Source organism: Micromonospora sp. BQ11 (genome assembly GCF_052068135.1).
Taxonomy (GTDB): Bacteria; Actinomycetota; Actinomycetes; order Mycobacteriales; family Micromonosporaceae; genus Micromonospora.
Map to the genome: position 1 here is coordinate 568147 of NZ_JBQHDB010000002.1, position 55540 is coordinate 623686.

Here is a 55540-nt window from a genome sequence, read left to right on the forward strand (position 1 = left end):
CGACCGGAGGGTCACCGTGTCGGAGATGACCTCCGCGATCGAGGTGCGCTCACGGACCAGCGCGATGTCCTCGTCCCGGATCCGCCCCGCCATGGTCGCCACCCCCTCGGCGTACATCCTGCCCTGCCGGACCGACGTTCCGCCGCGGGGGGACGCCGCGTGTGGCGCCCACCGCTGCGCGCGGCGTCGGGGCTGCTCTTGCAGTCGGTCGCTACCCTCGTGCCGCCCGGGTCACGGACGGATAAGGCGACACCGGATGACCGACGAACCGGACGTACCGCTGACCATCGCCCTCGCCGAGTACGAGCACCTCCGCGAGACGAGCCAGGCGGTCCAGGACCCGTGCTGCTGCTCGGCATCGCGGTGTTCGCGCGTCAGGTGGAGCTCAACGACCGGGGCCGCCGGTACGCGGTCGCGGCCACCACCCTGCGCACGTACCTGACCCGGCGGGCGCCGGACCTGGCGCCGTACGTGCTGCTGCCCACGCTCGACGACTCCGGCCCGTTCGCGCCGGAGCCGTTCCGGCGGCACTGGTTCAGCGATCTGGTCGGCCGGGCGGTCGCCGACGTGGACGCCGCCCGGCTCTGACCTCAGGCCGGCAGGGCGGCGGTCTCCTCGGCCTCGACCTGCCGGTTCCAGTCCTGCTTCGTGGCGCGCCAGCCCTCGTCGTCCATGCCCCGCCGCCAGTACCCGGAAATGGAGAGCCGCTCGCGCGGCACGCCCCGCTCCACGCGCAGCAGCCGGCGCAGCTCCTTGACGAAGGTCGCCTCGCCGTGCACGAACGCGTGCACGTCACCGGCGGAGAAGTCCAGCTCGCCGACCGCCTCGACGAGGGCCTCGCCGACCGGGCGGGCGCCGCGGTGCAGCCAGGTCAGCCGTACCGCGCCGGGGCTGGGCAGGGGTTGCTCGTCGGCCGGTCCGTCGACCTCGATCAGCGCCACGGCCGGCGCGCCGGAGGGAAGCCGTTCCAGGGCGGCGGCGATGGCCGGCAGGGCGCTCTCGTCGCCGACCAGCAGGTGCCAGTCGGCGTCCGGGCTCGGGGCGTACGCGCCGCCGGGCCGGGTGAAGTGCACCTCGTCGCCGGGGCGCAGCGCGGCGGCCCAGGGGCCGGCCAGCCCCTCGTCGCCGTGGTGCACCACGTCGACGGTCATCTCGACGGCCAGCGGATCGAAGGCCCGCACGGTGTACGCGCGCAGCCGGGGCCAGTGCGCGGGCGGCAGGTCACGACGGATCGCCGCGAGGTCCATCGGGGCCGGGTAGTCGACCCCCGACACCGGGAAGACGATCTTGATGTAGTGGTCGGTGAACTCGCCGATCGGCAGGCCGACCAGCTCCGCACCACCCAGCACGAGCCGGATCACGTGCGGGGTGGGTCGCTCGGTGCGTACCACCCGGGCGGTCGTGATCTTCTTCGGGCGCTCCGTCATGCCGGTTAGGCTAACCTAACTTGCTGGCAAAGCCCATCGGCGGTCCCCCGCCCCGGGCGCCGCGGCCCCGACCAGGCGGGCGTGCCAGGCCACGGCGGCCGGGTCGGTGAGCGAGGCGACCTGGTCGATCACCACCCGCAGCCGGGCACCGTCGTCGGCCGCCTCCCGCCACAGCGGGGCGAAGACCTCGTCCAGTCCGACCGGCGCCCGGTCCGCCAGCACGCCGACCAGCCCGGCCAGGATCTCCCGCTGCCGCTCGTAGCGTCCACGGGCACCGGGGCGACGCATCACGTACCGCAGGGCGATGCCCTTGAGCAGGGCGCAGCGTGCCCGGATCTCCCGCGGCACCACCAGGTCGGCGGCGTACCGGCGGTGCGGGCCGGGACCGAAGTCCGCCTCGGTGGCGGCCACCACGTCGGTGACGAAGCGGCCGGTGAGCACGCTGGTGGTCGTCTTCAGCGCCGCCTGCGCCCGGTGGCTGCCGTCGTACCCGGCGAGCGGGGCGAGCACCGGGTCGGCGAGCAGGTCGAGCAGCACCGCGCCGAGGTCGGCCGGGGACTCGCCGGAGTAGGTCGCGGCCACGTCGGCGCAGAGGGCGGCCCGCTCGTCCGGGTCGGTGAGCAGCGGACCGAGCGAGACGTACCCGCCGTGGATGCCGTCCTCGACGTCGTGCACCGAGTACGCCACGTCGTCGGCCCAGTCCATCACCTGGGCCTCCAGGCAGCGCCGCCGGCCGGCGGGCGCGCCGGCCCGCAGCCAGGTGAAGACCGGCAGGTCGTCGGCGTACGCCCCGAACTTCCGCTCCCCCGGCCGGCGCGACCAGGGGTACTTGCTGACCGCGTCGAGCGACGCGCGGGTGAGGTTGAGCCCTGCCGAGGCGCCGTCCGGCGCGAGCACCTTGGCCTCCAGACGGGTGAGCACCCGGAGGGTCTGCGCGTTGCCCTCGAAGCCGCCGCAGGAGGCGGCGAGGGTGTCCAGCGCGTCCTCGCCGTTGTGTCCGAACGGTGGGTGGCCCAGGTCGTGGGCGAGCCCGGCGGTGTCCACCAGATCCGGGTCACAGCCCAGCCGGGCACCCATCTCCCGGGCGATCTGCGCGACCTCCAGCGAGTGGGTCAGCCGCGTACGCAGGAAGTCGTCGGTGCCGGCGGTGTGCACCTGGGTCTTGGCGGCGAGCCGCCGGAACGCGGCGGAGTGCAGCACCCGGGCCCGGTCCCGCTCGTACGGCGAGCGGCCGTGGCCGGTGTCCTTCGGCGGCTCGGCGGCCCACCGGTCGACGTCCGGGTCAGCGGGCCGGAGGGTCAATCCCCACGCTGCCGAAGGACGCAGAACTCGTTGCCCTCGGGGTCGGCGAGCACCGTCCATCCCACATCGCCCTGGCCGATGTCGACGTGCCGGGCGCCCATGTCCACCAGCCGCTCGACCTCAGCCTCCTGATTGTCGGGGCGCAGGTCGAGGTGGAGCCGGTTCTTGCCCTGCTTGCCGGCGGCCACCGGCACGAAGACGAGGCCGGGCAGGCGGTCGGCGGCCGGACGGATCTCGACCTCGTCCGGCTTCTCGGAGACCACCTTGTAGCCGAGCGCCTCGGCCCACCAGTGGGCCAGTCGGGCCGGGTCTTGGGCGTCCACCGTCAGGCTCTCCCAGGCGCTGCTCATGCCGTCAGGTTACGCCCGACGGGTGTGACCGGCGCGCCGGCGGCGCGCCGGAAGACGGTGGTCCGGGCAACTGACAACCCTCCGTTCAGTCGGGAGTTGTCGCCCGATCGCCGAGGGTTACGGGCTCGCGGGCCGACATGGGCGCCCGGTAACGTTCCCAGCGCGCATCGTCACCAACCTGGGAAGCCCGACCGGAGAGGGATCGCTCGTGGACGTGGACACCATGGTGGGAACGGAGCTGCGCAGGCTGCGCCGACGCCGCCCGGAGGTTACCGGGAGCGTGCTGGCCGGCACCGACGGCCTGCTCATCTCCAGCGACCTGCCGGCGACCGACGCCACACACCTGGCCGCCCTGGCGGCGGCCAGCTTCGGGCTGGGCCACCGGGTGGCCGACACCGTCCGGCGGGGCGCCTTCCGGGAGTCGGTGGTCCGCACCGACGCCGGGGCCGTGGTGACCTATCCGGCCGGCCGGAACGCCCTGCTGACCCTGGTCGCCACCCCGGAGGCCGACCTCGAGGTGCTGCACGCCGACGCCCGTGCCGTGGCGTCCCGCGCCGGCTCCGCACTCGACCGGAGCACCGCACGGGTCGGGGCGACCCCGGTGCCGCAGGCCCACGCCACCCTGGCGGTCCGCACGCCGATGGCGGGCCTCCCCCGCCGGGCGCCGCACCACACCTGGCGTCGCCCCCCGGTCTGAGCCCGCCACGGCACGACAGCGCCGACGGCACGAGCCGACCGACCGGGCATCGTCCCGGGGCCCCGCGACCGCCGGCACGACCGCGGCGGCGGACCCGCTCCCCCGGGCCCGCCGCCGCCTGTCGTACCCCGCAGTCCTCAGCGGCTGTCGGAGCCGCCCGTCTCCACCACCGCACGACCGGCCTCCAGCCGCGCGACGGGCACCCGGAACGGCGAGCAGGAGACGTAGTCCAGGCCCACCTCGTGGAAGAAGTGCACCGACTCCGGGTCACCGCCGTGCTCGCCGCACACGCCGATCTTCAGCCCCGGCCGGGCCGCCCGGCCCTCCTCGGTGGCGATCCGGACCAGCCGGCCGACGCCCTCGCGGTCGATCGACTCGAACGGTGAGATGCCGAAGATGCCCAGCTCCAGGTAGCGCCAGAAGAACGCACCCTCGACGTCGTCGCGGGAGAAGCCCCAGCCCATCTGGGTGAGGTCGTTGGTGCCGAAGGAGAAGAACTCCGCCGCCTCGGCGATCTGGCCGGCGGTCAGCGCGGCCCGGGGTACCTCGATCATGGTGCCGATCAGCACGTCGACCGGCTGCTCCCGGGTCACCTCGGCGATGATCTTCTCCGCCTCGGCGCGTACCGTCTCCAGCTCCTGCACGGCCCCGACCAGCGGGACCATGATCTCCGGGCAGGACCGTACGCCCTGCTTCGCGCACTCCACCGCGGCCTCGGCGATCGCGCGGACCTGCATGGCGAACAGGCCCGGGATGACCAGCCCGAGACGGACGCCGCGCAGCCCGAGCATGGGGTTCTGCTCGTGCATCCGCCGGACGGCGGAGAGCAGCGCCTCCTCCTTGGCGACGTCCTCGCCGCGCTCCTGGGCGACGGCGACGTTCACCGCCAGTTGCTCCAGCGGCGGCAGGAACTCGTGCAGCGGCGGGTCGATCAGCCGGACGGTGACCGGCAGGCCGTCCATCTCCCGGAAGATCTCGACGAAGTCGGCGCGCTGCAACGGCAGCAGCGCGGCGAGCGCGTCCTCCCGCTCCTTCCCGTCGCGGGCCAGGATCAGCCGCTCCACCAGCTCCTTGCGGTCGCCGAGGAACATGTGCTCGGTGCGGCACAGACCGATGCCCTCGGCGCCGAAGCGCCGGGCCCGGGCCGCGTCCGCGCCGGTGTCGGCGTTGGTCCGTACCCGCAGGCGCCGCTTGCCGTCGGCGTGCGACATGATCCGGTGTACGGCCCGGACCAGCGCGTTGTCCACGTGCGCCGGGTCGAGGCTGCCCTCGAAGTACTGCACCACCTCCGACGGCATGACCGGCACCTCGCCGAGGAACACCTTGCCGGTGGTGCCGTCGATGGAGACGACGTCGCCCTCGGAGACGGTCTGCCCGCCGACGACGAACGTCCGCCCCGGGATGTCGATGTCCAGCTCGTCGGCGCCGGACACGCAGGTCTTGCCCATGCCGCGGGCCACCACGGCGGCGTGGCTGGTCTTGCCGCCGCGCGAGGTGAGGATGCCCTGCGCGGCGATCATGCCGTTCAGGTCGTCGGGGTTCGTCTCCCGGCGGACCAGGATCACCGACTCGCCCTCGGCGGCCAGCTCCACCGCCCGCGCCGAGGTGAAGACCACCTTGCCGACCGCCGCGCCGGGCGAGGCGCCGATGCCCTTGGCGACCGGTTGGAACTCGTGGTCGAGCTTGAACCGGGGGAACATCAGCTGGGCGAGCTGGGCGCCGTTGACCCGGTGCAGCGCCTCGTCCAGGTCGATCAGCCCCTCGTCGACGAGCTGGCCGGCGATGACGAACGCGGCGGCGGCGGTACGCTTCCCGACCCGGGTCTGGAGCATCCACAGCTTGCCGCGCTCGATGGTGAACTCGATGTCGCAGAGGTCCTTGTAGTGCTCCTCCAGCCGGGCCATGATGCCGAGCAGTTCGTCGTAGGACTTCTTGTCCAGCTGCTCCAGCTCCTGCAACGGCACGGTGTTGCGGATGCCGGCGACGACGTCCTCGCCCTGGGCGTTGGCCAGGTAGTCGCCGTAGATGCCCTGGGCGCCGCTGGCGGGGTCCCGGGTGAAGGCCACGCCGGTGCCGGAGTCCGGACCGAGGTTGCCGAAGACCATCGCCACCACGTTGACAGCGGTGCCGAGGTCGGCCGGGATGCGCTCCTGCCGGCGGTAGAGCACGGCGCGGTCGGCGTTCCACGACTCGAAGACGGCCTTGATGGCGAGGTCGAGCTGCTCGCGCGGCTCCTGCGGGAACTCCCGGCCGGTGTGCTTGCTGAAGATCTTCTTGTACGCGTCGACCAGACCCCGCAGGTCGTCCGCGTCGAGATCCAGGTCGTTCGTGACGCCCTTGGCGCGCTTGGCGTCGTCGAGCGCGTGCTCGAACTCCTCGCCGGGGACCTCGCAGACCGTCTTGCCGAACATCTGGATCAGGCGACGGTAGGAGTCCCACGCGAAGCGGTCTGCGCCGCCGGAGGCGGCCGAGTCCGCTCTGCCGCCCGCCTGTCGTGCGAGTCCTTCGACGCTGCGGTCGTTGAGGCCGACGTTGAGGACGGTCTCCATCATGCCGGGCATGGAGAACTTCGCACCGGAGCGGACGGAGACCAGCAGTGGGTCGTCGGGGTCGCCGAGGCGTTTGCCCATCGCGCTCTCCAGGGTGGCGAGCCGGGCGGAGATCTGGTCGCCGAGCCCGGCCGGCTCCTCACCTGTGCTGAGGTACGCCTTGCAGGCCTCGGTGGTGATGGTGAAACCGGGCGGAACCGGCAGGCCGAGATTGGTCATCTCGGCCAGGTTGGCCCCCTTGCCGCCGAGCAGGTCCTTCTGGTCCTTGTTGCCCTCGGAGAAGTCGTAGACGTACTTGTGTTCCACCGCTTGTTGCGCTGCCACCGTCCGCCTCCCACGCGCGCCGGAAATTGACACTTAACGAAGGTTCAGTTCGCACATACCCCGGGACCAACCTCCGGTAATCCCGGGTGGTCGGCGTTCGGTGGGCGAAGGTTAAGCGAACATCGCGCAGCTTGGAATGCTCGGTGACAATCGGCACAACCGTCACCACTGTCCGCGTCCGTACCGGTTTTTGGGAACGCTTCCACGCGCACGATCACGCAATCCGGTTTCCCCTCGTACTCTTGACGGCACTGGTTTCGACGAACCTGACTTTTGCCATATCCCGCGCGAATACACCCCCGGAGTCGTCGCCGTGCCCACCACCCCCGCCGCCCGCCCGACCGGCCCCGACCCGCTCGGCCCCGCACCTCTCTCCGCCACCGGAGCGACCGCGGCCGACCTGGCGCGGACCGCGCTCCAGCAAGCGGGCGAGCTGCTCGCCCCGCCCGCGCCGGTCCGGCTGGGTGACGTGGTGCCCGCCCCGGAACACGTCGCCCCGGACGCGACGGCCGACTTCGTCCTGTCCGAGGACGCGGCGGTACGGGTCGGCCCCGACCCGGGTGCCCGAGCGGTCGCCGCCCAGCTCGCCGCCCTGCTGCGTCCCGCGACCGGCTACCCGCTGCCGGTCGCCGAGACCGCCGAGACCGCGTCGGACGGCCCGCTGGTGCTCACCCTCTCCGGCGCACCCGCCGTCGACTCCCCGTCGCCGGCCCCCGAGCCGACCGGCTCCCTCGGCGACGAGGGCTACCGGCTCGACGTCACCCGCACCGCCGTACGCCTCACCGCCGTCACCCCGGCCGGACTGCTGCACGGCGTGCAGACCCTCCGCCAACTGTTTCCGGCGGCCGTCGAGAGCCCGACCCCGGTCGCCGAGCGGTGGGTCGTCCCCGGCGGCACGATCGTCGACCGGCCCCGGTACGCGTACCGGGGCGCGATGCTCGACGTCGCCCGGCACTTCTTCGGCGTCCCCGACGTCCTGCGGGTGATCGACCACCTGGCCCGGTACAAGGTCAACCACCTGCACCTGCACCTCACCGACGACCAGGGTTGGCGGATCGCCGTCGACTCCTGGCCCCGGCTGGCAACCGTCGGCGGTGCGACCGGGGTGGGTGGCGGACCGGGCGGGCACTACAGCCGGGACGACTACCGCCGGATCGTCGCGTACGCCGCCGCCCGGCACGTCACGGTGGTGCCGGAGATCGACCTGCCCGGGCACACCAACGCGGCGCTGACCGCGTACGGGGAACTGGCGCCGGACGGGATCACGCCTGCGCCGTACACCGGCACCGAGGTCGGCTTCAGCTACGTCGACCCGGCGAGCGAGCGGACGTACGACTTCGTCGCGGACGTGCTCGGCGAGATCGCCGCGCTGACCCCCGGCCCGTTCCTGCACATCGGCGGGGACGAGGCGTTCAAGGTGCCCGCCGCCGCGTACGCCGGTTTCGTCGAGCGGGTCCAGCGGATCGTGTCCGGCCTGGGGAAGACCCTGGTCGGCTGGCACCAGATCGCCCCGGCGGCCCACGCGCCGGGACGGGTCCTCCAGTGGTGGGGCACGACGGGCGACGACCCGGTGACCGCCGACGCGGTACGCCGGGGCGCGCGGCTCGTCCTCTCCCCCGGCAACCATGCCTACCTCGACATGAAGTACGCCCCGGACACCCCGATCGGACACGACTGGGCGGGTCTGGTCGACGTGCACCGGGCGTACGACTGGGACCCGGGCACGCACCTGGCCGACGTGCCGGCGGAAGCCGTCCTCGGCGTGGAGGCACCGCTCTGGACCGAGTCGGTGACCTCCCGCGCCGAGATCGAGTTCATGCTGTTCCCCCGCCTGCCGGCCATCGCCGAGCTGGGCTGGTCACCCCACGCCACGCACGACTGGGCCGATTTCCGGGAGCGGCTGGCCGGGCACGGCACCCGGTGGGACACGGCGGGCATCGTCTTCCACCGCTCCCCCGAGATCCCCTGGCCGACCGCCTCCACCGCGCCGACCGGCATACCCACGCCACGCCTCACCGCCGAGGGCAGAAAGGAAGGGCCCCCTGTTAACGCCTGAGGTTGTAGAAGGGCCCCTTCCTAACATCTGGTCGGGTCAGCCGCCGGAGTCGTCCAGCTCGGCACCCTCGGGAACCGTGTCGTCGTCGCGGCTGGCCAGCCAGCCCTCCGGCAGGAACACCTTGCCGGGCGAGTTGGTCCGGCCGCGCGGCTGACCCAGCGTCTCCACCGGGAACGGAACCGCCGGGTCGAGCTTGCCGAGCAGGTCGTCGAGCTGGGCGAGACTCTCGATCATGGCGAGCGACCGGCGCAGCTCGCTGCCGACCGGAAAGCCCTTGAGGTACCAGGCGACGTGCTTGCGGAAGTCGGTGCAGCCGTCCCGCTCACCCCGGGCCGGGTTCCGGGCGCCCGCGGTGAACTGGTCGACGAGCAGCTCGGCGTGCCGGCGCATGGTCGCCGCGACCTCGCCGAGGTCGGGCAGCCGCCGCTCGGGGCGCCCGTCGAACGCGGCCTCCAGGTCCGCGAACAGCCACGGGCGGCCCAGGCAGCCCCGGCCGATCACCACCCCGTCCACGCCGGTGTGCGCCACCATCCGCAGGGCGTCGTCGGCCTCCCAGATGTCGCCGTTGCCGAGCACCGGCACGTCCAGCGCCTGCTTCAGGGTGGCGATCGCGTCCCAGTCGGCGGTGCCCGAGTAGCGCTGGGCGGCCGTACGCCCGTGCAGGGCCACCGCCGCGACGCCGGCGTCCTGGGCGGCGAGGCCCGCCTCGACGTACGTCAGATGGTCGTCGTCGATGCCCTTGCGCATCTTGACGGTGATCGGCACCTCGGCCGGTGACGCGGCGTCCACCGCGGCCTTCACCAGCCGGGCGAAGAGCCGCCGCCGCCACGGGAGCGCCGAGCCGCCACCCCTGCGGGTGACCTTCGGCACCGGGCAGCCGAAGTTGAGGTCGATGTGGTCGGCGAGGTCCTTCTCGACCACGATCCGCACGGCGGCGGCGGTGACCTCCGGGTCGGTGCCGTAGAGCTGGAGGCTGCGCGGCTGCTCGTCGTCACCGAAGGCGATCATGCGCAGCGTCTTCGGGTTCCGCTCGACCAGCGCCACCGTGGTGATCATCTCGCACACGTAGATGCCGCCGCCCTGTTCACGGCAGAGCTGGCGGAACCCGACATTGGTGATCCCGGCCATCGGCGCCAGCACGACCGGCGGCGACACCACATGCCGCCCGAGGGTCAACGGGCGCAGCACGGGAGCAGTCGTCGCAGTCACCGCCCAAGTGTAAGGAAGGGCCCCCGCTTAACGCCTCGTGCAGAGGAAGGGCCCCCTGTTAACACGGCGCATATCACATCCGACGTGCCCGGCGGGGGTTCTCCACAGCGGCGGTGGCCGTCCACAGGCCGGGCGGGCAGGGGGGACACGACACCGGTCGAGGACCGATGCTGCGGCGCATGCGTGAACGACCGCCCGAGTTCGCCGACACGGCGGAACGGCAGCAGCAGATCATGACCCGCGCCCAGCTCCTGGCCGCCGGCCTCGACGACATGTACCTGTACCGGCAGACCCGGCGGGGCCTCTGGCAGCGGGTGCTGCCGGCGACGTACGCGCTGGTGACCGGCACCCTCACCGACGAGCAGCGGCGGATCTCCGCCGCGCTCTACACCGGGCCGGACGCGCAGGTCACCGGTCTGGCCGCGTTGACCTGGTACGGCTTCCGGCAGAGCCCGCGCACCGAGGACGTACACCTGATCGTGCCGCACCACGCGCGGCGCGCGTCCGCCGGTCATGCGATGGTCGCGCGGGCCCTGGCCCTTGATCCCCGGGCCCGGCGGACGTCGCTGTACGCGGTGTGCTCGCCCGCGCGGGCCGTCGTGGACGCGGCCCGCGGTCTGCGCCAGCTTCGTCCGGTACGGGCGATGGTCGGGGAGGCCGTGCAGCGCGGCTTCACCGACCTGGCCACCCTCGACGAGGAGATCCGGCGGGCCCGGCGGAGCCGGACGGCGTTGATCCGGAAGGCGTTCGCGGAGGTGGCCGCCGGCACGCGGTCGGCGCCCGAGGCGGAGCTGCGGGAGTGCCTCGGTGACAGCGGCGTGCTGCCGGAGATCCTGTGGAACCCTCGCCTGCGGACCGGCGAGGGCGGGGTCCTCCCGACGCCGGACGGTTACCTGGCCGACGCGGCGGTGGCGCTCGAGGTCGACTCGCAGGAGTACCACTTCAGCCCCGCCGACTGGGCCCGGACGCTGGACCGGCACAACGAGCTGAGTCGGCACGGCATCCTGGTCCTGCACTTCACGCCGGCCCAGCTGCGACGCGATCCGGTACGGATCCGCCGGATGGTCGAGGACGCGTACGCGTCCCGGCCGGGTGCCGGCGCCACCACCGGGGTACGGGTCGAGTCGGTAGCGGCACCGTCGTAGTCGGCGCCCGGCCGGGTCGGCGTCGGCGCAGCCGGTGCCGGCGTTAAGAAGGGGCCCCTCCTCTACCTGAGGCGTTAAGAAGGGGCCCTTCCTTACACCTCAGCAGCCGGGGAGGCGCTCGATGAGGTAGCGCTCCACCTGGTCCAGGGAGACGCGCTCCTGGCCCATCGTGTCCCGGTTCCGGACGGTCACGGCGTTGTCGTCCAGCGTGTCGAAGTCGACCGTGACGCAGAACGGGGTGCCGATCTCGTCCTGCCGGCGGTAGCGACGGCCGATGGCCTGCGAGTCGTCGAACTCCACCACCCAGCGCTTGCGCAGCTGCGCCGCGAGGTCCTTCGCCTTCGGCGACAGCGCCTCGTTGCGGGACAGCGGCAGCACCGCCACCTTGACCGGGGCGAGCCGCGGGTCGAAGCGCATGACGGTGCGCTCCTCCATCTTGCCCTTGGTGGTCGGCGCCTCGTCCACGTCGTACGCCTCGAGCAGGAAGGCCAGCACCGCGCGGGTGAGACCGGCGGCCGGCTCGATCACGTACGGCGTCCAGCGCTCGTTCTTGGTCTGGTCGAAGTACGACAGGTCCACACCGGAGTGCTTGCTGTGCGTGGACAGGTCGAAGTCGGTGCGGTTGGCGATGCCCTCCAGTTCCGCGAACTCGGAGCCGCCGAACTGGAAGCGGTACTCGATGTCGACGGTGCGCTTCGAGTAGTGGGAGAGCTTCTCCTTGGGGTGCTCGTAGAAGCGCATGTTCTCCTCGGAGAGCCCGAGGTCGAGGTACCAGTTCCAGCGCTCCTGGAGCCAGTACTCGTGCCACTGCTCGTCCGTGCCCGGCTCGACGAAGAACTCCATCTCCATCTGCTCGAACTCGCGGGTGCGGAAGATGAAGTTGCCCGGGGTGATCTCGTTGCGGAACGACTTGCCGGTCTGCGCGATGCCGAACGGCGGCTTCTTGCGCGCGGCGGTCGCCACGTTGTTGTAGTTCACGAAGATGCCCTGGGCGGTCTCCGGGCGCAGGTAGTGCAGGCCCTCCTCGCTCTCCACCGGGCCGAGGTGGGTCTTCATCAGGCCGTTGAACATCTTCGGCTCGGTGAAGGTGCCCTTGTTGCCGCAGTTCGGGCAGTTCAGCTCGGACAGCGAGGTGAGCGGCTTGCCGTGCTTGGCCTCGTACGCCTCTTCGAGGTGGTCGGCCCGGAACCGCTTGTGGCACGACTGGCACTCGGTGAGCGGGTCCACGAACTCGGCGATGTGGCCGGAGGCCTCCCAGACCTTGCGGGCCAGGATGACCGCGGAGTCCAGGCCGACGACGTCCTCGCGCTGCTGGACCATCGTCTTCCACCACTGACGCCGGACGTTCTCCTTGAGCTCCACGCCGAGCGGACCGTAGTCCCACGCCGACCGGGTGCCTCCGTAGATCTCGCTGGAGGGGAAGACGAAGCCTCGGCGCTTGGCGAGGCTGACGATGGCGTCGATACGGTCGGCTGGCATGTTTCCTCCTACGCCGGCTGGCGGCCGGCGGGGACACAGTGGGATGGAACGAACAGTTCGGGACAACGGTACGACCAGCGGCGCCCCGAGCCCAGCAGAATACCGGGGGGCGTGGTCAGTTGATCGCACAGACCTCCATGGCACCGGTCTGCCGGTCCTGCTCCAGGGTCACCTGCTGACGGTCGCGGTCCCCACCGGTGTAGGTCACGTCGACCGGGACGGTGAGCGAGGTGGTGTCCACCTCACCCACGCGGTAGTCGGCCACCTGCGGCTCGTCGCCGACGCGGCGCTCGAAGTCCCGCCGGGACTCGCGCTGCTGCGCGGACTCGCAGAGCTGCTCGTACGCGGCGCCGTACTTCCGCTCCACCAGGGCCTGGTAGTAGTCCTGGGAGGCGCGCCGGCCCTGCTCCTCGACCGCCTGCACGCCGGTGACGGCGAGCCCGACCACGGCCGCCCCGCCGCCACCGCAGCAGAGCAGGAGGGCGAGCGCACCGGCGCCCAGCCCCAGCCAGAGCCGGGTGTTGCGGCCCTCGGTGGGCGGTGCCGCGAACGGCGGCGCGACGCCGGGGCCGGCCGGGGGGACGGGAACGGCCGGGCCCGTCGGTGGACCGGTCACGACCGGGGGTTGCGCGCCGCCGTCCTGGCCGGGCAGCGAGGGGTACGGCGAGGGGGCCGCCGGTCCGGGAGCGCTCATGAGAGCAGGGTAGTGCCCCGGGACTCATCGGTAAGGGGCAGAGGCCCGATCGCTCGGAGCCACGACGACGTCCCCGCCGGGGGCGGCGCTGGCCAACGCCTCGTACGCGGACGGCTCGTCGACCGACTCGGCGAGCAGTGGGACGGCGGTGACCTTGACGTCGAAGCCGCCCAGGGCCCGGCGGTAGGTGCCGACGGACTCCCACTCGGTGACGAGGCACCAGTGGCGGGGGTCGTCGAGGGCCCGTACCAGTTGGCCGCGCAGGTACCCGGGTCGGGCCGCGAGGGCGGCGAGGGCGGCGTACGCCCGCGCGGTGAAGTTCTCGGCGACATCGACGTCGACCACGAACCGGTTGGTCACCAGCACCGGGTTCCTCCTCGTAGAGTCTGTGGGATGCAGCGTACGCAGAGCCCGATCGCGGCCCGGCTGGCCCGGGCGAACCCGACGACGGTGTTCCTGGTCACCCTGGTGCTGGTGCTCGTCGCGTTCTTCACACCGGGCGTGGTCGGTGGCCTGCTCACCCTTCTGCTGGCGGCGGGGCTGGCCGCGCTGCTGACGACCACCTGGACGGTCCAGACGCCCGGGACGCGGGTGATCCGGCTGGTGATGCTGACCCTGCTGGTGGCGGCGGGACTGGCGAAGGTGCTCTGACATGCAAGCATGCGTTTTTGACAATCATTGTCGTTCGCGCGGACAGTTGACGACATGAACAACCGCACCGCACCGCGCGCCCTGGCCGCCGCCGCGACCGCCCTGCTCGCCCTGGGCGGCGTCACCGCCTGCTCCGACGGCAAGGCCGCCGGCGCCGACCCGCAGCGGGTCGACGTGGTGGCCGCCTTCTACCCGCTCCAGTTCCTGGCCGAGCGGATCGGCGGCGACGCGGTGACGGTCAGCAACCTGGTCAAGCCGGGCGCCGAGCCGCACGACGTGGAGCTCAACCCGGGCCAGGTCGGCGCCGTCGCGGAGGCGGAGCTGGTGGTCTACCTCGCCGGCTTCCAACCACAGGTCGACGAGGCCGTCGAGCAGAACGCCAAGGACCGCGCCTTCGACGTCGCCACCGTGCAGCCGCTGCGCGACGCCGCGGCCGACGCCCACCATCACGAGGGCGAGAGCGAAGAGCCCGCGCACGAGGAGGAGGCCGGCGGTAAGGACCCGCACCTCTGGCTGGACCCGACGCGCCTGGCCACCGTCGGCGACAGGTTCGCCGAGCGACTGGGCAAGGCCGACCCGGACCGGGCCGCCGAGTACACGACCCGGGCGAAGGAGCTCCGTACGGAGCTGGAGAAGCTGGACGGCGAGTTCAGCGCCGGGCTGAAGACCTGCCAGCGCCGCGAGATCGTGGTCAGCCACACCGCCTTCGGGTACCTGACCGAGCGCTACCAGCTGGAGCAGATCGGCATCACCGGCCTCAGCCCGGAGAACGAGCCGTCGCCGCAGCGCCTGGCCGAGGTCGCCGAGGAGGCCAAGGAGCACAAGGCCACCACCATCTTCTTCGAGACGCTGGTCAGCCCGAAGGTCGCCGAGACCATCGCCGGCCAGGTGGGTGCGAAGACCGCCGTGCTGGATCCGATCGAAGGGCTGTCGACCGACAACGGCGGCGACTACCTTTCGGTGATGCGTACCAACCTGGCGAGCCTGAGGACGGCGTTGAGCTGCTCGTGACATCCCCTGTCATCACCGTCACGCACGGGGTGGTCGGCTACGACGGCCGCCCCGTGCTGCGTGACGTCTCCCTGACGGTGGCCACCGGCGAGGTGGTCGCCCTGCTCGGTGCCAACGGCTCCGGGAAGTCCACGCTCATCCGTGCCGTCCTCGGGCTGGTGCCGCTCAGCTCCGGGTCGGTCACCCTCTTCGACCGTCCGTTGCGGCGGTTCCGCGAGTGGCACCGCATCGGGTACGTCCCGCAGCGGCTGGGCGCCGGCAGCGGCGTACCGGCCACCGTCCGCGAGGTGGTGGCCTCCGGCCGGCTCGCCCGACGGGGCGTCCTGCGCCCGGCCGGCGCCGCCGACCGCGACGCCGTCGACGCGGCGCTGCGCGCCGTGGGCCTGGCCGACCGTGACCGCGACCCGGTCGCCACCCTCTCCGGGGGGCAGCAGCAGCGCACCCTGATCGCCCGCGCGCTGGCCGGCCGGCCGGAGCTGCTGGTGCTCGACGAGCCGACCGCCGGGGTGGACGCGGAGAGCCAGGAGGCGTTCGCCGGCGCGCTGCGCGACTTCGTCGGCGGCGGGGGCACGGTCCTGCTGGTGGCCCACGAGCTGGGCCCGCTGCGACCGCTGATCAGTCGCGCGATCGTCGTGCACGCCGGCGGGATCGTCCACGACGGCGCGGTGCCCGAGCCCGCCGGCCACCACGCCGAGCCCGACCACGACCACGTGCACCCGCACGGCCCCGACGAGCCCGCCGGGCTGTGGAGCAGCTGACCATGGAACTCTTCCAGTACCCCTACATGCAGCGTGCCCTGATCGCGGCGCTGGTCATCGGCCTGGCGGCCCCGGCCCTCGGCATCTACCTGGTGCAGCGGAGGCTGGCGCTGATCGGGGACGGGATCGGCCACGTCGCGCTGACCGGTGTCGGCGCCGGCCTGCTGCTCAAGCAGTCACCGGTGCTGGTGGCGGTGATCGTGGCGAGTCTCGGCGCGATCACCATCGAGCTGGTCCGCGCCCGCGGACGCACCTCCGGTGACCTGGCGCTCGCGTTGCTGTTCTACGGCGGTATCGCCGGGGGCGTCATGCTGGTCGGGCTCTCCGACAGCACCAGCGCCAACCTGACCGCGTACCTGTTCGGGTCGCTGGTCACCATCCGCACCGCCGACCTGGTCACGATCGTGGTGCTCGGCGTGGTGATCCTGGTGACCATGCTGGCGCTGCGTCCGGCGCTCTTCGCGGTCTGCCACGACGAGGAGTACGCGCGGGTCTCCGGCCTGCCGGTGCGGACGCTCAACCTGCTGCTCGCGGTCGCCACGGCGGTCACCGTCACCATCGCCATGCAGGCGGTCGGCGTACTGCTCATCAGCGCCCTGATGGTGGTGCCGGTGGCGGCCTCCCAGCAGGTGACCCGGGGCTTCCGCAGCACCATGACCGCCGCGATGACGCTGGGTCTGTTCGCCGCCGCCTCCGGCGTCTGGGTCGCCGCCACCGCCGACACCGCCCCGGGCGCGTCGGTGGTGCTGATGGCGATCGCCTCCTTCGGGGTCGTCGCGATCGCCGCGGCGGTCTGGCGGGCGCTGCGTCGCCGGGCCGTCCCGGCCGCCGCGCCGGCCGCCGAGCCGCACGAGGTCGTCCTGCACCGATCCTGATCAGCGCACTGCCCACAGCATTGGTTACCGTTACAGAGTGAGCAGCGGGTCAGGGTACGACGCGTTCGAGGGCGCCAGCGAATTGCTGCGTGCGCTCTCGGCACCGATCCGGCTGGCCATCGTCAGCGAGCTGGCCGACGGCGAGCGCTGCGTCCACGAGCTGGTCGACAAGCTGGGGGCACCGCAGCCGCTGGTCTCCCAGCACCTGCGGGTGCTGCGCGGCGCCGGCGTGGTGCGCGGTTCCCGGCGCGGCCGGGAGATCGCGTACGCCCTGGTCGACGAGCACGTCGCGCACATCGTGTCCGACGCCGTCGACCACTCCCGAGAAGGCTCCCCCGGCATCGCGGTGTAAGGAAGGGCCCCTTCTTAACGCCTCGCGTTGTACAAGGGCCCCTTCCTAACACGCGTGTGGGGTGCCCCGTACCGCACCGTCGTGGCACGCTGTCCGGCGTGAAGATCTACGCCGATCGCTTCCCGACCGCCGTCCGACAGTTGATCACCGACCTGCTCGTCGTCGCCTGGGTGTACGCGGCGGTGCGCGGTGCGCTGTGGCTGCACGACCTGGTGCAGAAGCTCGCCGTACCCGGACAGAAGCTGGAGGGTGCCGGGAGCGGCCTGGCCGACAACCTGGGCGAGGCCGGCGGCAAGGTCGGCCGGGTGCCGCTGGTCGGCGACGAGTTGACCGCGCCGTTCGAACGGGCCGCCGACGCGGCGCGCTCCCTGGCCGACGCGGGCCGGGACCAGCAGGAACTGGTCGACCAGCTCGCCCTCGCCCTGGCGGTCGCGTTCCTCGTCTTCCCGATCGGCCTGGTGCTGTTCGGCTGGCTGCCGCTGCGGCTGCGCTGGATGCGTCGCGCCGGCTCGGCGGCGAAGCTGGCCGCCGCGCCCGCCGGACGGGACCTGCTCGCGCTACGGGCACTGGCGACCCAGCCGTTGGGCACGCTCACCCGGATCGGGCCGGACGTCGCCGAGGCGTGGCGGCGGGGCGACGACGCGACCGTCGACGCGCTGGCCGCCCTGGAGCTGCGCCAACTCGGCCTGCGCGACGGCCGCTGACCCGCCCGGGTCCCTCGGGCCGGGCGCGACGCCGGCTCCCGCCGGAACTCCGGCGCTCGTGCGGGCGCTGCGCCGAACCTCCGCGTCCGGGCGGGCGCTGCGCCGGCTTCCGCGGGCCCGGCGGTCGCTAAGGTCGTCGGGTGTTCTTCTTCCTCGTCGTCATCGCCGTCCTGCTGCTGGGCTACGCCGGTTTCCTCCTCACGTTCGTCCGGCAGGGCCGCAAGATCCCGCCGGCGGCGTACCTCGGCTTGGCCGTGCTCAACGGCCTGATCCTGGCGGTGGTGCTGGCCTGGGCCGTCTCCCGCTGACCCGCCCTCCCCCAGCGCAGCGCGCCCATCGGTTCGGCCGGGCGCCCTCGCATGCGTCATACCTGTCCGTCATGAATATGACGGCCAGGTATGACGCTCATCCGCGCGGCACCGGCGGGCGGCGGACCGGCCGATGCGGTGCCGGGGCGGCCGCCCGCCGGGCAGCGGGTCGGCGTCAGGACGGCGGCGGGATGCGGCGGCGCACGTCGGCGGCGTCGGACGGGCCGGGCGACCAGCGGGCCACCCACGGCAGGTCGGCCGGCGGCGTGATCACACCCTCCTCCAACCCGGCGTACCGGCCGGCGAGGATGCGTCGGGCGGCGGCCACGTCGACGGAGTCGGTGTTCTCCCAGAGGGCGGTGAAAAGCGCGTCCACCCGGACCCGGGCCTGCCGGCAGAACAGGTCGGCCAGCTCCACGTTCTCCGGGCGGGTGCCCCGTTCGGCGTGGGCCCGGACGCAGACCGCGGCCATCGCGAACAACTCGGCGCCGATGTCCACCACGCGGCCGAGGAACGCCTGCTTCCGCTCCATCTTCCCCTGCCACCGGGACATCGCGTAGAACGTCGACCGGGCCAGCTTGCGGGAGGCCCGCTCGACGTGGCGCAGGTGGCCGGCGAGGGGACCGTATCCGGCGTACGCACCGGGGGCCTGTCCCTTGCCCACGGCCAGGGTGGGCAGCCACTTCGCGTAGAACGCGCCGGCGCGGGCCCCGGCCTTCGCCTTGCGGCCCAGGCCGGCGTCCGGGTCGATGATGTCCCCCGCGACCGAGAGGTGCGCGTCGACCGCCTCCCGGGCGATGAGCAGGTGCATGATCTCCGTCGACCCCTCGAAGATCCGGTTGATCCGCAGGTCCCGCAGGAGCTGCTCGACGGCGGCCGGGCGCTCGCCCCGGGCGGCCAGGGAGTCGGCGGTCTCGTAGCCGCGGCCGCCCCGGATCTGGATCAGCTCGTCGGCGATCCGCCAGGCCATCTCGCTCGCGTACAGCTTCACGAGGGCGGCCTCGATGCGGATGTCGTTGTGGTCGTCGTCGGCGAGCAGGCAGCACAGGTCGAGCATGGTCTCCATGCCGTACGTGGTGGCCGCGATGAAGGACAGCTTCTGCGCCACCGCCTCGTGCTCACCCACCGGACGGCCCCACTGGACGCGGTCGGCGGCCCACTCGCGGGCCACGTTCAGCGCCCACTTGCCGGCACCGACGCACATCGCGGGCAGCGACAGCCGGCCGGTGTTGAGCGTGGTCAGGGCGATCTTCAGGCCCTTGCCCTCGCCACCGATCACGTTCTCGGCCGGCACGAAGACGTCGTGGAAGCGGGTGAGGCTGTTCTCCAGGCCCCGCAGGCCGACGAAGGCGTTGCGGCGCTCCACCGTGATGCCCTCGGAGTCGCCCTCGACCACGAACGCGGTGATGCCGCCCCGCCGACCCTCGGTGGCCGGTACCCGGGCCATCACCACCAGCAGGGTCGCCACCGTGCCGTTGGTGGCCCAGAGCTTGACCCCGTTGAGGCGGTAGCCGGTGCCGTCCGGGGTCGGTTCGGCGGTGGTGGCGAGCCGGGCCGGGTCGGAGCCCACGTCCGGCTCGGTGAGCAGGAAGGCGGAGACCTCACCGGCGGCGAGCCGGGGCAGGAAGCGCTGCTTCTGCTCGGCGGTGCCGAACATCTTCAGCGGTTGGGGCACGCCGATGGACTGGTGGGCGGAGAGCAGCGCGCCGATGGCCGGGCTGATCGAGCCGGCCAGCATCAGCGCCCGGCAGTAGTGCAGGTTGCTCAGCCCGAGCCCGCCATAGCTGCGGTCGATCTTCATGCCGAACGCGCCGAGCCGGCCCAGTCCCTGGAAGACCTCGTCCGGGATGGACGCATCGCGCTCGATCGCCGCACCGTCCACCTCGGAGGCGAGGAACTCGCGGAACCGCCCGAGGAACTCGTCGGCCCGGCTCACGTCCGCCGGGTCGGGGCGGGGCCACGGCTCGATGAGGTCGAGGCGGAACCGGCCGAGGAAGAGTTCCTTGCCGAAGCTCGGACGGTCCCAGGAGGACTCCCGGGCCGCCTCCGCCACCTGGCGGGCCTCCTTCTCGGAGACCTGGCCGGCCTCCGTCGGCAGTGGCCCGGCGCCACCGGCGGCGTCCACGCGGTCGGCGGTGGGTCGGTCCGCGCCGGAGTCGTCCGGCGCGGGTCGGCTGTTCTGCGTGGTGGTCACGGCTGCCCCCTCGAACCTCGGTCCGGCTGCGTCGACGAACGCGACACCGAAAACGCTACCCCCGGGTGTTACCCAGGGGTAGCGTTCCGTGAGATCGAGTTTCGTCGGTTCCCGCGTGCCGGTCAGTCCCGGACGCCGGTCGGCGGGTTGTCTTCCTCGTCGTCGACGTCGTCCTCACCCCAGCTGCGCCGGGCGAACGGCAGGATCGCCCAGAAGGTGAGGAACCAGATCGCGGTGAGCCCGCTCAGCACGAAGGCGATCGGCCGGTCGAGCACGAAGTCCGTGATCAGCAGGACCGCGGCCACCATCGAGATGAGCATGAAGGCGAGCCCGCCACTGGCCATCCGGTGCGCGAACCGGACCAGCTCCGGCTTGCGGCCCTGACGGAACAGCGCCCGGTGGAACGCGACCGGCGAGATGATCATCGCGGTGGCGGCCGCCGCGGCGAGCAGCGAGACGATGTAGACGTCCTTCTGGAAGTTCGTGGTCCGGGTGAAACCGTTGCTGAACGGCAGGGTGAGCAGGAAGGCGAAGAGGATCTGGACGCCCGTCTGGGCGACCCGCAACTCCTGCAGCAGATCGGCGAAGTTGCGCTGCCAGCGCTGCTTCTCGGATTCCTTCGACACGCTCACCTCCGGTCAGACGGTACTGCCGGCGGATCGCACCCACCGGCAGGATCGCTGATGCCCGATCACGTTGATCGTGAAACCGCTTCGGCCACCGGCCGGACATCTTCCGGACATCCGCCCGTCACCCGGCGGTCAGGAGCCGCGGCGGATGCGGCCCGCGTACCGGGCCTCCAGGGCGTTGTTGTGCTCGTCGCCGCCAGCGATGTTGGCCGACAGGTAGACCGGGGGCCGCTCCCCCGCCGCCAGCAGCCGGGCCACCACCTCGACCGTCAACTGCTGGGCCAGCAGCGCCGCGGTGATCGAGGAGACCGCGCCCACCGCGCCGCCGCCGGGCAGCGGAAGGGTGGCGTCTCCGTACGGGGCGCCGTTGTCGAGCACGACGTCGGCGAAGTCGGCGAGCTTGCGCCCGGACGGGTGGCGGGAGGTCATCCGCCCGGAATGCTCGGTGGAGGTGATGACGATCAGCCGGTGCCCCTTCTCCCGCACCAGGGCGGCGAACTCGACCATCGCGCCGTTGACGCCCGAGTTGGAGGCGAGCACGAACACGTCCTGCGGGCGGACCGGGGCCAGGTCGTACAGGCGGTGCGCCACTGACGGGTCCCGTTCCAGCATCGGCCCGAGCATCTCCGGCGACCCGCCGCCGAGCAGCACCAGGTCGCGCAGGGCGATCCGGTTGGTCGGCACCAGCCCACCGGCCCGGCCGGCGATCTCCATGGCGAGCGCCTCGGAGTGGCCGGTGCCGAAGGCGTGCACGACACCGTCGGCGCGGACCGCCTCGGCGACCAGGTCCGCCGCCCGCGCCACCGCCGCACGCTGGCTCTCGGCCACCCGGTGCATCGTCGCCGTCACCACCGCCAGGTAGTCGTCACCGCTCAGCGTCACGCTTCCTCCGTCCATCCGTGTCCTCTCGTTGCGCCGTCGGCCGGACCGGTCCGGCCAACGGGTCAGGCCAGACCGCGTACGCGGGCCAGGATCGCCTCGGCCAGCGGTGCGGGAGCCTCGTCGGGGATCCAGTGGCTCACCCGGGGCAGCGTGACGAACCGGTAGTCGCCGGTCACGTTCTCGGCGCACGCCTCCGCGGCGGTCCGCCCCACCGCGATGTCCCGGTCGCTCCACACGTAGGTGGTCGGCACCGACACCGGGCCGGTGGACGCCATCGTGGTGCGGGACATCGCCCGGTACCAGTTCAGCGCCGCGGTGAGGGCGCCGGGTTCGCGCATCGGGTCGGCGTACGCGGCCACCCGCCGGTCGTCGCCGACGCCGTGCAGCATCCGCCGCAGGCCGGTGGCGTTGAGCGCCAGCAGCGCCTTCTCCGCCCTGCCGGGCTGACGGAACAGCATGATGTACGCCGAGCGCGCCTTCTGCTGCGGGTCCTTCGCCAGCGCGTGGGCGAAGGCTGCGGGGTGCGGCACGGACACCGCCGTCAGGGTGCGGACCCGGTCGGGGTGCCGGGCGGCGAGGTCCCAGCCGACCACGGCACCCCAGTCGTGCCCCACCACGTGCGCCGCGTCGACGCCGAGGGCGTCCAGCACGGCCACCGCGTCGGCGGTCAGCTCCGGCATCGCGTACGCCTCGACGGCCTCCGGCCGCGCGCCCGGCGAGTAACCCCGCTGGTCCAGTGCGTACGTGCGCAGGCCGGCGGCGTGCAGGGCCGGCACCACCTCGTCCCACTCGCCGGAGTGCTGTGGGAAGCCGTGCAGCAGGAGCACGGGCGCGCCGTCCTCCGGCCCACCCGCGCGTACGTCGAAGGTCAGTCCTCGGGCCTCGATCCGCATGATCGGCAGCCTACCCAGGCGGGGCGGCCCTCACTCGTACTGGCGCTTGGGGGCGGGCACCTGCTTCCACGACTCCACGTCGAGGTACGGGATCTCCGCGTCGTTGACCGGGTCCGGGGCGACCCGGTCGCTGTACCGGCCGGTCACCTCGACCCAGGTGTCGTCGGGGAGACCGGCGGGCACGTCGCCGGTCAGGCCGAGCTTGACCGGCCGCCCGTCGGCGGCGCAGCAGGAGAGCACGATCCGGGCGAGGATCGGCTGCCCGTCCGGGCCCTTCGCGACGAAACCGGTGATCAGCACCCGCCGGTCGCCGATGGACGTGCCCTTGTCGAACAGCGCCCGCGAGGCGTAGTCGAGCACTCCCACCCGCACCGGGTCGCCCTCGGGCAGCGGCGGGTAGTCCGAGGGTTGCTGCTGGCTGGACAGGGCGGTGCCGGCCTGCCCAGCCGCGTACGACCCGAGGGCCGGCGGGGCGACCAGCAGCAGCCCGAGCACGGGAAGGATCAGCAGCCAGCCGACCCGCGGCTCGTGGTGGCCGTGCCCGTCGTCGTCGGTGTGCCCGTCGTGCCCGGGTGCGTCGTGCCCTTCGAGGCCGGGGCCGTCGGCCGGAACCGACGCGGGGCGGGCCGGGCGCAGCTCGTACCAGAGGGTCATGATCGCGGCCACGACCAGGACGATCCCGGCGGCGACCAGGAAGGGACGCAGCCCCTCCTTGACGTAGTTCAGGTAGAGGTCGGTGAGGCTGGCGCGGATCACCGCGCCGCCGAGCAGCAGCAGGACGACGGCCTGCGCCTGCCGGTTCACAGCAGCACCGCCCCGACGCCGACGGCGACGAGGACGGCCACCACGAAGGTGGTCGGCGCGAAACGGGACGCGAACCGCCGGCCGAAGACGCCGGTCTGCATCGAGATCAGTTTCAGGTCGACCATCGGTCCCACCACCAGGAAGACGAGCCGGGACGTGAGCGAGAACTGCGACAGCGAGGCCGCCACGAAGGCGTCCGCCTCCGAGCAGATGGACAGCAGGACGGCGAGTACGGCGAGGGCCAGCACGGACAGCACCGGGTTGTCGGCGAGGGTCTGCAACCACCGCTCGGGCACCAACACGTTGATGGTGGCGGCGGCCATCGCGCCCACCACGAGGAAGCCACCGGCGTGGGTGACGTCGTGTCGGACCGCCGCCCAGAACGCCAGGCCCCGCGGGCCACCGTCCAGCTCGGGACGGCGGGGCAGCCGGATCCAGTCGGCGCGGCCGAGGCGAAGCCAGAGCCAACCCATGATCATGGCGACGATGAGGCTGGCCACCGCACGGCCGACGACCATCTCCGGGTTGTTCGGGAAGGCGACGGCGGTGGCGGCGAGCACGATCGGGTTGATCGCCGGCGCGGCCAGCAGGAAGGCCAGTGCGGCGGCCGGGGTCACGCCGCGCCGGATCAGCGAACCGGCGATGGGCACCGAGCCGCACTCGCAGCCGGGCAGGACCACGCCCGCGGCGCTGGCCACCGGTACCGCGAGGGCCGGATGGCGGGGCAGCGCCCGGGCCCAGAACGACCGGGGCACGAAGACGGCGATCACCGCGGAGAGCAGCACGCCGAAGACGAGGAAGGGCACCGCCTGGACCATGACCGAGACGAACACGGTGGTCCAGGTCTGGAGTCGGGGTGAGGACAGGAGGCCGGCCAGCGGCTCCCGGAAGATGATCAGCAGCACCAGCAGTGCCGCGAGCACCTCGACCGAGCCGATCCGGCCGCCCAGCCCGCCGCGCGGGCCGTCGTCGTCGCGCTCCGCCGACTCCTCCGGGCGTACGCCCTGCGTCCCGGTCGGGGCGTTCGGTGCGGCCAGGCCGACCATCCCTGTGCGGTGCGCCTCGCTGCCGTCGTGGGACGGGTCGGGGCCCTCGGTTTCCGGTGTCACGTGTGCGTCCTTCTGCCGGGTGGCGGGACCGGCGGCCTGAGAATACCGGTCGACCTCGGCCCCGGTCGATGGATGACCTGCGGAGAGATCACTTTGCCCGATGATCTTCACTGGTGTTAGCGTCGACGAGACAACTTCACATCCGACAGGGGAGCGCACAGCGCTGAGAGTGCGGGCACCGCCCGCAGACCCTCGAACCTGATCTGGGTAATGCCAGCGCAGGGAGTTCGGTCGACCTCCAGCCGCGCCGCCGTCCGGGCAATCCGGGCGTCGGCGTGCGTCTTCTCCTGGTTCACCTCATGGACTGGGAGCGCAGCATGACCACCACCGACACCACCCGTTGGCGCACGATCGACATCGTCGTCGCCTCGGTCCTCGCCGTCGCCTTCGGCGTCATCTTCTGGGCCTGGGACCTTGTCTGGGCCGCCACCGAGGGCGCGTTCGCGTTCTTCCCGCCGGCCCAGTCGGTCATCTACGGCATCTGGCTGCTGCCCGGCGTGCTCGGCGGGCTCGTCATCCGGAAGCCGGGGGCGGCCTTCTACTGCGAGTTCCTCGCCGCGTTCATCTCGGTGCTGCTGGGCAGCCAGTGGGGTGCCGTGGCGATCCTCCAGGGTGCGTTCCAGGGCCTCGGCGCGGAGCTGGGCTTCGCCGCCTTCCGGTACCGCTCGTTCCGCCTGCCGGCCGCCCTGCTCTCGGGTGCCCTCGCCGGCCTGGCCGCGGCCATCTTCGACCAGGCCCGGTACTACACGACGCTCGACCTGTGGAGCGCCCGGGTGCCGATCTTCGTGATCACCGTGCTCAGCGCCACGGTCGTCGCCGGCGCCGGCGCCTGGTACCTGACGCGCGCCCTGGCCAACACCGGCGTCCTGGACCGCTTCCCCGCCGGCCGCGACCGAGCACTGATCTAACCTCCACCCCCACCCACCCCACCCCCTCCCTCGTTGATCAAGAGGTTTGCGTCAACGGGAGCCGTTGTCCTGACGCAAACCTCTTGATCAACAGCAGTGGGCGGAGGGGGTGGGTGTAGTGGGTCGGGTGGAGCTGCGGGGGTTCGGGTGGCGGCACGCCGGGCGGAAACGCTGGGCGGTGCGGGGAGCGGACCTGCGGGTGGAGCGTGGGGAGCGGGTGCTGTTGCTCGGGCCCTCGGGGGCGGGCAAGAGCACGCTGCTCGCGGCTCTCGCCGGCCTGCTGCCCGAGGACTCCGGCGAGCAGGAGGGCACCGTCGAGATCGACGGGCTGGACCCGCGCAAGGACCGGGAGCGGGTCGGCATCGTCTTTCAGGACCCGGAGACCCAGCTGGTGATGGCCCGCTGCGGCGACGACGTGGCGTTCGGGCTGGAGAACCGGGGCGTACCGGCCGCCGAGATCTGGCCGCGCGTCGACCAGGCGCTGCGCCGGGTCGGCTTCCCGTACGACCGGGACCGTCCCACCGCCGCGCTCTCCGGCGGCGAGCAGCAGCGTCTCGCCCTGGCCGGCGCGCTGGCCCTGCGCCCCGGGCTCCTGCTGCTCGACGAGCCCACCGCCAACCTCGACCCGGCCGGTGCCGCGCTGGTCCGGGAGGCGGTGGCCCGGGCCGTCGACGCCGACACCACGTTGATCCTGGTGGAGCACCGGGTCGCCGAGGCGCTGCCGCTGGTCGACCGGGTGGTCGTGCTCCAGCCGGGCGGCGGCGTGCGCGTCGACGGCACCCCCGAGGCCGTCTTCGGCACACACGGCGACGCGCTCGCCGCCGACGGGGTCTGGGTGCCCGGCCGGCCCGTACCGCCCCGCCGGGCCACCGTGCCCGCGGGCGGGACGCTGCTCGCCGCCGAACGGCTCGGCCTGCCGCCCCGGCTGGCCGCCGTCGACCTGACCGTACGCGCGGGCGAGGCGCTCGCCGTCCTCGGCCCGAACGGGGCCGGGAAGTCCACCCTCGCGCTGCTGCTCGGCGGGCTGCTGAAACCGGGCACCGGTCGCGTCGCCGCCACGGCGGAGCTGGCCGGGGCCGACGCCCGCACTCCCCCGCACCGCTGGCGCGCGCCGGCGCTGGCCCGTCGGATCGGCTCGGTCTTCCAGGACCCGGAGCACCAGTTCGTCACGAGCACCGTCTTCGACGAGCTGGCGCTGGGCCCCCGCCGCACCGGCCGTCCCGATCCGGAGGTACGGGCCACGGTGGACGGGCTGCTGGACCGGCTGCGGCTGACGAAGCTCGCGGGCGCCAACCCGTACACCCTCTCCGGTGGTGAGGCGCGGCGGCTGAGCGTGGCGACGGCCCTGGCCACCGCGCCCCGCCTGCTGGTCTGCGACGAACCCACCTTCGGCCAGGACCGACGGACGTGGCTGGAGCTGGTCGACCTCCTCGCCGAGCTGCGCGACGCCGGGCACGGCCTGGTCACCGTCACCCACGACGCGGAGTTCGTGGCCGCCCTGGCCGACCGCAGGGTCCTGCTGGACCGCCCGCCGGTCGACGCGCGGCCCGGGACGCGACCGTGATCGGGGACTTCGGACCGGTCGCCCGGCCGGACGCGCCGCTGGCCCGGCGCAACCCGGTGGCGAAGCTCGCGGCGGCCCTGGTCTTCTCGATCGTCCTCATCGCCACCCTGGACCCGGTGGCTCCGGCGATCGCCATCGCCGTGGAGCTGGCGGTGCTGCCGCTGTTCGGCGTGCACCCCCGGGTGCTGCTCCGGCGGGCGTGGCCCCTGCTGCTCAGCGCCGCCGGGATCGTGGTGACGCTGGTGCTCTTCGCGGCCGATCGTTCCGGTCGGGTGCTGGTCGAGGCCGGGCCGGTGGTGGTCACCTCCGGGGTGCTGCTCACCGCCCTCGGCCTCGTGCTGCGGGTGTTCGCCGTCGCCCTGCCGGGGGTGATCGTCTTCGCCACCACGGATCCGACCGACCTGGCCGACGCGCTGGTCCAGAACGCGAAGGCGCCGGCCCGGTTCGCCATCGGGGCCCTGGCCGCGTTCCGGCTGGTGCCGCTGCTCGGCCAGGAGTGGCAGATGATCGCCATGGCCCGCCGGGCGCGGGGCGTCGACGCCGGGCGCAACCCGGTGGCCCGGCTGCGGCTCTTCGCCTCGACGGGGTTCGCGCTGCTGGTCGGTGCGATCCGGCGGGGCACCCGACTGGCCGTCGCGATGGACGCCCGGGGCTTCGACGCGCAGACCCCGCGTACGGTCGCCCGGCACCAACACTTCGGCCTCGCCGACGCCGCGCTGGTCGCCGGCGCGACGGCCCTGGCCCTCGCGGCCGTCACGACCAGCGTCCTCCTCGGCACCTTCCGCCCGCTGGTCGGCTGACCCCGGCCCCGCCCGATCGCGGCGGCCGCGACGTCCTGCGGCGCGGCGGTGACCGGTGGTCACGACACCACCCGGTACGCCGTGGAGCGCGATACGGTCTCAGCGGCAGAAGTGTCGACGATGGAAGGTGGCGGGACGCATGGCGGAGCAGGCGACGGCGCAGATCGGCGTGACGGGACTGGCGGTGATGGGCCGGAACCTGGCCCGCAACCTCGCCCGGAACGGCTTCACCGTGGCGGTGCACAACCGAACGCCTGAACGGACCCGCACCCTGGTCGCCGATCACGGCGACGAGGGGACGTTCGTGCCGGCCGAGTCGATGAGGGACTTCGTCGCGGCGCTGGAGCGCCCTCGCGCGGTCATCGTCATGGTGAAGGCGGGCGGCCCCACCGACGCCGTCATCGACGAACTGGTGCCGCTGCTGGACTCCGGCGACATCATCGTGGACTGCGGCAACGCGCATTTCGCCGACACCCGCCGCCGTGAGGAGGCGCTGCGCGCGCAGGGCGTGCACTTCGTCGGCACCGGCGTGTCCGGCGGCGAGGAGGGCGCGCTGCTCGGGCCGAGCATCATGCCCGGCGGGTCGCCGGAGTCGTACCGCAAGCTCGGCCCGATCTTCGAGAAGATCGCCGCGCAGGTGGACGGCACCCCGTGCTGCCGGCACATCGGCTCCGACGGCGCCGGTCACTTCGTGAAGATGGTGCACAACGGCATCGAGTACGCCGACATGCAGCTCATCGCCGAGGCGTACGACCTGCTGCGGGTGGGCCTGTCGGCGGAGCCGGCGGAGATCGCGGAGATCTTCCGCGAGTGGAACTCCGGCGAGCTGGAGTCCTTCCTCATCGAGATCACCGCCGACGTCCTGGCACACACCGACGCGGCCACCGGGCGGGCCTTCGTGGACGTGGTGCTCGATCAGGCCGAGCAGAAGGGCACCGGCCGCTGGACCGTGCAGAGCGCCCTCGACCTGGGCATCCCGATCACCGGCATCGCCGAGGCGACCTTCGCCCGCTCGCTGTCCGGGCACGCCGACCAGCGCGAGGCCGCCCGCGCCGCGTTCCCCGACGCGGGCGAGAAGTGGCAGGTGAGCGACCGGGAGACCTTCGTCGAGGACGTGCGGCGCGCGCTGCTGGCCAGCAAGATCGTCGCGTACGCGCAGGGCTTCGACCAGATTCGCGCCGGCAGCCGGGAGTACGACTGGAACATCGACCTCGGCGGGACCGCCACCATCTGGCGGGGCGGCTGCATCATCCGGGCGCGTTTCCTGGACCGCATCCGGCAGGCGTACGACGAGAAGCCCGAGCTGCCCACCCTGCTGGTGGCGCCGTGGTTCGCCGACACGGTGCGCGACGGCGTGCCCAGTTGGCGGCGGGTGGTGGCCGAGGCGGCCCGCGCGGGGGTGCCCGCGCCGGCGTTCGCCTCGTCGCTGGCGTACTTCGACGCGCTGCGCGCGGAGCGACTGCCGGCGGCGCTCATCCAGGGCCTGCGGGACAACTTCGGGGCGCACACGTACCACCGGGTCGACCGTGAGGGGAGCTTCCACACTCTCTGGGCCGGGGACCGTTCGGAGAGCGAAGCCTGATCCCACCCCCCGCTCCCCCGTTCAGCGGCGGGCCAGCCCGCACGGTGCCGCCGTGTGGACCTGGCCCGCCGCACCTACTTACGGTGACGACTGTCGACCGTCACCGTCCGTCACATGGCGCCCGCCACACCATGATGCGGTTTCCCGCCTTTGCTCTGCACCCCAGGACGCACCACGTCCCTGACCTGGTGCTGGCGATATCCACGCCTCCGGCCTGACACCCGACCGGGTCACACAACGTAGCTGGCGCGTAGAGGGGTGCAGAGCAAAGGCGGAGACGGGAATGGTCGGAGCGCGTCACGTCGTCACGATCGGCGACGACGAGGACGGGGACCCCCGTACCCTCCCGACCCGGGCCCGCCCGGCGCGCTCCCACCCCGCCCCACCCTCGCGATTTTGCACTTCGGGTCGGGACAAAAGGGTTCAACCGACACGAAACGGCGACCGAAGGTGCAAGATCGCGGAAGGCGGCGCGGGGCGGGGCGGGGGGACGCGGGGGGTCAGGTGATTGTGGCGTGCATTTCCCACACCAGGATCTCGGCGGGCTCGGTGGCGGTGAGCCGGCGGCCGCCGGTCATCGTCAGCCGGGCCGCGTCGCCGGTGCCCAGGACGCCGCTGTCCTCCATGGTCACCGCGCCGCTCGGCACGTAGAGGTGGACGAACGGCGCGCCCGGGAGCGTCACCTCGTCCCCGGGGCCGAGCCGGGCGGCGTGCAGGGTCGCGTACCGGTTGCGGATGCGGATCGCCGAGTCGGTGGCGTGGCGGTCCATCCCGGACGCCACCGGGACCAGTCCGCCCCTGAGGAGTTGGTCCTCGATCTCCAACTGCTCGTAGCCGGGGTCGACGCCCTCTGCGTCGGGTAGGACCCACATCTGCACGAAGTGGACCGGGTCACTGTGCGGGTCCCGCCCCTCCAGCCTCCAGGAGTCGTTCTTCTCCGAGTGCAGGATGCCGGTGCCGGCGCTCATCCGCTGCGCCAGCCCCGGGTAGATCACCCCGGAGTGGCCGGTGGAGTCCTGGTGCACCAGGGACCCGCGCAGCACCCAGGTGACGATCTCCATGTCCTGGTGGGGATGGGTCTCGAAGCCAGCTCCCGGCCGGACCACGTCGTCGTTGTTGACCAGCAGCAGGCCGTGGTGCGTGTTCGCCGGATCGTAGTGCCGGGAGAACGAGAAGGAGTGCTTCGAGTCGAGCCAGGAGATCGACGTGGTGAAACGCTCGTCCGCCCGCCGGATGTCGACGTTCGGGGCCGGCGCGCTCACCACGCCCGTTGCCCGGTCTCGGTGGGCGCCCAGGCCAGGGCCGGTTCACCGGTGGACAGCTCGGCGATCTCACCGGAGCGCACCTCCGGCGTGTGACCGAACTCCCGACAGTGCTGCTCGGCGATCTCGGCGCAGATCTCGGCGACCTGCTCGCAGATCGGATCTCCGAGATCCGCCGCGTTCAACGCCATGATCATTTTGTACTGCAGGTCCCGCATCCTCGACCCCCGACCGTCACACGTCCCCGCCTTCGATCCTAGGTCTCGGCGGGCCGGTAGGAGCCCGGATGCGCGGCGACGCCGCCCCCGGGGGTCGATGGGGACGGCGTCGGCGCGAGCCGGATCAGAAGAAGCGGCGACGCTTCGCCTGCTGCGGGCGCAGCATGTCCGCGCCCTTGTTGAGCAGGCGGGTGATTCCGGAGGGACCACGGCGGGCCTCCAGCGTGTGGCTGAGCCGGCGCGCGCCGGCCGCCGCCACGGGTACGGCGATCGCCATCACCGCCCACTGGGCAATACGCTTCTGGATCATGTGGGTTCACCTCCGTCAGTGGCTGCTGACCGTAGTGGTACCCAGACACGGGGGGTGGTAAGCGTCAGCTGGTGGGGGCAACCGGGTTCGGCAGAGCCCCGCCGAACCGGCGGTCCCGCTGCGCGTACAGCTCGCAGGCGTACCAGAGGTGGCGACGGTCGAAGTCCGGCCAGAGGGTGTCGAGGAAGACCAGCTCGGCGTACGCGGTCTGCCACAGCAGGAAGTTGGAGATCCGCTCCTCGCCCGAGGGACGCAGGAACAGGTCCACCTCGGGGATCTCCGGGTGGTACAGGTACTTCGCGACCGTCTTCTCGCTCACCTTCCCCGGGTCCAGCTTCCCGGCCGCCACGTCCCGGGCGATCGCGGCCACCGCGTCGCCGATCTCGGCCTGCCCGCCGTAGTTGACGCAGAACTGCAGGGTGAGCGTCGAGTTGTCCCGCGACATCTCCTCCGCGGTCTGCAACTCCGAGATGACGCTCTTCCACAGGCGACCGGCCCGACCCGACCAGACCACCCGGACGCCCAGGTCGACGAGCTGGTCGCGGCGACGCCGGATGACGTCCCGGTTGAAGCCCATCAGGAAGCGGACCTCCTCCGGCGAGCGCCGCCAGTTCTCCGTGGAGAAGGCGTACGCCGACAGGTAGGGGATGCCCAGCTCGATCGCACCCTCGATGGTGTCGAAGAGGCTGTACTCGCCCTGCTCGTGGCCCTTGGTGCGGGGCAGACCGCGCTCCTTGGCCCACCGGCCGTTGCCGTCCATGACGATCGCGACGTGCTTCGGCACGGCCCCGGCGGGCAACGCCGGTGGGCGCGCCCCCGACGGGTGGGGTGTCGGCGGCACCGGCTCACGCCGGCCGGACCTCATCGATCGGATCACTCGGTCATCTCCCTGCTTGCACCGTCCGCACCGGCCCCCGCAGCGGACGGGGAAGGACCCCCGCCGCTCGCGCCGTCGACCGACGGCGGGACCGCGCCGGCCGTCGGGGCACCCCGGTCGACCAGCGGCAGCGAGCGTAGCGCGCGCTCCAGGTGCCATTGCAGGTGCGCCGCGACGAGGCCGCTGCACTCGCGGCGTACGCCGGTCTCGGTCGCGTCGGCGACCACCCAGTCACCGATGGTCAGCGCGGACATCAGGTCGATGGTGGCCGGGGCGGGATGGGCCGCGCCGGGCGGCCGGCAGTCCGGGCAGACGGCGCCGCCGGCCGGGACGGAGAAGGCCCGGTGCCGGCCGGGCGTGCCGCAGACGGCGCAGGCGGTCAGTGCCGGCGCCCAGCCGGCCTGGGCCATCCCGCGCAGCAGGTACGCGTCCAGCACCAGCGTGGTGGCGTGCTCGCCCCGCGCGAGGGCCTTCATCGCGCCGAGGGTGAGCTGGAACAACCGCAGCGACGGCTCCCGCTCGACGGGGGTGAGGCGTTCCGCGGTCTCGGCGATCGCACTGGCCGCCGTGTAGCGCGGGTAGTCGCCGAGGAACCGCTTGCCGTAGAGGTCGATCCCCTCGACCTGGCTGACGGTGTGCAGGGAGCTGCCGAGGTTGCCCTTCGGGTCGCCGGCGAGCTGGAGGTCGACGTGGCCGAACGGCTCCAGCCGGGCCCCGAAGCGGGAGGTGGTGCGGCGTACCCCCCGGGCCACCGCGCGCAGCCGACCGTGCCGTCGGGTGAGCAGCGTGATGATCCGGTCGGACTCGCCGAGCTTCTGCACGCGCAGGACCACCGCGTCGTCGCGGTAGAGCTGTCGGCGGTACCCGGCCATCGGGCCATTCTCCCTCGGGGTGGGAAATCAGGGTCGGCTCGGGGTGGACGCGCGGATCGACCCCGATGCGCGGCGTCGGCAAACGGCCGTAGCGTCCTGGCCATGGCACTGCACCGGACCCGCACCGCGCTCGGCGCGGCCACCGCGCTCATCCTCCTCGCCGGGTGCGACAACCTCTCCTTCCGGCGACTCGACTTCGACAACACCGAGGCGGTCCGGATCACCTCGATCCAGGTGCAGCCAGGTGCGGGGGACGTCGTGGTCCGCGCCACCGGCCAGCCGAACGAGGTACGGATCAAGCGGGTGGTCCGCTACCAGGGCGGCGAGCCCGACACGACGTACGAGATCATCGGGTCCGAGCTGGTGCTGGACACCGAGTGCGGCTCCCAGTGCACCGTCTCCTACGAGGTGACCGCCCCGCCCGGGGTGCGGGTGCGGGGCGAGACCGGCTCCGGGGACGTCGACCTCAGCAAGATCGGCGAGGTGCAGTTCGAGCTGGGCTCCGGCGACGTGCGGATCGCCGGGGCGACCGGGCCGGTACGCGCCGAGACCGGTTCCGGCTCGATCGAGGTCGACGACGTCGCCGCCCCGGTCACCCTCCGGGCGTCCTCCGGCGACATCTCCGTCCGCCGCTCGCGGGGCACGGTGGACGCCGAAGCCCAGTCGGGCAACGTCACCGTCGAGCTGACGGCGGTGGCCTCCGTACGCGCCCAAGCCACCAGCGGGGACGTCGAGCTGACCGTGCCGACCGGCCGTTACCAGGTCCGCTCCGCCGCGGCCGAGGCGGGCCGGACGGAGGTCGGCGTGGCGCACACGCCGGACGCCCCGGCGGTGCTCGACGTCGCCACGAGCAGCGGCGACATCACGGTCGCCCAGCGTTGATCTCGACGGTCTCCACCTCGCGCGCGCTCCACTGCCTCGGCACCTCGGCACGGCCGAAGCCCGGCCGGACGGGTACCACGGAGGGATCGGCGTGCCCGGCGCCGGCCGGGGCCGGGCTGGTGGGCACGACGTCGGCGGCGTGGGGGCGGGCCGGGCGGCGGCCACCGGGTACCAGCTCGGGTGGCCGCCGGGCGGCCACGTCCTCGACCCAGCCCACCGCGGCGGTGACCAGGCCCACCAGGGCGAAGACCAGCGCCACCCGGACGGCCAGCCCGACCGGGTCCTGGTGGGTCCAGCCCATCACGCCGACGAGCGGGGTGAGGGCGACCACGAACGGCATGTGCCAGAGGTAGACGGTCAGCGCGCGCCGGTTGAAGACCGTCACCACACGGCTGAACAGGGCGTGCCGGTCCACCCAGGCGGTCGTCGCCGGCCCCCGACCGAGCAGCACGAGGACGAAGGCCGCCGACCAGAGGGCGTTGGCCAGAGGGTTGTCGTTGAGGTCGTACCCGCGCGGGCCCGGATGGGTGACGATCCACGCCCCGCCGACGCCGGCCAGGGCGAGCGCGAGGGGCACCAGCACCCGGTTGGCCAGCCGGCGCAGCATCCCCGCCTGGTGGGCGAAGCCGAGCAGCCAGGGGCCGAAGTACAGGCCGAAGTCCCGGGCCGCCGTCGGCGCCGTCGGCCACAGGCCCACCTGCAGCGCCAGCAGCAGGGCGTACGGGGACAGCAGGGTGAGCAGCGGCGCGCGGCGGAACAGCCACAGGGCCACCGGTGAGGCGAGGACGAACCACAGGTAGTCGCGCAGGTACCAGATGACGCTCAGCGCCAGCGCTCCCCAGTCGTTGGCCGGCGGGTCGGCGATCGGGAAGAGCCAAAGCAGCACCTTCGGCGACAGCGGCAGGCCGGTGAGCAGCATCGCCGGTACGAACACCGCGGCGAGCACCCACAGCGACGGCAGCAACCGGCGTATCCGCCGCAGGACGGCACCGGGGCCCCACCTGTGCAGGGAGGCGGCCATCAGCGAACCGGCCAGGGCGAACATCACCGACATGGCGGGGAACACGAGGGTCAGCGAGGCCCACCCGGTGACGTGGTAGACGACGACGCGGACGATGGCGAGGAAGCGGAGCAGGTCCAGGTATCGGTTTCGCATCAGCCTGCACTTGTATCCGGGGGCACGAGGGTTCGACTCCTACCCTCCGTCGCTCCCCCGGCAAACAGACGCCGCCCCGTCGGGAAGTGAAACACTCCATATGCCCGACCGGTACCGATCAGACCCCGGGCCGCTTCCGCCGGTGGTCGGTCAGAACCCCAGCTTGCGCAACTGCTTCGGGTCGCGCTGCCAGTCCTTCGCCACGCGTACGTGCAGGTCGAGGTAGACCCGGCTGCCGAGCAGCTCCTCGATCTGCTTCCGCGCCCGGGTGCCGACGTCCTTGAGCCGGCTGGCCCGGTGGCCGATCACGATTGCCTTCTGGCTCGGCCGCTCGACGTACAGGTCGGCGTAGATCTTGATGACCTGGCCCTCGGGGATCATCTCCTCCACCACCACCGCGATGGAGTGGGGCAGCTCGTCGCGGACCCCCTCCAGGGCCGCCTCCCGGATCAGCTCGGCGACCATCACCTGCTCCGGGTCGTCGGTGAGCATGTCGTCCGGGTAGAGCTGCGGCGACGGCGGCAGGTAACCGGTCATCACGTCGACGAGCGTGTCCACCTGGTGTCCGGAGACGGCGCTGACCGGCACCACGGCGGCGAACTCACCCAGCTCGCTGACCGCCAGCAACTGCTCGGCCAGCCGCTTCTTGGCCACCAGGTCGGTCTTGGTGACCACCGCCAGCACGGTCGCCTTCAGCTCGGCCAGCTCCCCGGTGATGAAGCGGTCGCCCCGGCCCACCGGCTCGTCCGCGGGAATGCAGAGCCCGATCACGTCGACCTCGCTCCACGTGGCGCGCACGAGGTCGTTGAGGCGCTCGCCGAGCAGCGTACGGGGGCGGTGCAGGCCGGGGGTGTCGACGAGCACGAGCTGCGAGTCGGGCCGGTGCAGCACGGCCCGGATGATGTGCCGGGTGGTCTGCGGCTTGTTCGACGTGATCGCGATCTTGGTGCCGACGATCGCGTTGGTCAGCGTCGACTTGCCGGCGTTCGGCCGGCCGACGAAGCACGCGAAACCCGCCCGGTAGGGCCGCTCCCGCGGGTCGCTCAGGCTGGTTCGCTCGCTGCGCTCGCTCACGCGACCACCGTGCCGAGGACGGTGCCGTCCGGCGCCGCCACGTGGATCGGCGCGTCCGCGGCGAGGTCCCGGACGGCGGCGTGACCGGCGCCGTCCAGCGTCGACGCCTCGGTCACCACGACCGCGGCCTCCAGCCGGGTCGCGCCGGCCGCCGCCGCCGAGGCGACGGCGAGCTGGAGCGCGGTGATGGTCAGCGAGGGCAGGGAGACGCTGGCCGCCGCGTACGTCCGGCCGTCCTGGTCGCGGACCGCGGCGCCCTCCACGGCACCGATCCGGCCGCGTGCTCCGCGGGCGAGGACGACCAGCTTGGCGTCCTCGGCGCTCAGCGCCACGGGCTCGGACGGGGTGGGCCGGACGGCCGGCGCGGCGGGTGACTCAGGCATCTGCGGGTTGCCTCTCCTCGGATCGGTCGGTGTCGCCCCGGGGCTCGGCCTGCTCGCCGCGCCCCGGATTGTCCTGCGTGTCGGTCGACTCCACCCGGCGGACGAGCACGGTGTCGATCCGGTTGCGTCGGCCGGTGGTGCCCTCGGCGACCAGCCGGAGACCGGCCACCTCGACCTCCGCGCCCGGGATGGGAACCCGCCCCAGGGACTGCGCGAGCAGGCCGCCGACGGTCTCCACCTCGTCGGTGGGGAGTTCGGTGTCGAACAGCTCGCCCAGGTCCTCGACCGGGAGCCGCGCGGTGACCCGCACCGCCCCGTCGTCGAGGTGCTCCACGGGCGGGCGCTCGACATCGTACTCGTCGGTGATCTCGCCGACGATCTCCTCCAGGATGTCCTCGATGGTGACCAGACCGCCGGTGCCGCCGTACTCGTCGACGACGATGACCAGGTGGTTGCGGGCGGCCTGCATCTCCGAGAGCAGGTCGTCGACCGGCTTCGACTCCGGCACGAAGGTCGCCGGGCGCATCAGCTCGGCCACCGGCAGCTCCCGGTCCTCGTCGGCGCCGCCCTGGGTACGGCGGATGAGGTCCTTGAGGTAGAGCACGCCGAGCACGTCGTCGACGCTCTCCCCGATCACCGGGATGCGGGAGAAGCCGGAGCGCAGGAAGAGCACCAGAGCCTGGGAGAGGGTCTTGCTCTCCTCTATCCACACCATCTCGGTACGCGGCACCATCACCTCGCGGGCGATGGTGTCCCCGAGCGCGAACACGGAGTGGATCATCTGCCGTTCGCCGTGCTCGACGACGCCGCGCTGCTCGGCCAGGTCGACCAGCTCGCGCAGCTCCACCTGGGTGGCGAACGGCCCCTCGCGGAAGCCGCGCCCCGGGGTGACCGCGTTGCCGATCAGGATCAGCAGGGAGGCGAGCGGGTTGAGCGCCCGCCCGAGCCAGCGCACCAGCGGGGCGACAGCCCGAGCCACCGCGTACGCGTGCTGCCGGCCCACGGTGCGCGGACCCACGCCCACCACGACGAAGCTGACCACGGTCATCGCCCCCGCGGTGACCAGGGCGGCCCGCCAGCCGGCGCCGAAGGTGTCCACCGCGACGAGGGCGACCAGAGTGGTGGCGGTCAACTCGGCGAGCAGCCGCAGCAGCAGCAGCAGGTTGAGGTGGCGGACCACGTCCCCGGCGACGGCCTGGAGCGCGCGGGCGCCGCGGGCTCCCTCCCGGGCCAGCTCGGCGGACCGGGCTGGGGAGACCGCGGCCAACGCGGCCTCGGTCATCGCGATCAGCCCCGCGAGCACCACCAGACCGGCGGCGAAGACGATCAGTTGCAGGTCGGGCAGGCCGGTCGCGGCGGCCGCCGCTGTGTGGGCGGACATCACCGCGACCGGGTCGACCGCCAGCTGGCCAGCAGTCGGGCCTGGAGCCCGAACATCTCGCGCTCCTCCTCCGGCTCGGCGTGGTCGTAGCCGAGCAGGTGCAGCACACCGTGCACGGTGAGCAGGTGCAGCTCGTCGGCGGAGGTGTGCCCCGCGGCGGCCGCCTGCTTGGCCGCCACCTCGGGGCAGAGCACGATGTCGCCGAGCAGCGCCGGCTCACCGCCGGCAGCGGTGCTCTCGCCCGGGCCGTGGTCGACGCTGCCCTCGTCCATCGGGAAGGCGAGCACGTCGGTCGGACCGTCGCCGCCCATCCAGCGGTGGTTCAGCTCGCTCATGTAGTCGATGTCGACCAGCAGCACGGACAGCTCGGCGAGGGGGTTGACCCCCATCTCGTCGAGGGCGTGCCGAGCCACGGCGAGCACGGCGTCGGTGTCGACGTCGACACCCGACTCGTTGGCGATTTCGATGGACAACAGTCTTCCCTCGGTGGTCTAGCGGCGCCGGCCGGCCCGGCCGCCCTGGGCGGTCCGCCCCGGCACGGCGTGCACGCCCTGCGCCTGCTGGTTCTCCCGCTCGGCGTCCCAGCGGGCGTACGCGTCGACGATCTCCCCCACCAGCTTGTGCCGAACCACGTCCGAGCTGGAGAGCGGGGCGAAGTGCACGTCCTCGACGTTCTCCAGGATCTCCCGGACGACCCGCAGGCCGCTGGTCGTCCCGCCCGGGAGGTCCACCTGGGTGACGTCACCGGTCACGACGATCTTCGAGTTGAAGCCGAGCCGGGTGAGGAACATCTTCATCTGCTCGGGCGTGGTGTTCTGCGCCTCGTCCAGGATGATGAACGCGTCGTTGAGCGTACGGCCCCGCATGTAGGCCAGCGGCGCGACCTCGATCGTGCCCGCCGCCATGAGCTTCGGGATCGAGTCCGGGTCGAGCATGTCGTGCAGCGCGTCGTACAGCGGGCGCAGGTAGGGGTCGATCTTCTCGTTCAGCGTGCCGGGCAGGAAGCCCAACCGCTCGCCCGCCTCGACCGCCGGCCGGGTGAGGATGATCCGGTTGACCTGCTTGGCCTGGAGCGCCTGCACCGCCTTCGCCATGGCGAGGTAGGTCTTGCCCGTGCCGGCGGGGCCGATGCCGAAGACGATGGTGTGCGCGTCGATGGCGTCGACGTAGCGCTTCTGCCCGAGCGTCTTGGGACGGATGGTGCGTCCGCGCCGGGAGAGGATGTTGAGCGTCAGGACCTCGGCGGGCCGCTCGGCGCCGCCCTGCTCGAGCATGCCGACGGTACGCCGGACGGCGTCAGTGGTCAGGGTCTCGCCTTTCTCGATGAGCTCGAGCAGCTCACTGAAGAGCCGCTCGGCGACGGCGTTGTCCGCGGGGGCACCGGTGATGGTGATCTCGTTGCCCCGGACGTGCACGTCGCTGGCGAGCGAGCGCTCGACCAGTCGCAGGATCTCGTCACCCGCGCCGAGCAGGTTGACCATGATCTTGGAATCGGGAACCGTGATCCTGGTCTGCACCCGGGGCGGGCCGGGAGGTGGGGTGCCGGTCATGGGTCGGGCCGAAGGCCCTGCGCACCTGCTCTCGATCTCGGCGCCGGGCCTGGCGGCGCGGCGTGCGGACGTTCCCTCCATCGTATCGGGTCAACGCCGGTGGCACCCCGCCCATTTCCGCCGGCCCGGGTCGCCTCCCGCCCAGGCCGGCCCGCCCGTTTCAGGCCCGGAAGTCGTACCGGTCGAAGGTCTCCTGGTGCCGGGTGAAGCGGTAGGTCGCCCAGTGCATCCGGACCACCGCGCCGGAGGCGTCCCGGGTCAGGCGGAGCAGCTCACCCACCTCCCGGCCGGAGACCGTCCGGTACACGTCCGGCCGGTCCGGCAGCGGGGCGAAGACCGCCGGCGGCTTCCCCGCCGGGTCGTCCGCGCCCCGGGCCCGCAGCGCCCCGTCGTGCCAGGAGAAGACGTACTCGAACCCCTCACCCCACCAGCGTCCGAGCAGGCCGCGCACCTCCGGTGGGGCCGGTGGGCCCGGCCGCCACGGCACGATGTCGGCCGGGTCGTGCTCGGCCGCCGCCGCGAGCAGCCGGTGCGGCAGCTCGAAGACCTGTGCCGCGGTGCCGGAGGAGCCGAGCACCGCGACGCCCATCGCCCCGGCGGTGCCCTCTCCACCGCGCCGCCCGTAGACGGCGGCCAGGAAGCCCGGCATCGCCCCGTCGTGCCCGACGTGCACCACCCGGTCGCCCTGCGGGACCAGGATCAGGCCCAGCCCGAAGCCGCCGGACCAGACCGTCTCGTCGGTGACCGTCAGCGGCCAGCGCATCTCGTCGAGCGTGGTCGGGGCGAGGACCGCCCCGTCCGGGTCGAGCGTCGCCGGGTCGGCGAGGAAGGCGGCCCAGCGTGCCATGTCCGTCGCCGTGCTCCACAGCTGTGCCGCCGGCCCCATCGCCCCGAAGTCGGTGGGCTGCTCCGGATGGGCCTCGTCGGAGTACGCGTCGACGAGGAACCCGGTGGCCGCCGTCGGCCCGGGGGTGATCGTGGTGCCGGTGAGCCCGAGCGGGACGAGCACCCGCTCGGCGAGCACCTCCGCCCAAGTTCCGCCACGCAACCGCCCCACCAGCCGGCCCAGCAGCGCCATGCCCAGGTTGGAGTAGTGGTAGCGGCGGCCGGTGGGCAGCACCCGCTCCGCCCGGGCCAGGTCGGCCAGGAACTGCGCGGAGTCCGGCGCGCGCAGCGTGTCCCACACGTCGCCGTACGGCTCCCGTTGCAGGCCGGCGGTGTGCGACAGCAGCCGGCGTACGGTCAGCTCGCCGTGTGCCGGCAGGTCCAGGTGCCGGTCCAGCGGGTCGTCCAGGTCGAGCAGACCGTCGTCGCGGCACTGCACGGTCAGCACGGCGGTGAACGTCTTCGTGACCGAGCCGATCCGGAACGCCGTCTCCGGGCCGAGCGTCGTGTCGTTGCCGGTCTCCCCCACCTGGCAGGTCCACAGCGGCCGGTCGGCGCGGTGCAGCGCGGCGGCGACCGCCGGTACGCGGCCCTGCGCCTGGACCTGCCGCACCATCCGGTCGAGGCGGTCCCCCACCGGGGTCACGCCAGGTCCCGGGCCAGCATCGGTCCGAGCGGGGCGCCGCCGAGCAGGTGCGCGTGCACGTGGAAGACCTCCTGGCCGCCGTACCGGCCGGTGTTGAACATCAACCGGAAGCCGTCGCCGAGCAGCCCCTCGTCCTCGGCCACGGCGGCGGCCGTGGCCAGCACCTCCCCGGCGAGCGCCGGGTCACCCTGGCTGAGGGTCGCCACGTCGGCGTAGTGCTCCTTCGGCACCACCAGCACGTGTACCGGGGCCTTCGGGTCGACGTCCCGGAACGCCAGGGTGGTGGGGGTCTCCCGGACGAGGGTGGCCGGGATCTCCCCGGCGACGATGCGGCAGAACAGACATTCGGTCACCCGGGCAGTGTAAGGAAGGGCCCCTTCTTAACGCCTGCGGTAGAGGAAGGGTCCCTTGTTAACACCCGCCCCCGCTGCGGCAGGATGGCCGGCGTGACTTCACGGGCGGTACTGGTGACAGGGGCCTCGCGCGGCATCGGGCGCGCGGTGGCGACGGCGTTCGCGGCCGGCGGCGACCGCGTGGCGATCCACCACCGCGACTCCGCCGACCTGGCCGAGGCGCTCCGCGCCGACCTGCCGGGTGACGACCACGTGGTGGTGCGCGCCGACCTGACCGACCCGGAGGCCGTACGGGCGATGGTGGACGAGGCCGCGCACCGGCTCGGCGGGCTGGACGTGCTGGTCAACAACGCCGGCGTGTACGGCGACCGGGACCGGCCGCACCCGGTCTTCGGTGCCTCCTACGAGGACTGGCAGGCGCAGTGGCGGGCGGTCCTGGAGACCAACCTGACCGGCGCGGCCAACGTGACCTGGTGCGCCGCCCAGCACATGCGGGAGCGTGGCGGCCGAATCGTCAACGTCTCGTCCCGGGGCGCGTTCCGGGGTGAACCGGATCAGCCCGCCTACGGCGCCAGCAAGGCCGGGTTGAACGCCCTCGGTCAGTCCCTCGCGGTGGCGCTCGCGCCGTACGGCATCGCCGTGGCCTCGGTCGCGCCGGGCTTCGTGGAGACGGACATGACCACCGAGCACCTCAGCGGGGAGCGCGGCGACCTCATCCGGGCGCAGAGCCCCTTCAACCGGGTCGCCCGGCCGGAGGAGGTCGCCGCCGCCGTGCACTGGCTGGCCTCGCCGGAGGCGCAGTGGGCCTCGGGCACGATCGTCGACCTCAACGGCGCCTCCTACCTACGCACCTGACAGCGAACTGACAGCCGTCCCGATGTCGGATCGGCACCGGGACGGGGTAAGGGTCTCCGGCATGGCCGACACCGTGCTGGACCTCGCCGCCGACTACCGCGTGCTCGACGGCCACGACGACGACCCCATCCTGCTCAACCCCGACGGCAGCCCGGTGGACACCTGGCGCGAGGACTACCCGTACGACGAGCGCATGGACCGCGACGAGTACGACCAGCAGAAGCGGCTGCTCCAGATCGAGCTGCTCAAGCTCCAGGAGTGGGTCCGCGACACGGGTGAGCGGCTGGTGGTCCTCTTCGAGGGGCGCGACGCCGCCGGCAAGGGCGGCACCATCAAGCGCTTCATGGAACACCTCAACCCGCGCGACGCCAAGGTGGTGGCCCTGGTCAAGCCGAACGAGCGGGAGGCCACCCAGTGGTACTTCCAGCGTTGGCTGGCACACCTGCCGGCGGCCGGCGAGATCGTGCTCTTCGACCGGTCCTGGTACAACCGGGCCGGGGTCGAGCGGGTGATGGGCTTCTGCTCACGCAAGGAGTACCTGGAGTTCCTGCGGCAGGCCCCGGAGCTGGAGCGGATGCTGGTGCGCTCCGGCATCCGGCTGGTCAAGTTCTGGTTCTCGGTGTCGCAGAACGAGCAGCGGACCCGCTTCGCGGTCCGGCAGGTCGACCCCGTACGCCAGTGGAAGCTTTCTCCCATGGACATCGCCTCGCTGGACAAGTGGGACGAGTACACCGAGGCCAAGGAGGCGATGTTCTTCTGGACCGACACGGCGGACGCGCCGTGGACGGTGGTGAAGAGCAACGACAAGAAGCGCGCCCGGCTGGAGGCGATGCGGCACGTGCTGAACCGCTTCGACTACGCCGAGAAGGACCGCGAGGTGGTGGGCGTGCCGGACCCGCTCATCGTCGGCCCCGCCGGCCTCGACCTGCGACCCGACGACCAGCCGGTGCAGGTCTTCCCCCGTCCCTGACGTTAAGAAGGGGCCCTTCCTCTACCGGAGGCGTTAAGAAGGTGCCCTTCCTTACACCGTCACCAGCGGTTCAGGCGGGCGGAGAGCACCGACAGCGCCGCGACACCGGCGGTGGAGGTACGCAGCACCGACGGCCCGAGCCGCACCGGCCGGGCACCGGCCTCGGCGAAGGCGTCCAGCTCGGCCGGGGCGATGCCGCCCTCCGGGCCGACCACCAGCACGATCTCCCCGGCGTCGGGCAACGGCACGGTGGCCAGCCGCTCGTCGGCCTCCTCGTGCAGCACGTACGCGGCGGCGGCTCCCGCGATCCGGCGGGTCACCTGCGCTGTCGACTCGTCCGGCGCGCCGGCCACCACCGGCAGCCACGCCCGACGGGCCTGCTTGGCGGCCTCGCGGGCGGTGGACGCCCACTTCTCCCGTGCCCGTAGGCCCCGGTCGCCGCGCCACTGGGTCACCGAGCGGGCGGCGGCCCAGGGCACGATCTCGTCCACGCCCACCTCGGTCATCGCCTGCACGGCGAGTTCGCCGCGGTCGCCCTTGGCGATGCCCTGCACCACCACGAGGCGCGGGACGGGCGCGTCCACGTACCCCCGGGAGACGACGTCGAGGTCCAGGGTGCCCCGGCCGACGGCGGTGACCACGGCGACGGCCGTGCCGCCCCGCCCGTCGGCCAGGAGCAGCTCCTCGCCGACGCGCAACCGCTGCACGGTGGCGGCGTGATGCCCCTCGGGGCCGTCCAGGACGAGCTGGTCGGCCGCGGGCAGCGCCTCGACGAGGAACAGTGGCGCGGACACGGTCAGGCGTGACCGTTGAAGGCGTCGCGCATCCGGGAGAAGAAGCCGCCCTGCTTGGTCAGCTCGGCGACCTCCTCGCCCCGGGTCTTGGCGAAGTCGCGCAGCATCCGCTCCTGGTCGGCGTCGAGCTTGGTCGGGGTCCGCACGTCCAGGTGGACGTAGAGGTCGCCCCGGCCGGTGCCACGCAGGTGGGGTACGCCCCGGGCGCGCAGCCGCAGCGTGCTGCCCGGCTGGGTGCCGGCCTTGACGTCGACCGGCTCCTCGCTGTCCAGCGTCTTGATGGTCAGCCGGGTCCCCAGGGCCGCGGCGGTCATCGGCACGGTGACCCGGCAGTGCAGGTCGTCGCCCTTGCGGGAGAAGACGTCGTGCGGGCGCTCGTGGATCTCCACGTACAAGTCGCCGGCCGTGCCGCCGCCGGGGCCGACCTCGCCCTGCTGGGCGAGCCGGATCCGCATGCCGTCCTCGACCCCGGCGGGGATCTTGACGGTCAGCGAGCGGCGGGTACGCACCCGGCCGTCGCCGGCACAGGTCGGGCAGGGGTGCGGGATGGTGGTGCCGTAGCCCTGGCAGACGGTGCACGGGCGGGCGGAGACGACCTGGCCGAGGAAGGTGCGCTGCACCGACTGCACCTCGCCCCGACCACCGCACGCCTCACAGGTGGCCAGGTGGGTGCCGGCGGCGGTGCCCGCACCGGAGCAGGTGGTGCAGAGCACGGCGGTGTCGACGGTGATCGGCGCCTCGACGCCGAACGCGGTCTCCTGGAGGTCCAGTTCGAGGCGCAGGATCGCGTCGGCACCCGGCCGGGTACGCGGACGCGGTCCCCGCGCGCCTCCGGCGGCGCCGCCGAAGAACGCGTCCATGATGTCCTGGAAGCCGACGAACGGCCCCGCCCCGCCGGGGCCACCCGGACCGCCGGCGCCCCCGCCGCCCGGGGCGAGCGGGTCACCGCCCAGGTCGACGATCTGCCGTTTCCGGTCGTCCGAGAGGACCTCGTACGCGGCGTTGATGTCCTTGAACTTCTCCTGGGCCTCCGGGTCCGGATTCACGTCCGGGTGGAACTGCCGCGCCAGCTTGCGGTAGGCGCGCTTGATCTCGTCGTCGGAGGCTTCCCGGCTCACACCGAGGATGCCGTAGTAGTCCCTGGCCACTGCGTTCCGTGTCCTCATGTTCGTCTCGCGTTGCGCCGGTCGTCGGCGTCCAGTGACACCGACGACCCTGACTGGTCAGTTCTGGGCCAGCAGATCGCCCACGTAGCGTGCCACGGCACGTACCGTGGCGATGGTGCCGGGGTAGTCCATGCGGGTGGGCCCCAACACGCCGAGTCCGCCGACGATGGTCGCGCCGGGGCCGTACCCGGTGCTGACCACGGAGGCGGCGCGGAGGTTGTCGACCTCGTTCTCGTCGCCGATCAGCACCCGGGTGGTGCTCGGCTGGGTCTCGCCGATCAGTTTGAGGAGCACGACCTCCTCCTCCAGCGCCTCCAGGATGGGACGCAGGGAACCCTGGAAGTCGAGCAGGCCACCGCGGGTCAGGTTGGCCGTGCCGGCCAGGGCGATCCGCTCCTCGTGCCGCTCGACAAGCGTCTCCAGCAGCACGGTGGACAGCGTGGTCATGGCACCGCGCAGGTGCGGCGCCGACTCGTCCACCAGGGCCTGGACCAGGGGTGGGGTCTCCGACAGCCGGCTGCCGACCAGCTTCTCGTTGACCAGCCGGCGCAGGTCGGTGACGTCGTCGGCCGGGACCGGCGCGGGCAGCTCCACCAGCCGCTGCTCCACCCGACCGGTGTCGGCGATCATGACGAGCATCAGGCGGGTGGTGGAGATCGGCACCAGCTCCAGGTGACGCACCGAGGAGCGGGCGAGCGACGGGTACTGCACGACGGCGACCTGCCGGGTCAGCTGCGCCAGCAGCCGGACCGTGCGGTGCACCACGTCGTCGAGGTCCACCGCGCCGACCAGGAAACGCTCGATCGCCCGGCGCTCGGCCGGGCTCAGCGGCTTGACCCGGGACAGGCGGTCCACGAAGAGCCGGTAGCCACGGTCGGTGGGCACCCGCCCCGCACTGGTGTGCGGCTGCCGGATGTAGCCCTCCTCCTCCAGCACCGCCATGTCGTTGCGCACGGTCGCCGGCGAGACGCCGAGCTGGTGCCGCTCGACCAGCGCCTTGCTGCCGACGGGCTCCTGCGTGGCGACGTAGTCCTCGACGATCGCGCGCAGCACGGCGAGTTTGCGGTCGTCGAGACCCATCCTCCCCACCTCCTGTCGCACGTCGGGCCGGGCGCGCGGCGCGGACCCGGGCAGCGGCCTGGCACTCGACTGTAGCGAGTGCCAGTCTACGTCGGCAGGGCCGGCATCGCGATGATCAATGACGGACCGGACATCCCGGGCGGTGTCGCTCTGGTGTGCCCTTGCCGACTGCCCCTACCGTGACGTCCATGACTGAACCACCTCGCCCTCCCGGCGCGGGAGACCCGGACCCGACCGTTCCGTCGGGGTTCCCCGGCCCGCCCGCCCCGGACGAGCCCACCGCACCACTGTCCGGGGCACCGGGCGCGGGCGGCTATCCCCCGCCCGGTGGCTATCCGCCACCCTCCGGTGACGCCCCGACGTCGGGCGGCTACCCGCCGCCCGGCGGCTATCCCCCCGCCGGTGGCTATCCGCCTCCGGGCGGGTATCCGCCTCCCGGCGGGTATCCCCCACCCGGCGGTTATCCGCCTCCCGGTGGCGGCTACCCGGCCGGCGGCGCGTACGGCCCGCCGCCCGGCTACCCCACCGCCGAGGACAAGACGTGGGCGTTGGTGGCGCACTTCGGCGGCCCGCTCGGCGTGATCGTCGGCGGCGGCCTGTTCGGCTGGGTCGCGCCGCTCATCGCGATGATGACCCGCGGCCAGCAGTCACCGGTGGTACGGGCACACGCGGTCGCCGCGTTGAACTTCCAGCTCACCTGGGCGGTCGTCGGTGTGCTGAGCTGGGTGCTCACCCTGATCACCTGCGGCGTGCTCTTCTTCGTTCCGATGCTCGTCTGGGTCGTCCCGGTGATCTTCGGGATCATCGGCGGTGTCAAGGCCAACGAGGGTGTGCTGTACCGCTACCCGATGACCTACTCCTTCGTGAAGCGCTGACGTCGCGCCGGCCGCTCCCCCGGCCGGCGCCGAGGTCCGGTCCTTCCGAACGGAGCACCGGCGAGGTGGAGGACCGGGCCTCAGGGCAGCAGATCCCGGACGACCGCGTCGGCCAGCAGTCGTCCGCGCAGGGTGAGCACGGCCCGGCCGGCCGCGTACCGGTCGGGGTCGAGCAGCCCGTCGGCGAGTGCGCGGTCCGCGCCGGCCCGGCCGGCGGCGTCGAGGGCGTCCAGCGGCAGCCCGGAGGCGAGCCGCAGGCGCAGCATCACGTCCTCCATGTGCGCCTCGTCCGGGCCAAGCAGCTCCCGCGCCAGACCGGGTGACTCCCCGGCGGCCAGGCGCTGCGCGTACGTCGTGGGGTGCTTGACGTTCCACCAGCGCACGCCGCCCACGTGGCTGTGCGCCCCCGGCCCGAGGCCCCACCAGTCCGCGCCGGCCCAGTAGAGCAGGTTGTGCCGGCACCGGGCCGCCGCGGAGCGCGCCCAGTTGGAGACCTCGTACCAGGAGAAGCCGGCCGCGCCCAGGGCGGCCTCCGCGGCCAGGTAGCGGTCCGCGGCGACGTCGTCGTCCGGGTACGGCAGCTCGCCGCGGCGCATCCGCGCGGCGAGCCGGGTGCCGTCCTCGACGATCAGGGCGTACGCGCTGACGTGGTCGACCCCGGCGGCCACCACCTGGTCGAGGGAGGCGGCGAAGTCCTCCGCGCCCTCCCCCGGCGTCCCGTAGATCAGGTCGAGGTTGACGTGGTCGAAGCCGGCGTCACGGGCCTCCGCGGCGGCGGCCACGGCCCGGCCGGCGCTGTGCTTCCGGTCCAGGATCGCGAGCACACCGGGCGCGGCGGACTGCATGCCCAGCGAGATCCGGGTGTAGCCGGCGGCCCGCAGCGTCTTCAGCGACTCCGGCGTGACCGACTCGGGGTTCGCCTCGGTGGTGACCTCGGCGTCGGGGGCGAGCCCCCAGGTGCGGTCGATGGCGTCGAGGATCCGCGCGAGGTCGTCGGCGGGCAGCAGCGTCGGGGTGCCGCCGCCGACGAAGACGGTGTCCACCCGTGGAGGCGGGCCCTCACCGAGCACCCGGCGGGCCAGCGCCAGCTCGGCGAGCACGGTGTCGGCGTAGCCGTCCCGGCTCGCCCCACCGCCCAGCTCGGCGGCGGTGTACGTGTTGAAGTCGCAGTAGCCGCAGCGGCTGGCGCAGAACGGGACGTGCACGTACACCCCGAAGCCCCGTGCGCCGACCGCGCGGGTGGCGGTCGCGGGGAGCGACCCGTCGACGGGGACGGGTTCGCCATCTGGAAGGACGCCGGGCATGGCCACTAGTGTGCCCTCACATGACCTCTCCCGACGCGCTCGTGCGGGTCTCCACGGCCCGCGGGGTGACCACCCTCACCCTGGACAGCCCGCACAACCGCAACGCGCTCTCCACCCCGCTCATGACGTCGCTGCTGGACGGCATCGCCGCGGCGGTCGCCGACGACGCCGTACGGGTGATCGTGCTGGACCACACCGGCCCGGTCTTCTGTTCCGGGGCGGACCTCAAGGAGACCGCCGCCGCGTACGCCAGCGGCTCGGTGCCGGCCGGGATGCTGGGTGACGTGCTCGCGGCGGTCTGGGAGTGCCCGAAGCCGGTGGTCGCCCGGGTGGCCGGGCCGGCGCGGGCGGGCGGCCTCGGCCTGATCGCGGCGGCCGACCTGGCGGTGTGCGCGCAGGAGGCGACGTTCGCGTTCACCGAGGTACGGATCGGCGTGATCCCGGCGGTGATCTCGGCGACCGTGCTGCCCCGGCTGCACCCGCGTGCCGCCGCCGAGCTGTACCTCACCGGGGACACCTTCGACGGCCGGCGGGCCGCCGAGGTCGGGCTGGTCACCGCCGCCGTGCCGGCCGCCGAGCTGGACGCGGCGGTGGCGCGGTTCTGCGACTCGCTGGTCCGGGGTGCGCCGGGTGCGCTCGCCGGGGCGAAGGAACTCCTGCGCCGGCGGCCCGCGACCGACCTGCGGGAGGAGATCGCCGACCTGTCGACCATCTCCACCGGATTCTTCCTGTCCGAGGAGGGAATGGAGGGCGTGCTCGCCTTCCGGGCGAAACGACCGGCTCGATGGGTGGCCGCTCTGGACGATGCTCCAGGTGAGCGTGCCGACTGATCGGGCGGTTCCGGGAGGGCGTGCAGGCTGACCAGGCCGTCTGCGCCGCCACGCCCGGGTGGACCGGAGGGAACCGGTCGGACGACCCGGATCAGCCGAACGGGGACGTACGCTAGTCGGACTGTCGATGTGGGGGTGCAGGTGCGAACTCGGGCAGTCGTGGCGGGCGGTGTGGTCCTCCTCCTGGTGGCCGTGGTCGGCATCTGGATCGTCGTCCGGCAGTTCGGGGAGACGCTCCGCCTCCCGCTGAGCAGCCGGACGTGCACGGTGCAGGCCGACGGCGAGGTGGCGCTCGACGCCGACCAGATGGCCAATGCCGCCACGATCGCGGCCATCGGCATCCAGCGGGGCATGCCCGAGCGGGCGGTGGTGGTGGCGCTCGCCACCGCGTACCAGGAGTCCGGCCTGCGCAACCTCTCCGGGGGCGACCGCGACTCGGTGGGCCTCTTCCAGCAGCGCCCGAGTCAGGGGTGGGGCACGCCGACCGAGATCCGCGACCCCCGGTACGCGGCTAACCGGTTCTACGCGGCGCTGAAGAAGGTGCGCGGCTGGGAACGGATGCGGGTCACCGACGCGGCCCAGAAGGTCCAGCGCTCCGCTTTTCCCGAGGCGTACCAGAAGTGGGCGGACGAGTCGGAGGTGCTGAGCCGGGCGCTGCTCGGCGAGGCCACCGGCGCGGTCGCCTGCACGATCGGCCGCGATCCGCTGCGCCGCGGTCAGGTCGCCACCGCCGCCCTGACCCGGGGCCTCACCCTGGACTGGGGCCTCGCGGCGACCGCCGCCGCGTCCGATCTGACCAGCCTGACGATCGCCGCCGCCGACGAGCGCGGCGGCTGGCGGTACGCGCACTGGCTGGTGTCGCACGCCCAGGACAACGGCGTCCGGAAGGTCCGCTTCGGTGGCCTGGAGTGGACCGCCGACGGAGGCACCTGGGATCCGGTGGACGGTGCGGACGGCCCGTCCGCGCGGGTGGTGGCGGAAGTCGTCGCCGACGCCTGAACGACCCCGATCTCCCTACCAGCAGTGATCGCACAATGGGTCAACGGGCTGCAGACCAGGCATTTCATACCAGAGCGCTGACTGTCAGTCACCGTTCCGCTCCCCGCCGTTCGGGCACCGGCCGTCGGGACGACCGGCCCTCCCGGCGGGCGAATCGGCACGTTACGATCGGCGGCCTGTGCCAGAAATGGTTTCACCGCCTCATGGGGAGGGGTACGACGTGGCGTTCGACTACGGCGACCGGACCGGTTACGAGCCGATCAGCGACATTGACCGCAAGGAGTTCCACGAGCAGGGGTTCCTCCTGCTGCGCAACGTCCTGACCGAGGACCACCGGGCGGCGCTGGAGGCGGCGGTGGACCGCGTCTACGCCGAGGAGAAGGCCAAGGGCAACACCACCAAGGACGGGACCCTGCACCTGCTGGGCTTCCTGGAGCGCGACGAGCTCTTCGGTGACCTGCTCACCCACCCGGTCGCGTTCCCGTACATGTGGGGCCTCGCGGGCTGGAACATCTACACCCACCACAACCACCTGGACGTCACCCCGCCGGCGCTCGAGCCGGAGAAGCCCTACTGGGGCTGGCACCAGGACGGGTACCGGCAGAACTCCGACCCGGAGACGATGGACCCGAACCTGCCCCGGCCGATGTTCTCGCTGAAGGTCGCGTACGTCCTGTCCGACCTGTCGGAGAACGGTCGCGGCGCGACCAAGGTGATCCCGGGCAGCCACCTGAAGAACTCGCTGCCCCGTCCGAAGGACACCTCGGTGCACAACCCGGACCCGGAGGGCACGGTGGAGATCACCGCGAACCCGGGCGACGCGTTCATCTTCGACCGCCGCCAGTGGCACTCCCGGTCGACGAACCTGTCGACGATCACCCGGAAGATGCTGTTCATCGGCTACACCTACCGGTGGATCCGCCCGCTGGACGAGCTGCACATCGACAAGGACGGCGAGTGGTGGGCCAACCGCACGCCGGTGCAGCGCCAGCTCTGCGGTGAGGGCACGCACACCGCGAACTACTGGGGCATCAACTGGGACGGCTACATCGACGACGAGATCCCGCTGCGCAAGGAGCTCAAGCAGCGCGACCTCCTCGACCGCAACATCCCCTGGCTCCGCTGACCGTGTAAGGAAGGGCCCCCTCTTAACGCCTCGCGTAGTAGAGGGGGCCCTTCTTAACACCTGAGGAACGCCTAGGCGCGCACCCTCCGGCGAGCCTTCTCCCGGATCGCCTCGGGCAGGTCCTCGGCCTCCAGCAGTCGGGGCAGCAGCTCCGGCTCCAGGTTGAGCGCCCGGAACACCTCGCCGATCGTCACCCCGTGCGCCGGCCGATCCACCACCTCGACCGGGTCGCCCGCGCCGACCTCGCCCTCGACGAGCACCCGCAGGTACGCGCCCGGCGTCGCCCGTACGGTGAACCGCTTGATCAGGTCCCGCATGCCCCAGAAGCCGGCGAATGTGGTGCACGGCGTGCGCGGCATCGTCACCTGGAGCACGGTCGACCCGACGGACCACTGCTCACCGATCACCGCGCCGGTCACGTCCACCGCCCACGTGGTGAGGTTCTCGCCGAACCCACCCGGTCGGATGCTCCGGCCGATCTCCGCCGCCCACCATCCGGCGTCCTCCTCGGCGTACGCGTAGACCGCCTTGTCCGGGCCGCCGTGGTGCGCGCGCTCGCCGATGAAGTCCCCGGCCAGCCCGCCCGGGCCGATCATCACCGCTCCGTCCACCGGCCGCTTGTCGATGCCGCTGCGACCGCTCGCGTCGCCGGCCCACTCCGCCTCAGTCACGATGCCGAGATTGACCGATGCCACCCTGCCCGTCATGGCGGTCAGCCTAGACCGCCCCCGGCTGTCCCTGGTCGGTCAGCCTGCCGGCGTGGACAGGCGCGCGCGCCGGCCGTCATCCGGCGCGCGGCTGCGGCGTGGTCCCCTGACGCCTCAGCCCTTGACGGCGCCGGCCACCAGGCCGGAGACCATCCGTCGCTGCACCAGCAGGAAGAAGACGATGACGGGGAGCGTGAAGATCGTCGAGGCGGCCATGACCGGGCCCCACGCGGTGTCGTCCCGGCCGAAGAAGAAGGTCATCGCCACCGGCAGGGTGTAGCGGTCCTGGTCGTTGATGAAGGTCAACGCGAAGATCAGCTCGTTCCAGGCGGTGATGAACGAGAAGATGCTCGTCGCCACCAGACCGGGCGCGACCAGCGGGAAGAGGATCCGCCGGAACGTCTGCGCGCGGGTGGCCCCGTCGATCGCCGCCGCCTCCTCCAGTTCCTTCGGCACCGCCGCGACGAAGCCGCGCAGCATCCACACCGCGAACGGCAGCGAGAAGCCGAGGTACGTGAGGATCAGGCTGGGCAGGGTGTTGTAGAGCCCGAGCCGCTGGATCATCAGGAACAGCGGGATGACCAGCGCCTCCAGCGGGATCATCTGGACCACCAGCAGCATGATCAGGAAGCTGGTGCGCAGGCGGAACCGGAACCGGGCCACCGCGGTCGCCGCGAGCAGCGCGACCAGCCCGCTCAACAGCACCGTGGCGACGGCGACGAGCACGCTGTTGAGGAAGAAGTCGGCGAAGGTCACGCCCGGGATGAGGTTGCCGGTGAGGATCTCCCGGTAGTGCTCCAGGGTGGGCTCGGCCGGCACCGGCCGGGGCGTGCTGGCGAAGATCTCCGCACTCGGCTTCAGCGAGGTGGCGATCATCCAGTAGACCGGGAAGGCCGCGAAGAGCGCCACCAGCAGCCCGGCGCCGTTGAGGGCGATCCGCCCCGCGCGTCGCGTCCCGCGTCCGCCTCCTGGCCGTGTCACGCGTCCTCCTCCTGCTTGAGCACCATGCGGACGTACAGGCCGGTCACCACCAGCAGGATCAGGGTCAGGATCACCGCGATCGCCGCGCCCAGGCCGTACTTCGGCGGGGGCGAGAACGCCTCCGCGTACGAGTAGACCGACAGCATGAAGGTGGGTCGGTCCTGGGTGCCGCCAGCCAGGACGTAGTACTGCGTGAAGACCTTGAAGTCCCAGATCGTGGAGAGCACGATCAGGATGCCGAAGACCGGCCGCAGCAGCGGGACGGTGATCTTCCAGAAGGCCTTCCAGGGGCCGGCCCCGTCGACCCGGGCCGCCTCGTGCAGCTCGCTCGGCACGCTCTTCAGGCCGGCCAGCACGCTGACCGCGATGAACGGGAACGAGTGCCAGACCACCACGAGGGTGAGGATGGAGAAGAACAGCAGCGGCGAGTTGAACCAGCCGTAGCCGGTCCAGTCGCTGCGACCGAAGAGGCCCTGCGAGATCCCGTCGGGCAGCGCGTTGAAGAACCAGGTGACCAGGCCGCTGGTGTCGTCGAAGATCCACTTCCAGACGATGGTGCCGGTCAGCGCCGGGGTGGCCCAGGCGAGCATCACGCAGCTCGCCACGAACGCGGCCATCCGCCGGCCCAGGCGGTTGAGCAGCAGCCCGACCAGGGTGCCGAGGACCATGGTCAGCACCACGTTGGCCAGGGCGAAGAACACCGTGTTGCGCAGCACCGACCAGAAGAACGGGTCCCCGAGGACGTCGGCGTAGTTCCCCAGCCCCACCCACGGCCACTCACGGTCCCCACGCATCTGGCGGACACTGTCGAGCCGGAAGAAGGACATCACCACCACCTGGCCGAGCGGCCAGAGCAGCAGGACGCCGATGATCACCACGCAGGGCAGGAGCAGCAGGTAGGGGAGGCGGTCCATCCGTCGACGCCGCCGCGCGGGGGTCTCCCGCGCGGCGGTCGTCTCCGGCGCCTCGGTCAGCGTGGTCACTTGGCGTTGAGGATGCTTTCCATCTCCGCGGCCGCGTCGGCGGTGGCCTTCTCGACCGTCTTCTGACCCTTCATGACCGAGCTGTTCATCGCCTGGGTCACCGTCTTGTTCCGGCTGACCTCGACCCACTTCGGGGTGAGCGGCGTGAGCTTGGTGTTCTGCAGCGTGGTGGCGAAGGCGGCCATGACCTTGTCGTTGGCGTACTTGTCGCCGCCCACCAGGTCCTTGTAGACCGGGAAGAAGCTGAGGCTGTCGGCGAAGGCCTGGTCGTTCTTCTTGTTCACCAGCACGGTCAGGTAGTCCCAGGCGAGGTCCTTCCGCTGGCTGTCCTCCCAGACCGCGACATCGGAACCGCCGGCGAAACCGGGAGCTGGCTGGCCGTTCGGACCGGGGATCGGGAACGTGCCCCAGACCTTCTCGATCTCGGGGTTGTCCTTCTTGATCGCGCCCTGCTGCCAGCTGCCCCCGAAGGCCATCGCCGCCTTACCGGTGGCGAACTGGGTCCGGGCGTCGACCTCGTTCCAGCCCGCGGCGGCCGGCGGGGCGACCTTGTGCACGGTCACCAGGTCGGTCCAGAACTTGACCGCCTTCTGGGCCTCCGGCGTGTTGTAGCCGGACTTCCAGGTGTCGCCGTCCTTGGTGGCGATCTCCGCGCCGGAACCCCAGAGGAAGGAGTAGAAGGGCAGCTCGGAGTTGCCCGGCAGGGCGAGACCGTACGTCCCGGGCTTCTTCGCCTGCACTGCCTTCGCCACGGTGACCAGCTCTTCCCAGCTCGTCGGCGGCTTCACCCCCGCCTCGGCGAACCAGTCGGTCCGGTAGTAGATGGCGCGGACGCCGGCGTACCACGGCACGCCGTACTGCTTGCCGTCGAGCTGGGCGTTCTTGACCAGGTCCGGCAGGATGTCCTTGCCCTCGGCCCAGCCGTCCATCCGGCTGGTCAGGTCGGCCAGCGCCTCCTGGGCCGCCCAGCCCTGGGTCTCGGTGTTGCCCAGCTCGGTGACGTCCGGTCCCTCACCGCCCGCCAGCGCCGCCTGGAACTTCTTGGGCGCCTCGAGCCAGGGGATGTACTGGACCACCACATCCGTTTCCGGATGCTTCTGCCGGAACTCGGACTCGACACCGTCGAGGAAGGAGGTCTGCGCCTCGCTGCCCTCGCCCATCATCCAGACCGTGAGTTTGCTGTTGTCGGCGGCCTCATCGTCACTGGAGCCACCGCAGCCGGTCAGCACCATCGCGGCCGATGCCACGACGGCGGTGACCGGGGCCAGCCGCTTCCACCTGTTCACGCCACATCTCCCTCGCGCCGCTTGGCACTAACCTTCTCCGCCGCACCTTAGTAGGAAAAATTCCTTTACGACAGTGGGGCGAGCGGGCGAAGCGAGGCGACCGTATCGCAGGTGCGCTGCCGAGCCGGCACAGGCATCGGGGCGAAAGAGGGCGTACCAACGCGAACGGGCGCCCGACCATCCCGGTCGGGCGCCCGTTGTTCAGGCTGTGCGAGTTTTTACCGGTGGGTGACACCCCGACGACGGCCGACGCCGGCGACCAGGGCCACCGCGACGGCGGCCAGCACGATCTGCAGCAGCAGCTCGCGCCAGTCGAAACCCTTGGTGTCGGCGAAGCCAGAGACCCGGGCGATGACGGTGCCCAGGAGGGCGGCGCCGACACCGATCAGCATGTGCAGCCAGATCGGCATGTCCTGCCGGCCCGGTACGACCAGGCGGGCGAGCGCGCCGATGATCAGACCGACGATCAGCGCGGTGAT

At 72.5% G+C, this 55540-nt stretch carries 59 protein-coding genes and 1 riboswitch (2 of these 60 running past the window's edge); of the genes, 22 read left to right on the forward strand and 37 right to left on the reverse strand.

Annotated elements, in window-relative coordinates; genetic code table 11:
- Positions 1–117, reverse strand: partial view of a DNA primase gene (gene dnaG, locus ACTMSW_RS06625; protein WP_441179552.1) — the start only. The gene continues 1779 nt to the left of window position 1, outside the view; only the first 117 of its 1896 coding nucleotides appear in the window; its start codon is at positions 115–117; the stop codon falls past the left edge of the window.
- 225 nt (positions 118–342) lie between these two features.
- Between dnaG and ACTMSW_RS06630 the strand changes: the two genes are divergently transcribed.
- Positions 343–588, forward strand: coding sequence for a hypothetical protein (locus ACTMSW_RS06630; protein WP_441179553.1), 246 nt, complete (start codon positions 343–345; stop codon positions 586–588).
- Positions 589–590: 2 nt separating this feature from the next.
- Here ACTMSW_RS06630 and ACTMSW_RS06635 read toward each other — a convergent pair whose 3' ends face one another.
- From ACTMSW_RS06635 to ACTMSW_RS06645, 3 genes are read right to left on the reverse strand one after another with little or no spacing between them, the layout of a single operon-like run.
- Positions 591–1427 (reverse strand): siderophore-interacting protein, encoded by an 837-nt coding sequence (locus ACTMSW_RS06635; protein ID WP_441179554.1) that lies wholly within the window; start codon positions 1425–1427, stop codon positions 591–593.
- A 15-nt stretch (positions 1428–1442) separates the two neighbouring features.
- Entirely contained in the window at positions 1443–2729 is a 1287-nt protein-coding gene (locus ACTMSW_RS06640; RefSeq protein ID WP_441179555.1) for a deoxyguanosinetriphosphate triphosphohydrolase, read from the reverse strand.
- Positions 2726–3079, reverse strand: a complete 354-nt coding sequence (locus tag ACTMSW_RS06645; protein ID WP_441179556.1) for a VOC family protein — start codon at positions 3077–3079, stop codon at positions 2726–2728. The genes ACTMSW_RS06640 and ACTMSW_RS06645 overlap by 4 nt, the downstream gene beginning before the upstream one ends.
- 208 nt (positions 3080–3287) lie before the next feature.
- On the opposite strand from ACTMSW_RS06645, the gene ACTMSW_RS06650 reads away from it, so the two are divergent.
- Positions 3288–3776, forward strand: coding sequence for a roadblock/LC7 domain-containing protein (locus ACTMSW_RS06650; RefSeq protein ID WP_441179557.1), 489 nt, complete (start codon positions 3288–3290; stop codon positions 3774–3776).
- Between the two features lie 137 nt (positions 3777–3913).
- On the opposite strand, the gene ppdK is transcribed toward ACTMSW_RS06650, so the two are convergent.
- Positions 3914–6649 (reverse strand): pyruvate, phosphate dikinase, encoded by a 2736-nt coding sequence (gene ppdK, locus ACTMSW_RS06655; protein WP_441179558.1) that lies wholly within the window; start codon positions 6647–6649, stop codon positions 3914–3916.
- Between the two features lie 280 nt (positions 6650–6929).
- Between ppdK and ACTMSW_RS06660 the strand changes: the two genes are divergently transcribed.
- The gene (locus tag ACTMSW_RS06660) at positions 6930–8705 is read left to right on the forward strand and encodes a family 20 glycosylhydrolase (protein WP_441179684.1); all 1776 of its coding nucleotides are present in this window, start codon (positions 6930–6932) and stop codon (positions 8703–8705) included.
- Between the two features lie 36 nt (positions 8706–8741).
- Here ACTMSW_RS06660 and dusB read toward each other — a convergent pair whose 3' ends face one another.
- Entirely contained in the window at positions 8742–9914 is a 1173-nt protein-coding gene (dusB, locus tag ACTMSW_RS06665) for a tRNA dihydrouridine synthase DusB (protein WP_441179559.1), read from the reverse strand.
- A gap of 179 nt (positions 9915–10093) precedes the next feature.
- Between dusB and ACTMSW_RS06670 the strand changes: the two genes are divergently transcribed.
- Complete coding sequence (locus ACTMSW_RS06670) at positions 10094–11059, forward strand: type IV toxin-antitoxin system AbiEi family antitoxin domain-containing protein (protein WP_441179561.1); 966 nt, start codon at positions 10094–10096, stop codon at positions 11057–11059.
- A gap of 99 nt (positions 11060–11158) precedes the next feature.
- On the opposite strand, the gene ACTMSW_RS06675 is transcribed toward ACTMSW_RS06670, so the two are convergent.
- The 3 genes from ACTMSW_RS06675 to ACTMSW_RS06685 all read right to left on the reverse strand — a co-directional run bounded on the left by ACTMSW_RS06675 (position 11159) and on the right by ACTMSW_RS06685 (position 13598).
- A complete protein-coding gene (locus ACTMSW_RS06675) occupies positions 11159–12538 on the reverse strand; it encodes a glycine--tRNA ligase (RefSeq protein ID WP_441179563.1) in 1380 nt (459 codons plus the stop codon).
- Positions 12539–12653: 115 nt separating this feature from the next.
- Positions 12654–13232 carry an Rv0361 family membrane protein gene (locus tag ACTMSW_RS06680; protein WP_441179564.1) on the reverse strand — a complete coding sequence of 193 codons (579 nt, stop codon included), beginning with the start codon at positions 13230–13232 and terminating at the stop codon, positions 12654–12656.
- Positions 13233–13256: 24 nt separating this feature from the next.
- Positions 13257–13598: an antibiotic biosynthesis monooxygenase family protein gene (locus ACTMSW_RS06685; RefSeq protein ID WP_441179566.1), complete on the reverse strand. Its 342-nt coding sequence runs from the start codon at positions 13596–13598 to the stop codon at positions 13257–13259.
- Positions 13599–13625: 27 nt separating this feature from the next.
- Between ACTMSW_RS06685 and ACTMSW_RS06690 the strand changes: the two genes are divergently transcribed.
- From ACTMSW_RS06690 to ACTMSW_RS06720, 7 genes are all read left to right on the forward strand, one after another.
- Complete coding sequence (locus ACTMSW_RS06690; RefSeq protein ID WP_441179567.1) at positions 13626–13883, forward strand: hypothetical protein; 258 nt, start codon at positions 13626–13628, stop codon at positions 13881–13883.
- A 54-nt stretch (positions 13884–13937) separates the two neighbouring features.
- Positions 13938–14894, forward strand: coding sequence for a metal ABC transporter substrate-binding protein (locus ACTMSW_RS06695; RefSeq protein WP_441179568.1), 957 nt, complete (start codon positions 13938–13940; stop codon positions 14892–14894).
- Positions 14891–15652, forward strand: a complete 762-nt coding sequence (locus tag ACTMSW_RS06700) for a metal ABC transporter ATP-binding protein (protein ID WP_441179569.1) — start codon at positions 14891–14893, stop codon at positions 15650–15652. Before ACTMSW_RS06695 ends, ACTMSW_RS06700 begins: the two co-directional genes overlap by 4 nt.
- A gap of 2 nt (positions 15653–15654) precedes the next feature.
- A complete protein-coding gene (locus ACTMSW_RS06705) occupies positions 15655–16527 on the forward strand; it encodes a metal ABC transporter permease (protein WP_441179685.1) in 873 nt (290 codons plus the stop codon).
- A 37-nt stretch (positions 16528–16564) separates the two neighbouring features.
- Positions 16565–16879, forward strand: a complete 315-nt coding sequence (locus ACTMSW_RS06710) for an ArsR/SmtB family transcription factor (protein ID WP_441179571.1) — start codon at positions 16565–16567, stop codon at positions 16877–16879.
- Between the two features lie 98 nt (positions 16880–16977).
- On the forward strand, positions 16978–17583 hold the full coding sequence (locus ACTMSW_RS06715) for a hypothetical protein (RefSeq protein ID WP_441179572.1): 606 nt from the start codon (positions 16978–16980) through the stop codon (positions 17581–17583).
- A gap of 140 nt (positions 17584–17723) precedes the next feature.
- Positions 17724–17891, forward strand: coding sequence for a hypothetical protein (locus tag ACTMSW_RS06720; protein ID WP_441179573.1), 168 nt, complete (start codon positions 17724–17726; stop codon positions 17889–17891).
- A 175-nt stretch (positions 17892–18066) separates the two neighbouring features.
- Here ACTMSW_RS06720 and ACTMSW_RS06725 read toward each other — a convergent pair whose 3' ends face one another.
- The 6 genes from ACTMSW_RS06725 to ACTMSW_RS06750 all read right to left on the reverse strand — a co-directional run bounded on the left by ACTMSW_RS06725 (position 18067) and on the right by ACTMSW_RS06750 (position 24339).
- Entirely contained in the window at positions 18067–20085 is a 2019-nt protein-coding gene (locus ACTMSW_RS06725) for an acyl-CoA dehydrogenase family protein (protein WP_441179574.1), read from the reverse strand.
- A 122-nt stretch (positions 20086–20207) separates the two neighbouring features.
- Positions 20208–20711 (reverse strand): DUF6328 family protein, encoded by a 504-nt coding sequence (locus tag ACTMSW_RS06730; RefSeq protein ID WP_441179575.1) that lies wholly within the window; start codon positions 20709–20711, stop codon positions 20208–20210.
- 135 nt (positions 20712–20846) lie between these two features.
- Positions 20847–21596: a sugar isomerase domain-containing protein gene (locus ACTMSW_RS06735; protein WP_441179576.1), complete on the reverse strand. Its 750-nt coding sequence runs from the start codon at positions 21594–21596 to the stop codon at positions 20847–20849.
- Between the two features lie 62 nt (positions 21597–21658).
- A complete protein-coding gene (locus ACTMSW_RS06740) occupies positions 21659–22489 on the reverse strand; it encodes an alpha/beta fold hydrolase (protein ID WP_441179577.1) in 831 nt (276 codons plus the stop codon).
- Positions 22490–22519: 30 nt separating this feature from the next.
- Entirely contained in the window at positions 22520–23293 is a 774-nt protein-coding gene (locus ACTMSW_RS06745) for a TIGR03943 family putative permease subunit (protein ID WP_441179578.1), read from the reverse strand.
- Entirely contained in the window at positions 23290–24339 is a 1050-nt protein-coding gene (locus ACTMSW_RS06750) for a permease (RefSeq protein WP_441179687.1), read from the reverse strand. Before ACTMSW_RS06750 ends, ACTMSW_RS06745 begins: the two co-directional genes overlap by 4 nt.
- A gap of 200 nt (positions 24340–24539) precedes the next feature.
- Positions 24540–24645: riboswitch (TPP riboswitch) on the forward strand.
- Positions 24646–24719: 74 nt separating this feature from the next.
- On the opposite strand from ACTMSW_RS06750, the gene ACTMSW_RS06755 reads away from it, so the two are divergent.
- The 4 genes from ACTMSW_RS06755 (at position 24720) to gndA (ending at position 29256) form a co-directional block, all read left to right on the forward strand.
- Positions 24720–25310 carry an ECF transporter S component gene (locus ACTMSW_RS06755; protein ID WP_441179579.1) on the forward strand — a complete coding sequence of 197 codons (591 nt, stop codon included), beginning with the start codon at positions 24720–24722 and terminating at the stop codon, positions 25308–25310.
- 118 nt (positions 25311–25428) lie between these two features.
- Positions 25429–26874: an ABC transporter ATP-binding protein gene (locus ACTMSW_RS06760; RefSeq protein ID WP_441179580.1), complete on the forward strand. Its 1446-nt coding sequence runs from the start codon at positions 25429–25431 to the stop codon at positions 26872–26874.
- Positions 26874–27674, forward strand: a complete 801-nt coding sequence (locus ACTMSW_RS06765; RefSeq protein WP_441179688.1) for an energy-coupling factor transporter transmembrane component T family protein — start codon at positions 26874–26876, stop codon at positions 27672–27674. Before ACTMSW_RS06760 ends, ACTMSW_RS06765 begins: the two co-directional genes overlap by 1 nt.
- A 139-nt stretch (positions 27675–27813) precedes the next feature.
- Complete coding sequence (gndA, locus tag ACTMSW_RS06770; protein WP_441179581.1) at positions 27814–29256, forward strand: NADP-dependent phosphogluconate dehydrogenase; 1443 nt, start codon at positions 27814–27816, stop codon at positions 29254–29256.
- A 500-nt stretch (positions 29257–29756) separates the two neighbouring features.
- Here gndA and ACTMSW_RS06775 read toward each other — a convergent pair whose 3' ends face one another.
- The 5 genes from ACTMSW_RS06775 to recO form a co-directional block, all read right to left on the reverse strand.
- On the reverse strand, positions 29757–30521 hold the full coding sequence (locus ACTMSW_RS06775) for a pirin family protein (RefSeq protein WP_441179582.1): 765 nt from the start codon (positions 30519–30521) through the stop codon (positions 29757–29759).
- On the reverse strand, positions 30515–30736 hold the full coding sequence (locus ACTMSW_RS06780) for a thioredoxin reductase (RefSeq protein WP_441179583.1): 222 nt from the start codon (positions 30734–30736) through the stop codon (positions 30515–30517). Before ACTMSW_RS06780 ends, ACTMSW_RS06775 begins: the two co-directional genes overlap by 7 nt.
- Positions 30737–30860: 124 nt before the next feature.
- Positions 30861–31046 carry a hypothetical protein gene (locus ACTMSW_RS06785; protein ID WP_441179584.1) on the reverse strand — a complete coding sequence of 62 codons (186 nt, stop codon included), beginning with the start codon at positions 31044–31046 and terminating at the stop codon, positions 30861–30863.
- Positions 31047–31110: 64 nt separating this feature from the next.
- On the reverse strand, positions 31111–31911 hold the full coding sequence (locus tag ACTMSW_RS06790) for an isoprenyl transferase (RefSeq protein WP_441179689.1): 801 nt from the start codon (positions 31909–31911) through the stop codon (positions 31111–31113).
- Positions 31912–31919: 8 nt separating this feature from the next.
- Positions 31920–32795, reverse strand: a complete 876-nt coding sequence (recO, locus tag ACTMSW_RS06795; protein WP_441179585.1) for a DNA repair protein RecO — start codon at positions 32793–32795, stop codon at positions 31920–31922.
- A gap of 102 nt (positions 32796–32897) precedes the next feature.
- Between recO and ACTMSW_RS06800 the strand changes: the two genes are divergently transcribed.
- Positions 32898–33677, forward strand: a complete 780-nt coding sequence (locus ACTMSW_RS06800) for a DUF4097 family beta strand repeat-containing protein (protein WP_441179586.1) — start codon at positions 32898–32900, stop codon at positions 33675–33677.
- Here the strand turns inward: ACTMSW_RS06800 and ACTMSW_RS06805 are convergent.
- From ACTMSW_RS06805 to ACTMSW_RS06840, 8 genes are all read right to left on the reverse strand, one after another.
- Positions 33658–34833: an acyltransferase family protein gene (locus tag ACTMSW_RS06805; protein WP_441179587.1), complete on the reverse strand. Its 1176-nt coding sequence runs from the start codon at positions 34831–34833 to the stop codon at positions 33658–33660. The two genes, ACTMSW_RS06800 and ACTMSW_RS06805, sit on opposite strands and share 20 nt — an antisense overlap.
- Before the next feature lie 150 nt (positions 34834–34983).
- Positions 34984–35880, reverse strand: a complete 897-nt coding sequence (gene era / locus ACTMSW_RS06810; protein WP_441179690.1) for a GTPase Era — start codon at positions 35878–35880, stop codon at positions 34984–34986.
- A gap of 23 nt (positions 35881–35903) precedes the next feature.
- Positions 35904–36290 (reverse strand): cytidine deaminase, encoded by a 387-nt coding sequence (locus ACTMSW_RS06815; RefSeq protein ID WP_441179588.1) that lies wholly within the window; start codon positions 36288–36290, stop codon positions 35904–35906.
- Positions 36283–37695 (reverse strand): hemolysin family protein, encoded by a 1413-nt coding sequence (locus tag ACTMSW_RS06820; protein WP_441179691.1) that lies wholly within the window; start codon positions 37693–37695, stop codon positions 36283–36285. The genes ACTMSW_RS06815 and ACTMSW_RS06820 overlap by 8 nt, the downstream gene beginning before the upstream one ends.
- Complete coding sequence (gene ybeY / locus ACTMSW_RS06825; RefSeq protein WP_441179589.1) at positions 37671–38144, reverse strand: rRNA maturation RNase YbeY; 474 nt, start codon at positions 38142–38144, stop codon at positions 37671–37673. The genes ACTMSW_RS06820 and ybeY overlap by 25 nt, the downstream gene beginning before the upstream one ends.
- Before the next feature lie 18 nt (positions 38145–38162).
- On the reverse strand, positions 38163–39221 hold the full coding sequence (locus ACTMSW_RS06830) for a PhoH family protein (RefSeq protein WP_441179590.1): 1059 nt from the start codon (positions 39219–39221) through the stop codon (positions 38163–38165).
- Positions 39222–39381: 160 nt separating this feature from the next.
- Positions 39382–40752: a serine hydrolase domain-containing protein gene (locus ACTMSW_RS06835; RefSeq protein ID WP_441179591.1), complete on the reverse strand. Its 1371-nt coding sequence runs from the start codon at positions 40750–40752 to the stop codon at positions 39382–39384.
- Positions 40749–41105 carry a histidine triad nucleotide-binding protein gene (locus tag ACTMSW_RS06840; protein ID WP_441179592.1) on the reverse strand — a complete coding sequence of 119 codons (357 nt, stop codon included), beginning with the start codon at positions 41103–41105 and terminating at the stop codon, positions 40749–40751. The genes ACTMSW_RS06835 and ACTMSW_RS06840 overlap by 4 nt, the downstream gene beginning before the upstream one ends.
- A 93-nt stretch (positions 41106–41198) precedes the next feature.
- Here ACTMSW_RS06840 and ACTMSW_RS06845 point away from each other — a divergent pair, with 93 nt between their 5' ends.
- The gene (locus tag ACTMSW_RS06845) at positions 41199–41960 is read left to right on the forward strand and encodes an SDR family NAD(P)-dependent oxidoreductase (RefSeq protein ID WP_441179593.1); all 762 of its coding nucleotides are present in this window, start codon (positions 41199–41201) and stop codon (positions 41958–41960) included.
- A 61-nt stretch (positions 41961–42021) separates the two neighbouring features.
- Positions 42022–42930 (forward strand): polyphosphate kinase 2, encoded by a 909-nt coding sequence (gene ppk2, locus ACTMSW_RS06850; protein ID WP_441179594.1) that lies wholly within the window; start codon positions 42022–42024, stop codon positions 42928–42930.
- Between the two features lie 59 nt (positions 42931–42989).
- On the opposite strand, the gene ACTMSW_RS06855 is transcribed toward ppk2, so the two are convergent.
- From ACTMSW_RS06855 to hrcA, 3 genes are all read right to left on the reverse strand, one after another.
- The gene (locus ACTMSW_RS06855; protein ID WP_441179595.1) at positions 42990–43724 is read right to left on the reverse strand and encodes a 16S rRNA (uracil(1498)-N(3))-methyltransferase; all 735 of its coding nucleotides are present in this window, start codon (positions 43722–43724) and stop codon (positions 42990–42992) included.
- Between the two features lie 2 nt (positions 43725–43726).
- Positions 43727–44872 carry a molecular chaperone DnaJ gene (gene dnaJ / locus ACTMSW_RS06860; RefSeq protein WP_441179692.1) on the reverse strand — a complete coding sequence of 382 codons (1146 nt, stop codon included), beginning with the start codon at positions 44870–44872 and terminating at the stop codon, positions 43727–43729.
- A gap of 75 nt (positions 44873–44947) precedes the next feature.
- Positions 44948–45970, reverse strand: coding sequence for a heat-inducible transcriptional repressor HrcA (gene hrcA, locus ACTMSW_RS06865; RefSeq protein ID WP_357029898.1), 1023 nt, complete (start codon positions 45968–45970; stop codon positions 44948–44950).
- A 188-nt stretch (positions 45971–46158) separates the two neighbouring features.
- Here hrcA and ACTMSW_RS06870 point away from each other — a divergent pair, with 188 nt between their 5' ends.
- Positions 46159–46845, forward strand: coding sequence for a DUF4870 domain-containing protein (locus ACTMSW_RS06870; RefSeq protein WP_441179596.1), 687 nt, complete (start codon positions 46159–46161; stop codon positions 46843–46845).
- An 80-nt stretch (positions 46846–46925) separates the two neighbouring features.
- Here ACTMSW_RS06870 and hemW read toward each other — a convergent pair whose 3' ends face one another.
- Complete coding sequence (gene hemW / locus ACTMSW_RS06875) at positions 46926–48149, reverse strand: radical SAM family heme chaperone HemW (RefSeq protein WP_441179597.1); 1224 nt, start codon at positions 48147–48149, stop codon at positions 46926–46928.
- Positions 48150–48169: 20 nt separating this feature from the next.
- Between hemW and ACTMSW_RS06880 the strand changes: the two genes are divergently transcribed.
- From ACTMSW_RS06880 to ACTMSW_RS06890, 3 genes are all read left to right on the forward strand, one after another.
- Entirely contained in the window at positions 48170–48979 is an 810-nt protein-coding gene (locus tag ACTMSW_RS06880) for an enoyl-CoA hydratase-related protein (protein ID WP_441179599.1), read from the forward strand.
- Between the two features lie 135 nt (positions 48980–49114).
- Positions 49115–49978 (forward strand): hypothetical protein, encoded by an 864-nt coding sequence (locus ACTMSW_RS06885; RefSeq protein WP_441179600.1) that lies wholly within the window; start codon positions 49115–49117, stop codon positions 49976–49978.
- Positions 49979–50198: 220 nt separating this feature from the next.
- Complete coding sequence (locus tag ACTMSW_RS06890) at positions 50199–51104, forward strand: phytanoyl-CoA dioxygenase family protein (RefSeq protein ID WP_441179601.1); 906 nt, start codon at positions 50199–50201, stop codon at positions 51102–51104.
- Between the two features lie 71 nt (positions 51105–51175).
- Here the strand turns inward: ACTMSW_RS06890 and ACTMSW_RS06895 are convergent, their stop codons facing one another.
- The 5 genes from ACTMSW_RS06895 to ACTMSW_RS06915 form a co-directional block, all read right to left on the reverse strand.
- Positions 51176–51811: an MOSC domain-containing protein gene (locus ACTMSW_RS06895; protein WP_441179602.1), complete on the reverse strand. Its 636-nt coding sequence runs from the start codon at positions 51809–51811 to the stop codon at positions 51176–51178.
- 114 nt (positions 51812–51925) lie between these two features.
- A complete protein-coding gene (locus tag ACTMSW_RS06900; RefSeq protein WP_441179604.1) occupies positions 51926–52792 on the reverse strand; it encodes a carbohydrate ABC transporter permease in 867 nt (288 codons plus the stop codon).
- The gene (locus tag ACTMSW_RS06905) at positions 52789–53775 is read right to left on the reverse strand and encodes a carbohydrate ABC transporter permease (RefSeq protein WP_441179605.1); all 987 of its coding nucleotides are present in this window, start codon (positions 53773–53775) and stop codon (positions 52789–52791) included. Before ACTMSW_RS06905 ends, ACTMSW_RS06900 begins: the two co-directional genes overlap by 4 nt.
- On the reverse strand, positions 53772–55061 hold the full coding sequence (locus ACTMSW_RS06910; protein WP_441179606.1) for a sugar ABC transporter substrate-binding protein: 1290 nt from the start codon (positions 55059–55061) through the stop codon (positions 53772–53774). The genes ACTMSW_RS06905 and ACTMSW_RS06910 overlap by 4 nt, the downstream gene beginning before the upstream one ends.
- 218 nt (positions 55062–55279) lie before the next feature.
- Positions 55280–55540 carry the 3' portion of a GlsB/YeaQ/YmgE family stress response membrane protein gene (locus ACTMSW_RS06915; RefSeq protein WP_441179607.1) on the reverse strand. It continues 24 nt past the right edge of the window, so the window shows 261 of its 285 coding nt (coding positions 25–285); its start codon lies beyond the right edge, outside the window; its stop codon occupies positions 55280–55282.

Bases quoted from the DNA above. Each gene is read 5' to 3' on its own strand.
- ACTMSW_RS06635 (WP_441179554.1), bottom strand. From the start codon at position 1,427: ATGACGGAGCGCCCGAAGAAGATCACGACCGCCCGGGTGGTACGCACC.
- ppk2 (WP_441179594.1), top strand. From the start codon at position 42,022: ATGGCCGACACCGTGCTGGACCTCGCCGCCGACTACCGCGTGCTCGAC.
- ACTMSW_RS06805 (WP_441179587.1), bottom strand. From the start codon at position 34,833: ATGCGAAACCGATACCTGGACCTGCTCCGCTTCCTCGCCATCGTCCGC.
- hemW (WP_441179597.1), bottom strand. From the start codon at position 48,149: ATGCCCGGCGTCCTTCCAGATGGCGAACCCGTCCCCGTCGACGGGTCG.
- ACTMSW_RS06755 (WP_441179579.1), top strand. From the start codon at position 24,720: ATGACCACCACCGACACCACCCGTTGGCGCACGATCGACATCGTCGTC.
- ACTMSW_RS06680 (WP_441179564.1), bottom strand. From the start codon at position 13,232: ATGAGCGCTCCCGGACCGGCGGCCCCCTCGCCGTACCCCTCGCTGCCC.
- ACTMSW_RS06800 (WP_441179586.1), top strand. From the start codon at position 32,898: ATGGCACTGCACCGGACCCGCACCGCGCTCGGCGCGGCCACCGCGCTC.
- ACTMSW_RS06750 (WP_441179687.1), bottom strand. From the start codon at position 24,339: ATGGTCGGCCTGGCCGCACCGAACGCCCCGACCGGGACGCAGGGCGTA.
- ACTMSW_RS06895 (WP_441179602.1), bottom strand. From the start codon at position 51,811: ATGACGGGCAGGGTGGCATCGGTCAATCTCGGCATCGTGACTGAGGCG.
- ACTMSW_RS06690 (WP_441179567.1), top strand. From the start codon at position 13,626: ATGCAGCGTACGCAGAGCCCGATCGCGGCCCGGCTGGCCCGGGCGAAC.
- ACTMSW_RS06870 (WP_441179596.1), top strand. From the start codon at position 46,159: ATGACTGAACCACCTCGCCCTCCCGGCGCGGGAGACCCGGACCCGACC.
- ACTMSW_RS06790 (WP_441179689.1), bottom strand. From the start codon at position 31,911: ATGAGGTCCGGCCGGCGTGAGCCGGTGCCGCCGACACCCCACCCGTCG.
- ACTMSW_RS06670 (WP_441179561.1), top strand. From the start codon at position 10,094: ATGCGTGAACGACCGCCCGAGTTCGCCGACACGGCGGAACGGCAGCAG.
- ACTMSW_RS06815 (WP_441179588.1), bottom strand. From the start codon at position 36,290: ATGCCTGAGTCACCCGCCGCGCCGGCCGTCCGGCCCACCCCGTCCGAG.
- ACTMSW_RS06705 (WP_441179685.1), top strand. From the start codon at position 15,655: ATGGAACTCTTCCAGTACCCCTACATGCAGCGTGCCCTGATCGCGGCG.
- ACTMSW_RS06830 (WP_441179590.1), bottom strand. From the start codon at position 39,221: ATGACCGGCACCCCACCTCCCGGCCCGCCCCGGGTGCAGACCAGGATC.
- ACTMSW_RS06675 (WP_441179563.1), bottom strand. From the start codon at position 12,538: ATGCCAGCCGACCGTATCGACGCCATCGTCAGCCTCGCCAAGCGCCGA.
- ACTMSW_RS06880 (WP_441179599.1), top strand. From the start codon at position 48,170: ATGACCTCTCCCGACGCGCTCGTGCGGGTCTCCACGGCCCGCGGGGTG.
- ACTMSW_RS06695 (WP_441179568.1), top strand. From the start codon at position 13,938: ATGAACAACCGCACCGCACCGCGCGCCCTGGCCGCCGCCGCGACCGCC.
- hrcA (WP_357029898.1), bottom strand. From the start codon at position 45,970: ATGGGTCTCGACGACCGCAAACTCGCCGTGCTGCGCGCGATCGTCGAG.
- gndA (WP_441179581.1), top strand. From the start codon at position 27,814: ATGGCGGAGCAGGCGACGGCGCAGATCGGCGTGACGGGACTGGCGGTG.
- recO (WP_441179585.1), bottom strand. From the start codon at position 32,795: ATGGCCGGGTACCGCCGACAGCTCTACCGCGACGACGCGGTGGTCCTG.
- ACTMSW_RS06645 (WP_441179556.1), bottom strand. From the start codon at position 3,079: ATGAGCAGCGCCTGGGAGAGCCTGACGGTGGACGCCCAAGACCCGGCC.
- ACTMSW_RS06785 (WP_441179584.1), bottom strand. From the start codon at position 31,046: ATGATCCAGAAGCGTATTGCCCAGTGGGCGGTGATGGCGATCGCCGTA.
- ACTMSW_RS06740 (WP_441179577.1), bottom strand. From the start codon at position 22,489: ATGCGGATCGAGGCCCGAGGACTGACCTTCGACGTACGCGCGGGTGGG.
- ACTMSW_RS06780 (WP_441179583.1), bottom strand. From the start codon at position 30,736: ATGCGGGACCTGCAGTACAAAATGATCATGGCGTTGAACGCGGCGGAT.